The organism is Formivibrio sp. oc-25 (assembly GCF_055810895.1).
Genome location: NZ_JBVVOL010000005.1, coordinates 57,672 through 114,182 on the forward strand (window position 1 = coordinate 57,672; position 56,511 = coordinate 114,182).

Below are 56,511 nucleotides of genomic sequence, written 5' to 3' on the forward strand. Positions count from 1 at the left end.
GATATTCTGGCGCCGGATCAGATACAGCAGCAGATCCAGCGGGCCTTCGAACGATTCCAGCAACACGCGCAGGGCATCGGGCGGGATATAGAGATCCTGCGGCAATTCATGCACCGGCTCGCCGAACACATGGGCCAGCGGCCGAAGGGCTTCCGGCTGTAAAAGCGGGGAATTCATTCGATGCGGTCGTTGCGGATACGCCGGCGTGGTTCGGGGATAGCACCGGAGCGGGATGCCAGAATCAGCAAGCCGGCCAGGATCAGCAGACTCGGCACCAGAATGCGCCAATCCCAGCGTTCATGCAGATGCAGATAGGCGGCAACGCCGGCAGCGATCAGCATCGGCCCCTTGATCACGGTTTCCGTATTGAAACCTTCCAGCACCATGATCAGCACCCCGGCGCTGATCAGACCGAGGATCACGATCCAGTTGGCATCCGGAAACAGGTGCAATTCCTTGAGCAACCAGCCAGCGCCCACCACGATCAGGGCAATAGGGAAAAAGGCATTACGCATGGCCTGACTCCTTTCATGCGATCACAGTTACCCCCTCCCCTTGTGGAAGAGGGGCAGACCGGAACAGGTGTTGATCAGTACCCCAGCCCCATCGCTTCTTTCACATCGCGCATGGTTTCACCGGCCACCGCGCGCGCGCGTTCGCAACCGTCGGCCACGATACGCCTTACCAGCGCCGGATCATCCAGGTAGGGCTGGGCGCGCTCGAACATCGGCTTTTGTTCTGCCAAAACACCATCGATCACCGGCTGCTTGCAATCGAGACAACCGATGCCGGCGCTCTTGCAGCCAGCCACCACCCAATCCTTGACCTCGGCATTGGAATAGACCTGATGCAACTGCCACACCGGGCATTTTTCCGGATCGCCTGCGTCGGTGCGGCGTACCCGGGCCGGGTCGGTCGGCATCTGGCGGATTTTCTTGGTGACCACCTCGGCATCTTCACGCAGGCTGATCGTGTTGTTGTAGGACTTGGACATCTTGTTGCCATCGAGCCCCGGCATGCGCGAAGCCTCGGTCAGCAAGGGCTGCGACTCGGGCAGAATCATCTTGCCGCCACCTTCCAGATAACCGAACAGGCGCTCACGATCGGCCTGGCCGATATTCTGGCTCTCTGCCAGCAGGGCACGCGCAGCTTCCAGCGCTTCGACATCGCCATCCTGCTGGTAACGGGTACGCAGTTCCTGATACAGCTTGCCCTTCTTGGCCAGTTTCTTGATCGCGGCCTCGGCCTTTTCCTGATAGCCGACTTCCTTGCCAAATACATGGTTGAAACGCCGTGCAATTTCACGCGTGATTTCAACGTGCGGCACCTGATCTTCGCCAACCGGCACCAGATTGCCGCGGTAAAGCAGAATGTCGGAGGCCATCAGCAAGGGATAACCCAGGAAACCGTAGGTGCCAAGATCCTTGTGGCTGAGTTTTTCGATCTGGTCCTTGTAGGTCGGGATACGTTCCAGCCAGGAAAGCGGCGTGATCATCGACAGCGCCAGATGCAATTCGGCATGCTCGGGAACGCGGCTCTGGATGAAGATCGTACCCTGTTCCGGATCCACGCCGGAGGCCAGCCAGTCGATCACCATGTCCCATGTGCTTTTCCCGATAACACTGACATCGTCATAACCGGTGGTCAGCGCATGCCAGTCTGCCACCATGAAAAAGCATTCGTATTCGCTTTGCAGCTTGACCCAGTTCCTGAGCACGCCGTGGTAATGCCCCAGATGGAGCTTGCCTGTCGGGCGCATGCCGGAGAGAACACGATCGGGAAACATTTCAGAGATCCTTGTCTTGTTGTTATCAAAGAATAAGCAGACGTATCAGGCCATAGCCCAATTGCACCAACGGCATCATCAAGGTGCTGAGAATGCCGAAAAACATCAATCCAATCAGGATATACATGCCGTAGGGCTCGATGCGCGCAAATTGCCAGGCCAGATTGCGCGGCAACAGCGATACAGCGATGCGCCCGCCATCGAGCGGTGGCAACGGTAACAGATTCAGCGCCATCAGGGATAGATTGATGATGATGCCTGCCTGCCCCATCAACGCCATGGGTTGCGCATAACCGCTTTCCGGCATCCACAGCGCCAACCGCAGCAAGATCGCCCAGATCAGTGCCATCACCAGATTGGCGGCGGGGCCGGCTGCCGCGACCCACAGCATGTCTTTCTTCGGCTGACGCATCGCGCCAAAATTCACTGGCACCGGCTTGGCCCAGCCAAACACGAACCCGCCCAGCCATATGCAAAGCAGGGGCAGCAAAATGGTGCCGAACGGATCGATATGCCGGATCGGATTGAACGAACAACGCCCGAGCATCCAGGCGGTCTTGTCGCCAAAGTGCTTGGCGGCATAGGCATGTGCAGCTTCATGGCCGGTGATGGCAAACAGCACTGGCAGCGCCCAGATGGCAATTTTCTGGATCAGGTCTTCCATGGGTTTCCTTGAATCACGGCTTCACAGGCCAAAAGGCACGGCGCTGCCCTGCCCCTGGCGTACCAGTACCGGTACATCATCTGAGAGATCAACCACAGTGGTTGGTTCAATGCCGCAATAGCCGCCTTCGATGATCAGGTCGACACAGTTTTCCAGTCGATCGCGGATTTCCCAGGCATCGGACATCGGATGCTCGTCATCCGGCAACAAGAGCGATGACGACAGCATCGGTTCGCCCAGCTCCTCCAGCAGGGCCAGTGCCACCGGATGTTCCGGCACGCGCAGGCCGATGGTGGATTTCTTGGGATGCCACAGGCGCTTGGGTACTTCCTTGGTGGCCAGCAGGATAAAGGTGTACGGCCCGGGCGTGGTACTTTTCAGCATGCGGAACACTTTGTTGTCGACCCGGGCATAGGTTCCCAGTTCGGACAAATCGCGGCAGGCCAGCGTGAAGTGATGCTTGTCACTCAGGTGCCGGATCTGGCGGATGCGTTCCATGGCAGCCTTGTCATCGAGCTGGCAACCAAGCGCGTAGCAGGAATCGGTCGGGTAAACCACCAGACCACCGCCACGGATGATTTCCACCGCCTGCTTGATCAGGCGCGGTTGCGGGGTTTCCGGATGAACACTGAAGAACTGGGCCATGGCTGATTATGTCTAGGGTTGATTTCGAAAAGAGGATTCCGGCCTGGATCAGGCAGAAAGCCAGCGCGTCCATACCGGCTCGCAACCGAAGGGCAGATCTGCATTGATCCCCGGATCGCGCGCACCTTCATTGGTGGCATGGTAGTCGGTACCGCATGAAGCCTGATAACCAAACTCGCGAGCCAGCCGACCAAAGCGCGCCATGTCCGCCACGCCATGGCAGCCGGATGAGACCTCCAGCGCGCAGCCACCAAGACGCTTGAATTCAGTCAGCAGCACGCGCATCGTTTCCGGCCCCATCTCGTATCTGCCAGGATGCGCGAGCACCGCTACGCCGCCGGCTTCGACAATCCAGGTCGTGGCCTCATGCAGCCGAGCCCATTCATGTTCGACATAGCCGGGCATGCCCGGCTTGAGGTATTTGTAAAATACAGAGCGAACATCCTTGGCCTTGCCAATCTCGACGATATAGCGGGCAAAGTGCGCACGGCTGATCATTTCCGGATTTTCGGCATATTTGCGCGCGCCTTCCAGCGCATTCGGGATGCCGGCTTCCGCCAGCGAGGCGGCCATGCGCTCGGCCCTCTCCCACCGACCGGATCGCACCGACGCCAGGCCGGATTGCAGCTGGACATTGTCCGGATCAAAGCCGAGCCCCACGACATGCAGATTGTACTTGCCCCAGCTGACCGAAATTTCGACGCCGGTCACAAAGCCCATGCCAAGCTGCTGGGCTTCATCCGCGGCATCAGGCAGGCCGCTCAGATCATCATGATCGGTCAGGGCAAACAATTGGCAGCCGCGCGAGTGCGCCAGACGCACCAGTTCGCGCGGCGGCAACAGGCCATCGGACACGTTCGAGTGGCTGTGCAGATCTACCAGTATCATTTCTTTTCCATATGGCGGATCTTGAACACCAGCACCGCACCTGCCAGGATCAGTGTCACCAGATTGGGCAAAACCAGCGGCCAGGCGTGCGTCCACAAGGCATACACCAGCCACATGAACACGCCAAATACAAACAGTGCATACATGCCCAGGGAAATATCATTGACCGAGCGCGTTTTCCATACGCGGATCACCTGCGGCAAAAAGGAAATCGTGGTGCAGAAACCGGCCAGATGCCCGATGTAATCCGGATCGATCATGCCGGGAACACTCCGGTGGAAAGATAGCGATCGCCACGATCACACACGATGGAGACGATCACGGCATTTTCCACTTCCGCAGACAGGCGCAAGGCCGCGCACAAGGCGCCCCCCGACGAAATGCCGGCAAAGATGCCTTCCTCGCGCGCCAGGCGCCGCGTGGTTTCTTCAGCCTCGGCCTGAGTAACTTCCAGGATGCGGTCGATCTTGGAAAAATCGCAGATCGACGGTACGTACTCGGCCGGCCATTTGCGAATGCCGGGAATTTGCGCACCATCGCACGGCTGTACCCCGACGATCTGGATATTTGAATTCTGCTGCTTGAGGTAACGCCCCGTCCCCATGATGGTACCGGTGGTGCCCATGCTGGAAACAAAATGCGTGATGGTGCCGGCGGTATCGCGCCAGATTTCCTGGCCGGTTGCCTCGTAATGCGCCAGCGGGTTATCAGGATTGGCGAACTGATCGAGGATCATGCCCTGCCCGGCTGCAGCCATGGCATCGGCCTGATCACGCGCGGCTTCCATGCTCTCGGTCAGGATCACTTCGGCGCCATAGGCTTTCATGGTCTGGATGCGTTCAACGCTGGCATTCTTCGGCATCAACAACACCATGCGATAACCCATCATCGCGGCAGCCATCGCCAGCGCAATGCCGGTATTGCCGGAGGTCGCCTCGATCAGTGTATCGCCGGGTTTGATGTCGCCGCGTTGCTGTGCGTGCCGGATCATGGAAAAAGCCGGCCTATCCTTGACCGACCCTGCCGGATTATTGCCTTCCAGCTTGACCAGAACCACGTTGGAGGTCTGGCCGGGCATGTGTTTCAGGCGCACGAGTGGCGTATTGCCGATGAAATCTTCCAGGTATTTGAACATGAATGCCGTTCCTTGCTGACCGCCTATTATACGGCGTCGAGCCCGGCTTGCCCCGTACAACTTTAACCTGGCAAAACCCGCATCTGGATTTTCCGGCAACACATCCACTCCATCAGCACGCTTTTTGCTGCTACCAAGCCATCAATGCACGTCAAACCGAGTCACCTGACGCACCAGTCATGAATCTTGCTCATCAATTATGTTATTAGTATACTAGTTATGGAGTGATTACCTGAGTGTTGTGAGAATGCGCAAAAGAAATGCAATGCAATATCCAAGATGTTTGATATTTGCATAAGAGAAGGCTACTCATCTGTGTCATAAACTAGCCCTCAAATAAATTGAGCTTCTTCCGTGACCAAACCAACCCATCTACCCACCATGCTCAATCCCAAGCAAGGAGCCAGTGAATGAACCGGTATGTAAGTGTTGACGCCAACAAGTGCATAGGTTGTCGTACCTGTGAAATTGCCTGTGCCATGGCGCATAAAGACGGTTCTGAAGCACTGACTTCGGAAAACTTTTTGCCACGTCTTACCGTGGTCCGGCGCGGCGCCATCACGGCACCGCTGCTTTGTCGTCATTGCGACGATGCGCCTTGTGCCAAGGCGTGTCCGGCCCATGTCATCAGCCACGTGGATGGCACGATCCGCATCGATGAATCGCGCTGCCTGGGTTGCAAGACCTGTGTGGCCGCCTGTCCGCATGAAGCCATCCAGATGATTCAGGTTCCTGCCGATTCGATGCCCGGCACGTTTGTGGCCCACCGCATGAAATCGGTAGCCCACAAGTGCGATCTCTGTCCGGAACAGGCCAACGGTCCGGCCTGTATTCCCGTCTGTCCCACCAAGGCATTGAAGCTGGTGGATCGCAATGAACTGGCAGCAGCATCGCGCAAGCGCTGAGGCGGATCAGGCTGGATATCTGGAAAGGTAAAGTGAAATGAAAAAAGTCATCACGGTGTGTCCGTACTGTGGCTCGGGCTGCAAAATCAATTTGCTGGTGAAGAACAATAAGGTTGTCGGTGCCGAAGCCGCCAACGGTGTGACCAACCAGGGTGAGCTGTGCCTGAAGGGCTATTACGGCTGGGATTTTCTGAACGACACCAAGATCCTGACCCCGCGTCTGAAAAAGCCCATGATCCGTCGCCAGCGTGGCGGTGAATTTGAAGCGGTCTCCTGGGATGAGGCCATCGCCTTTGCCAGTTCGCGCCTGCAGGCCATCAAGGATCAATACGGCCCGGATGCAATCATGCTGACGGGTTCCTCGCGCGGCACAGGCAACGAATCCAACTACATTGCGCAGAAATTCGCCCGTGCCGTGATCGGCACCAACAATATCGATTGCTGCGCGCGCGTCTGCCACGGCCCCTCGGTAGCGGGCTTGCAGGTGACACTGGGCAACGGCGCCATGAGCAACTCGATCGGCGAAATCGAAAACACCGACTGCATCCTGATCTTTGGCTACAACGCTGCCGATTCGCATCCGATCGTGGCACGCCGCATTCTGAAGGCCAAGGAAAAGGGCGCCAAGATCATCGTCTGCGACCCACGCATGATCGAGACCGCGCGTATTGCCGATCTCTACCTGCCACTCAAGAACGGCTCCAACATGGCCTTGGTCAACGCGTTTGCCAACGTGCTGATCACGGAAGGCCTCTACAACCAGGAATTTGTTGCCAGCCATTCCGAAGGCTTTGAGGAATACAAGGCGATGGTGGCGAAATACACGCCGGAATACACCGCCGAAATCACCGGACTGCCGCCGGAACAGGTACGCGCCGCGATGCGCATGTATGCCAGCGCGCCCAGCGCCACCATCATGTGGGGCATGGGGGTCACGCAATGGGGACAAGCGGTCGACGTGGTCAAGGGCCTGTCGAGCCTGGCCACCCTGACCGGCAACCTCGGTCGCCCGAACGTGGGCGTGGACCCGGTCCGCGGCCAGAACAATGTACAGGGGGCCTGCGACATGGGTGCCCTGCCCAATACGCTGCCCGGTTACTACAAGGTGACCGATGCCGAGGCCCGCGCCAGATTTGCCAAGGCCTGGGGTATTGCGGATTTGCCAGCGGAAATCGGCATCAGCCTGACCGACGTGCCGCACAAGATTCATGAGGGCAAGCTCAAGGCCTATTACATCTTTGGCGAAGACCCGCTGCAGACCGACCCGGATCTGGAATCGCTGCGCCGTGAGTTTGAAAAGCTCGAACTCATCATCGTGCAGGACATCTTCATGACCAAGACCGCGATGATGGCCGATGTGATCCTGCCGGCCACCTCGTGGGGTGAGCACGACAACGTGTTTACCGCCGCTGATCGTGGCTTTCAGCGTTGCTACAAGGCGGTCGACGCCAAGGGTGATGTCAAGGATGACTGGGAAATCCACAGCCTGATGGCGACTGCCATGGGTTACCCGATGCAGTACAACAACACCCAGGAAATCTGGGATGAACTGCGTGGGCTGTGCCACCTGTATACCGGCGCCACCTACGAGAAGATGGCCGATCTCGGTTATGTGCAGTGGCCATGTCCGACCGAAGATCACCCCGGCACGCCGTGGCTGTACGAAGGCAACAAGTTCGACACCCCGAGCGGCAAGGCGCAACTGTTCGCCGCAGAATGGCGCGCACCGCTGGAAAAGGTCGATGCTGACTATCCGCTCGGGTTGTGTACCGTACGCGAAGTGGGCCACTACTCCTGTCGTTCCATGAGTGGCAACTGCACTGCCCTGCAGACCTTGGCCGACGAACCGGGCTTTGTACAGGTCCACCCGGACGATGCCAAAAAATATGGTGTGAAGGATCAGGAACTGGTGTGGGTCGCTTCACGGCGCGGCAAGGTCATCACCCGCATCAATGTCAACGAGCGGGTCAACCAGGGGGCGGTGTACATGACCTACCAGTGGTGGATCGGCGCGTGCAATGAACTGACGGTGGATCATGTCGATCCGATCTCCAAGACACCGGAGTACAAGTACAGCGCAGTGAAGCTGGAAGCGATTGCCGATCAGTCGCAAGCTGAAACCTACGTCAAGCTGGAATACAGCAAGATGAAGAACAGCATGCGCAAGGCCGCGCTGGCCTGATCCCACGCTGGAAATGGACACCTCGCTCGGGCGGGGTGTCGTTTCCCTGCCAATCAATATCTGACGTAATGTCTGCTCCTGTTTCCTCTCCCCGCCTGATCGACCGCTTTGGCCGTCGCATCGATTATTTGCGCGTGTCGGTCACGGATCGCTGCGATCTGCGCTGCAGCTACTGCCGCCCCAAGGATTTCGATGGTTACGCCGAGCCGGCCGACTGGCTGACCGGCGCGGAACTCAGCCGTGTGGTCGCCGCCTTTGCCCGGCTGGGCGTCAGCCGTATTCGGCTCACCGGGGGCGAACCGCTGCTGCGCCGCAACCTGACCGGCATCGTTCGCGAACTGGCCACCTTGCCCGGCGTGCAGGATTTGTCGCTCTCGACCAATGCCACGCAACTGGCCAGGCATGCCGTAGCGCTGAAGTCTGCCGGACTGGCGCGCATCAATGTCAGCCTGGATTCGCTCGATAAGCACTGTGTGGAAAAAGTCTCCGGGCGCGACAGCCTGGAGGCAGTGATCACCGGCATCATGGCGGCGAAGGCCGCAGGCATTGCCCCGATCAAGCTCAACATGGTGGCAATGCGCGGGGTGAACGAGCAGGAAATCCCGCGCATGGCGGCATTCTGCCTGGAACATGGCCTGATCCTGCGACTGATCGAAGCCATGCCGGTGGGCGAAGCCGGGCGAAAAACCGAATATCTATCGCTAAACGAAGTGCGGCCACGTCTGGTCGAGCAGTTTGGGCTAATTCCCTGTTCCGCAGAACTGGGCGGCGGGCCGGCGCGCTATTGGCAAACCGCAGATGGCCGCGGTCAGATCGGTTTTATCACGCCGATTTCGCAACACTTCTGCGCTACCTGCAACCGCGTGCGCCTGGGCGTGGAAGGCACGCTCTACCTGTGTCTGGGCCAGGACAACAGCGTGGCCTTGCGGCCACTGCTGCGCGACGGTGCCAGCGATGCCGAACTGGAAATGGCGATTCGCGCGGCGATTGAACTCAAACCGCTGCAGCACGATTTCGAGCAGGCGCCTGAGCGCATCGTGCGCTTCATGTCGCAAACCGGAGGTTGATCATGCTGGACACCACACTACCCGTTTGTGCACTGCAAGCAGACATCCCGATGCCCACCGCGCACAAGCAGATCGCCGCGCTGCGCCATCGCCCGGAAGGCGTGCAGCCGTGTCTGGATCTGGTGGCCGAAGAATATCCGGTGGCTCTGGTTTACAACGGCATCTCGCACGCGGTGATGATGGCCACGCCCTGCGATCTGGAAGCGTTTGCCATCGGCTTTACGCTGTCGGAGGGCATCGTCCCGAGCCTGCGCGAGATTTACGATGTGGAAGTGTTGTTCCAGGCCGAGGGGGCGGAAGTGCAGATCACGATTGCGCAATCGGCCTTTGCGAAACTGAAAGCACATCGCCGCACGCTGACTGGCCGCACCGGCTGTGGCGTGTGTGGCACCGAGAGCCTGAAACTGCTCGATATCGACCCGGACAAGATCACCAGCCAGCGGATTGCGCACCCGGATTCGGCCACGATCCAGCGTATTCTTGCCGACTTGCCGCAGCACCAGCCCCTGATGCAGGCCACCGGCTGCGCCCATGCCGCCGCCTGGTGCTCCGCCGAGGGCGAGATCCTGCGCGTGTTTGAAGATGTCGGGCGCCACAACGCCATGGATAAATTGCTCGGCTGGATGGCCCAATCCCGCATCGATCCGGTGCAGGGGCTGGTCTTTTTGACCAGCCGCGCCAGCTACGAGCTGGTGCAGAAGGCCGCCCGCTGTAATCTTCCCGTACTGGCCACTATCTCGGCTCCGACCGCGCTGGCCGTGCAGATGGCGCAAGGTGCCGGGATTCATCTGCTCAGCTTCTGCCGAAACAACGGGTTTGTGGAATACCCTGCCTGATTTTCAGAAAAAATTTCAATCTCTAAAGCCATGCAAACAGCCGTAGCAGCAAACGGCTGATTGTTGCATCTTGACCTTGCACACCTCACCGGCAACCTTGTTTGCTCCGCTTGCGATCACCCGGATAAAATCGAAAATATATTTTATCGGCGGATACCTCATGCAACGCTTTGCCAACACATTGGCCCCGAAATCAAGCATCGGAATGCACCGCGCCACTGCACTGCCAACCGCGCAAGCAGTGGCTTTCATTCATAACCCAAAGAACTCGATCAACGGTGAAATGACAATTTTTTGACATGAATCCGAAAACCACGGCCATTTCCCGCGTCTACGAACAGATCCGGCAGGACATCATCAACGGATTGCTCGCTCCAGGGCATAAACTCAAGATCGACAGCATGGCTTCGCGCTACGAGACGGGCGTGAACCCGGTGCGTGAAGCATTGAGCCGACTCTCTACCGAAGGGCTGGTTGAACACCGGGATCAGCGCGGCTTTTACGTTCACGCCATGCGTGCCGCAGAATTTCGCGAACTGGTCAAAACCCGCTGCTGGCTGGATTGCAAGGCTCTGGAAGAATCCATTTCCCATCGAGACAGCGCGTGGGAAGCGGCACTGCACCAGGCTTATGAAGCGCTTTCGGCCACGCCGCGTGCGCTGGAGCACGAGGAACGTTTTTACAGCAACCCGCAATGGCAAAGCCGGCATCGGGCCTTTCATCTGGCCTTGCTCGCCAATTGCGGATCCAGCTGGTTACTGCGCTATTGCGAAGATCTCACCAATCAGGCCGAACGTTATCGGGCACTGGCCGATGCCAAGGGCTACCAGCAGCGCAACACACCGGACGAGCATCGCGCGATCATGGAGCATGCCCTGGCCGGCCGTTGTCCCGAGGCCGTTACCTTGCTGCAGCAACACTATCTGCGCACACTGGAATTCGTGGAAAAAGCCTTGTGGCAATAAAAAACGTCGCACATGAAATCAGGCGCGACGTTTTTTGTTCGGGAAAAACTGCGATCAGGCGATCGTTATACGCGCAAATTTGCGCTTGCCCACCTGCAGCACCACGGTTTCACCCTTGGCAATCACCAGCGCCTTGTCACTGACTTTCTCGCCATTGATCTTCACCGCACCAGCCTGGATATCGCGCATCGCCTGCGAGGTGGACGGACAAAGCTGGGTTTCTTTCAAGGCGTGGGTAATCGAAACCCCCTCGCCTTCCGCCGGCAGCGAGAATTCCGGCATTTCATCCGGAATTGCGCCCTTCTGGAAACGGGCTTCGAAATCAGCCAGCGCTGCCTGTGCCGCAGCTTCGCCATGGAAGCGCGCCACGAATTCCTGCGCCAGCATCACCTTGATATCGCGCGGGTTGCGTCCGGCATCGACTTCGGCCTTGAACTGGCGGATTTCGGCCATCGGGCGGAAAGAAAGCAACTCGTAATAGCGCCACATCAGCGTATCGGACACGCTCATGGTCTTGCCGAAGATTTCATTGGGCGCTTCGCTGATGCCGATATAGTTGCCCATGGACTTGGACATCTTGTTCACGCCATCAAGCCCTTCCAGCAGCGGCATCATCAAGACCACCTGCGGCTCCATGCCATGCTGCTGCTGCAGGGTGCGGCCCATCAGCAGGTTGAACTTCTGGTCGGTACCGCCGAGTTCCATGTCGGATTTCATCGCTACCGAGTCATAGCCCTGCATCAGCGGGTACATGAATTCATGGATCGCGATCGGCTGGTTGGCCTTCATGCGCTTGCCAAAATCGTCGCGTTCCAGCATGCGCGCCACCGTCATGGAAGCTGCGAGCTTGAGCATGCCGGCCGCGCCCAGCTCGTTGAGCCAGGTCGAGTTGAACATGATTTCGGTCTTGGCCGGATCGAGAATCTTGAAAACCTGATCGGCATAGGTCTGTGCATTGGCCTTGACCTGCTCTTCGGTCAGTGGCGGACGCGTGGTGTTCTTGCCGGTCGGATCGCCGATGCGGCCGGTGAAATCACCGATCAGGAATTGGGCGTGGTGGCCGAGATCCTGCAACTGACGCAGCTTGTTGATCACCACGGTATGTCCTAGATGCAGATCCGGCGCGGTCGGGTCCATGCCGAGCTTGATCTTGAGTGGTACGCCGGTTTCGCGGCTCTTTTCCAGTTTCTTGACGAGTTCGTTTTCCGGGATGATTTCTTCGGCACCGCGCTTGATGACTTCCAGTGCGGCAACGGTATCGGGGTGAAGGGTCTTTTCTGCAGTATCGGTCATGGTCGTCAAGGTGAAATGGCGCAAAGGGCGGATTATAGCGCGAGCAACCCGGCAAGCCCATGCGCGCCACTCAGAGCCTGTTCACGTATATGTGGCGAGAAGCCGTCAGCGGGGTGAAGCGCAGCGCAAAAACCGGAATGTACAGGGAGTACATGAGGACGCCCAGCAGGAAGCACCTTTCGTGTGTTTTGAGCAGCACATGAGCCCCGATCACGGCTTCGCAGCAAGATACGTGAACAGGTTTTCACATCACCAGCACCGCAGCCCCTTGTACCCTGCCTTGTCGCAAAGCCAGCAAGGCTTCGTTGGCCTGCTCCAGCGGGAACGTCTGTATCGCGGTATGAATCGGCACATCGCGCACGAATGCCAAGAAGCGCTCGCCATCCAGCCGGGTGAGATTGGCCACCGAGCGAATCTGGCGCTCGCCCCACAGGATGCGATAGGGGAACGCCGGGATATCGCTCATGTGAATCCCCGCGCACACCACCGTCCCACCCTTGCGCACCTGCTGCAAGGCCATCGGCACCAACTCGCCGGCCGGCGCGAAGATCAATGCGGCGTCCAGCGCCTGCGGCGCTGCGACATTACAATCGCCAACCCAGGCAGCGCCGAGCTGGCGGGCAAAGGACTGGCTCTCAATATCGCCCTGGCGTGTAAACGCATAGAACCGCCGACCTTGCTGCACCAGCACCTGCGCCAGAATATGTGCCGCTGCGCCAAAACCGTAAATCCCGACATGTTGCGCATCGCCCGCCATGCATAGCGCCCGGAAACCGATCAGCCCGGCGCAGAGCAGCGGCGCCAATTCAGCCGCCGATTGCGATTCAGGCAAAGGAAAACAGAATCTCGCATCGGCCACGGTATATTCGGCGTAGCCGCCGTGGATCTGGTAACCGGTAAAGCGTGCCCGATCGCACAGATTTTCCTGCCCGGACAGACAAAAGACACAGGCGCCGCAAGTCCAGCCCAACCACGGCACGCCAATACGCTGGCCGATTGCAAACCCGCGCACCTTGTCGCCGCACGCCTGCACCCGCCCGACGATTTCATGCCCGGGGATGATGGGCAATATGGGGTCTGGCAATTCACCATCCACCAGATGTAGATCGGTACGACATACCCCGCAGGCTTCCACCTTGAGCAGGATCTGATCCGCAGCCGGTTGCGGTATCGGCAAATCAGTCAGGCTGAGTGGGGTATGTGGTGATTTCAGCAACATTGCACGCATCATGAAACCTCTAACATTCAATTGCTTGAATGCATTTTCTCAAGTTCAGCATGAATTGAATCCAGCCTGGCATAGAGTGGCGCGAGCTTCTTGCGCAGATCTGCCACGGTATGACTGGCCATCTTGATGAGCGTACTTCGAATGGCATCCGGCGCCGGAATCGCACGATATTCCTCCGCCGGAATCGGGGTATCCGGGTGCCCCTCACGAAACGCCGCGAATTCTGCGGCAAACACACATTCGCGCGGTTTGGTTACCGCACAATCCAACCGTCCTTCATGGATGCGACAGGGGTGACACAGACGCTTGCATTCGCGTCGCGGAATCGTATCGAGCGGCGCGTGGCGCGCGCACTCCAGTTTGGCCTCGGCTTCGCACAACGCAGCCTCCAGCGGGGGGATGACAAACTGGAGCAGCTCATCGCGCTCTTCGAGCAATTCCATTTCGCGGAACGGATAGCTTGCGGTATTCATGACGGAACCTCCCCTTCATGGGCCCTGATTTGAGTGTAGCCAACCTGATAGGGAAAACGCGGCTGGCATCTACCCGGTTGACGCGCCAGAATTCATTTAGATAAGCGTCGAACAAGGAATACGCCATGCAATCCCAGCCCCATCCTCTTGCCCTGCGCCAGATTTCCTTGATTGGTGCGCCGACCGACGTGGGCGCCAGTGCACGAGGTGCCTCGATGGGGCCGGAGGCCTTGCGTGTGGCCGGTATCGAGCCTGCACTATGCAACCATGGCCTGGATGTGGAGGATCTTGGCAATCTGAGCGGTCCCGCCAATCCGTGGGAAGAATCGGAAGCAGGCTACCGCCATCTGGACGAGGTTATCCCGTGGAATCAGGCAGTGTATGAGGCAGTTCTCGCCACGTTGAAACGCAATCGCCTGCCGATACTGCTTGGGGGCGATCATTCACTCGCTATCGGCTCGATCAGCGCGGTGGCACGCCATTGCCGGGAAACGGGCAGGAAACTGCGCGTACTGTGGCTGGATGCGCATGCGGATTCCAACACAGCCAGCATCACCCCCAGCGGCAACCTGCACGGCATGCCCGTATCGATTCTGTGCGGACATGCCCCGCATGACCTGGCCAATCTGAGCGGTACCCGGCCCGCCGTGGCACCCGAGGTATTTCGCCTGATCGGCATTCGCAGTGTGGATCCGGCCGAAAAGCAGTTTGTCCACCAGCTCAACCTAGATGTGTTTGACATGCGCTTCATCGATGAAGCCGGCATGCACCGCGTCATGGAACGTGCGCTGGCGGGGCTCGACAGCAACACCCACCTGCATGTGAGTTTCGATGCCGATTTCATCGATCCACAGATCGCGCCGGGCGTCGGCACACCGGTACCCGGCGGCCCGACCTACCGCGAAGCGCAACTGTGCATGGAAATGATTGCAGACACCGGCCTCTTGGCTTCACTCGACATCATGGAGCTCAACCCGGCCATGGATGTGCGCAACCAGACTGCGCAACTCGCAGTGGATCTGGTGGAGAGCCTGTTTGGCAAATCAACGCTGATGCGCAAGCAGCTATAATCTCGCCTTTCCTCTACACCCGAATTGCCATGCCCGATTACTACATCGGCCTGATGACCGGCACCAGCCTGGACGGCATCGATGCCGTTCTGATCGATTTTTCCGGCCCACAGCCGCACCTGATCGCCACGCACGGCACGCCGCTGGCGGCTGATTTGCGCGCTGACCTGCTGGCTCTGCAGGCACCGGGCGACAACGAGTTGCACCGCATGGCGCTTGCGGCCAACGCGCACAGTGAAGCCTGTGCCAACGCCGTCGGCGAACTGCTGCTGCAAGCCGGTATCCCTGCAGAACAGGTCACCGCCATCGGCAATCATGGCCAGACGATCCGCCATCGGCCGGAACTGGGTTATACCTCGCAGATCGGCAATCACGCCTTGCTGGCGGAACGCACCGGCATCACCGTCGTCGGTGATTTTCGCAGCCGCGATGTCGCAGCCGGCGGTCAGGGTGCGCCGTTGGTGCCGGCTTTTCACCAGGCCATTTTTGGAGTCTCCGATCAGACTCGCGTAATCGTGAATGTCGGCGGAATTGCCAATCTGACCATACTGCCGGCACAGGGCACGGTTACCGGCTGGGACTGTGGTCCGGGCAATGTGCTGATGGATCTGTGGATTCAGCGTCATCGGCAACAAGCCTACGATGCCGGCGGCGCCTGGGCCGCCAGTGGCCGGGTTCTGCCGGACCTGCTGCAGCACCTGCTCGAAGAGCCATGGTTTGCCCTGCCCGCACCCAAGAGTACCGGGCGCGATCTGTTCCATGCCGACTGGCTGGATCAAAGACTGGCCGGGCGGGCTGATCAGGCAGAAGATATCCAGGCCACCCTGTGTGCGCTGACTGTACGCACCATTGCCAATGCCACCCGGGCTCACCACCCGGCCACGCTCTATCTGTGCGGCGGCGGCGCGCATAACCATGCACTTGCCGGCATGCTGGCAAGCGAATTGCCCGGCACTCGCATCTTCACCACAGCCGAGCTGGGTGTTGACCCGGATTGGGTCGAGGCCTATGCCTTCGCCTGGCTTGCCTACCGCTGCCTGCACCATCAACCCGCCAACCTGCCCGCTGTCACCGGAGCGCGCGGCCTGCGCGTTCTGGGAGCGATCTACCCGAAATGATCGAACCTGCCCGCATTGCCTTTTCGGCCGAAGGCATTCCCTACTCCGCCGCATTCGACGACATCTACCACACCACCGATGGCGGACTGGGGCAAGTCTTGCACGTATTCATGGCCGGCAATGGCCTGCCACAGCGCTGGCAGGGGCGTGAGGCATTCACCATTCTGGAAACCGGCTTCGGGCTCGGTTTCAGCTTTCTGGTGACCTGGCAGGCCTGGCGCAATGATCCGCAGCGCAGCAAGCGTCTGCATTTCATCTCGGTAGAAAAACACCCGTTCAATACGCTCGACCTGGCGCGCCTGCACACGGCCTGGCCCGAGTATGAAGCGCTGTCACAGGAACTTATCGCCGCTTGGCCAAACCTGTGCGAAGGGCGGCATGAACTGCTGCTTGATGATGGCCGGGTAAAGCTTACCCTGCTGTTTGGCGATGCCTTGCAGCAGTTGCCCAGCCTTGATGCAGCTGCCGATGCGATCTATCTGGACGGTTTTGCCCCGTCGAAAAACCCGGATATGTGGTCGATGCCGCTGTTTGCCCAACTGGCCCGCCTGGCGGCCGGCGATTGCACGCTGGCAACCTGGACGGTAGCCGGATCGGTCCGACGCGGATTGAACGAGGCCGGCTTCACCGTCGCCAAATCAGCGGGTTTTGGCGGCAAACGCCAGATGCTGACAGGTCAGCGCACACGGATTTAATGCTGCCATCCATGCTCGATTTGCCCCATTCGCACTATCCGCATAGAATACCGGCTCTCCGCTCTGTCCAGTCCACGCGTTTCTATCTGTTTATTTCTATCTGCCTTTGACTGGCATCTCTTGTGTAGATGACAGGCCGATGACTTCCTGTTGGAGTCCTGATGTCCTTTGCCGCCCTTGGCCTTGCGGACGAACTCGTTCGCGCCGTAACCGAACTCGGTTACACCACCCCGACCCCGATCCAGCAACAAGCGATTCCCGCCGTCTTGAGCGGTGGCGACTTGATGGCTGGCGCCCAGACCGGTACCGGCAAGACTGCCGGCTTTACCTTGCCGATCCTGCAAAAACTGATCACGCAACCGGTTGATCACAAGAAAATCCGCGTACTGGTTCTGGTACCGACACGCGAACTCGCAGCCCAAGTCGAAGAATCCGTGCGTGAATATGGCAAGTTCACCAAAGTGACTTCATTGGTGATGTTCGGTGGCGTCAGCATCAACCCGCAGATGCAGGCACTCAGAAAGCGTATCGACATCCTGGTCGCTACGCCGGGCCGACTGCTCGATCATGTCAGCCAACGCAGTGTCGACCTCTCGCATATCGATACGCTGGTGCTCGATGAGGCAGATCGCATGCTCGACATGGGCTTCATCCGCGATATCAAGAAGATCCTCGCCCTGTTGCCCAAACAGCGCCAGAACCTGCTGTTCTCGGCCACGTTCTCGGATGAAATCAAGGAACTGGCCGATGGCCTGCTCAACAATCCGGCACTGATTGAAGTCGCGCGCCGCAATGCCACAGCCGAAACCATTGCCCAGCGCGTCTACACGGTGGATCGGGAACTCAAGCGCAACCTGCTCGCGCACCTGATCAAGGAGCATGACTGGCATCAGGTGCTGGTGTTCACGCGAACCAAGCATGGCGCCAACCGGCTGGCGGAATTCCTGAACAAGGATGGCATTACCGCACTGGCCATTCACGGCAACAAGAGCCAGGGTGCACGCACGCGCGCTTTGTCCGAATTCAAGAGTGGTGATCTGCAGGTGCTGGTTGCGACCGACATCGCCGCGCGCGGCATCGATATCGAAGAACTGCCGCATGTAGTGAATTATGAATTGCCCAACGTACCGGAAGACTACGTGCACCGCATCGGCCGCACCGGGCGCGCGGGCGCACAAGGCGAAGCCATTTCGCTGGTCTGCGTGGATGAGCTGAAGTTGCTGGCCGATATCGAGCGCAAGATCAAGCGCGAGATCCCGGCTGAAACCGTACCCGGCTTTGCCTGGGATCCGACCGCCACACCGGAACCGATCCTGAATGGCCGCAACCGCCAGCCTCGCCAGGGCAATCCGCGCCCAAGTCAGCCCAAGCAAAAACGTGATGAACAACCCCGCCAGAAAGCGGAAGACAAACGTCCGGCCAGCCCACGCAAACCGGCTCAAGGCAAGCCTGTGCCAACCACCCAATCGGCCAGGCGTCCTGCCAAGCCAGCGGCATCCGGTAACGTACCGCCGAAGCCCGACCGTGAGGTCAACGGTAATGTCATACCCAAGCCCAAAGCCGATGTAAACGGCAATGTCGCACCCAAGTCCGAATCGAAAAATCGTGGTCGCCGCCCTGCAGCAGTACCGGCATTGCTGGGCGGACATCGTTCTGGCGGTCGCCATCACTGATCCTGACTCTCCGTAGCCGCTAACGAAAACGCCCGGTCATTCGACCGGGCGTTTGTTATTTTTAAAATCTGATCTCAGAATCTGTTCAGATACGGAAACCGCTGAACAACTGCTTGAGATACCCGGCCATGTGATTGAGCTGACGCACCGCATCGGTCGCCTTTTGCATGGCCGCATCGGATTCCTGCATCTGGTTGGTGATGTTCTCCGCGCTCTGCGCCATGGCGGTGGTCGCGTTTTGCTGCTCACGCGTTGAATGGGCGATCTCGCTGATTTTCTGCATCACCTGCGCCATGTTTTCGCGGATCGATGCAATCTTGCCCGCTGCGTCGTTACTCATGCCGACGCCGCTCTGCACCGCACCCAAGGTGCTTTGCATGCTGTCGACTGCCTGGCTGGTTTCCGAGCGGATGCCGTCGATCATGCCGGTAATCTGCACCGTTGCGGCGCCGGTACGCTCGGCCAGCTTGCGCACTTCATCGGCTACCACGGCAAAACCCCGTCCCTGCTCACCGGCCCGGGCAGCCTCAATGGCAGCGTTGAGCGCCAGCAGATTGGTCTGGTCGGCAATTTCCTTGATGACTTGCGTAATACCGCTGATCTCCTGCGCATGCTGATTCAGGCGGTCGAGCAGGCCAGACAACGATTCCACCTCATGGGCGGATCTGCCAACTTCCTGCGCCACATTCTGTACCGACTGGGCAGAATCGAATGACAAGGTACCGGTTGCATTGACCAGTGAGTTGGCCTCCTGCGAATTCTCAGCAATATGAGAAATGCTTACCGTAATTTCTTCAATGGTGGCGGCATTGGCCGATGCCAGATCGGAAAGCCGGTCCGAATCGTGTGCGAGGTGCTCCAGCACTTCGTTGATATCGTTCACCCCAATCGTAAGATGCTCGGCTTCGTGCTGGATATCCTTGAACATCTGCTGCAACTGTCCCAGGAAGCGGTTGAATGCCTGTGCGGTACGGGCTATTTCATCGTTGCCGTGGATTTCGATGCGGCTGGTCAGATCGCCACCACCCTTGGCAATTTCCTCCATCGCCAGCTGGATGCGACCCAAGTCCCGCAGCATGCGACCCAGGATGGCGCCGGTCAGCGGAATGACGATGGCGATGATCACCAAGAGTGTTAGCAGCGATTGCCACAACAAGGTCTGCAACGGGGCAAGCGCGGTGGCCTTGTCGATCACCAGGCCCAGATACAGACCGGTATCCGGTATTTCCTTCAGCATGATTAGCTTGTCGCGGCTATCGATCTCGGCTTCTGTCAGCTCCGTAGTAGTCGCCAGTTGAGTCAGCTGGTCAGTTGCCAGCTTGGGCGATAATTCGCTCATCGGCTTGAGCATGCGCTGGGCATCGCGATGCGCGAGCACGGTGCCATCCTTGCCGGCCAGGAACAGATACCCGTCACCCGCCAGATTGATCGACAGTACGTCCTTGACCACGTCATCCAGGAAGATATCGGCGGCAGCTACGCCCTTGAGCTCGCCATCGCGCTTGACCGGCGAGGCAAATGACAGCACCAGTTTCTTGGTGCCGGCATCAACATAGGGCGCCGTCAGAATGGTTTTGCCGGCTTCCACCGCCTGCTTGTACCAGGGGCGGCTGGTCGGGTCATAGTCGGCGGGCAGACCCAGCTCCTTGCTGGCCAGCATCTGCTTGTCGGCTGTGCCGAAATAAGCAGAATCAAACGTGGCACTGTCAGCGGCCTGGGCAATGACCGGAGCGGGATCATCGACCTTGCCCAGCCCTTGGGCGAACGCCGTAATGATGCGCTCCTTGCCCGTCACCCATTCCTTGATCGTGCGGCTGGTACCGTTCGCCGTGCTCACGATTTCATTGCGCAAGCCACTCTGGATCATTTCATTGCGCATGCGCAGGTAACTGCCCACTGTCAACGCCAGTGTTATCGCTAATGCCAGCAAGGCGATAAAAACAATCAGCTTGCCGCGAAGAGTCTTGATCATGTTTTTCCTGTGTAGCGTCGGTTATTTTTCGTCATCGATATTTGTTAACCCTGTTTGTCCTAGTCGCAAAAAGTTCTCAGCGAAATCACAAGCAGATGGTTGATGCTTTATTTTTGGCACAAATTCACCACCTATGCCATAAGTGCAACAACATTAGACAATGATTATATGACCTACACCCCGCCAGGGGAAATCCGGTTTATCCCTTGTTTTTATTGAATTTATAGCCTCATACAACAAATATCATTCAGCTTTTCCACAAACTTTCCCCGCATCGATGGATTGCTTTCTGTCAGCCTTACTTGCAGAAAATATTGACAATCAAGCGAATAATGGGAACAAGCACATAAACCGAATTGCTTGAAATCTTCCAACCCCACGCCCATCTTGGAACCAGACATAACCAGTTTCTTTGGAGGGTTAATTCCATGCGTTTCGATAAACTCACCACCAAATTCCAGCAAGCATTCGCTGATGCCCAGAGCCTGGCGCTCGGCCACGACAATCCGGCGATCGAACCCCAGCACCTGCTGCTGGCCCTGCTCAACGACAGCGAATCCGGCACGGGTGCCTTGCTGGCACGCGCCGGCGTGAATGTCGTGCCGTTGAAGGCTGCACTCGAACAAGCGATCAAGCGGCTGCCCAAGGTCGAAGGCATTGATGGCGAAATTTCAGTCTCGCGCGATCTGAACAACCTGCTCAATCTGGTCGACAAGGCTGCGATCAAACGTAGTGATCAGTTCATTTCCAGCGATCTCTATCTATTGGCACTCAGCGAAGACAAAGGCGAAACCGGCAAGTTGCTCAAGCAGCACGGCGGCAAGGCGGAAGCCATCGCGGCGGCCATCGATGCCGTTCGCGGTGGCGAAGCCGTGGATAGCGCGGATGCCGAACAAAAACGCGAGGCGCTGACCAAGTACTGCATTGACCTGACCGAACGCGCGCGCGCCGGCAAGCTCGATCCGGTGATCGGCCGCGATGACGAAATCCGACGCGCCATCCAGGTATTACAGCGCCGCACCAAGAACAATCCAGTGCTGATCGGCGAGCCGGGCGTGGGCAAGACCGCCATTGTCGAAGGTTTGGCGCAACGCATCATCAACGGCGAAGTGCCTGAATCGCTCAAGCACAAGAAAGTGCTGGTACTCGATCTGGCCTCCCTGATTGCCGGCGCCAAGTATCGCGGCGAGTTCGAGGAGCGCCTGAAGGCGGTGCTCAACGAACTGGCCAAGGACGAAGGCAACAACATCGTGTTCATCGATGAATTGCACACGCTGGTCGGCGCGGGCAAAGCCGAAGGCGCCATGGATGCCGGCAATATGCTCAAACCCGCGCTGGCACGGGGCGAGCTGCACTGCATCGGTGCAACCACGCTCGATGAGTACCGCAAATATGTGGAAAAAGATGCTGCGCTGGAGCGCCGCTTCCAGAAGGTGCTGGTCGAGGAACCGAGTGTGGAGGACACCATTGCCATCCTGCGCGGTCTGCAGGAAAAGTATGAGATCCACCACGGCGTGGACATCACCGACCCGGCCATTGTTGCCGCGGCGGAGTTGAGTCACCGCTACATTACCGATCGATTCCTGCCAGACAAGGCCATCGACCTGATCGATGAGGCCGCCTCGCGTGTGAAGATGGAGCGCGATTCCAAGCCCGAGGTCATGGACAAGCTCGACCGGCGCCTGATCCAGCTCAAGATCGAACGCGAAGCGATGAAACGCGAGAAGGATGAAGCCTCGCAGAAACGCCTGGCGCTGATCGAGGAAGAAATCGGCCGGCTGGAAAAAGAGTATTCCGATCTGGAAGAAATCTGGAAGGCCGAGAAAGCCAGCGCACTGGGCAGCCAATCGATCAAGGAAGAGCTTGAACAGCTCAAGCAGGCGCTCGATGCCGCGCGTCGCCGCGGCGACTGGCAGCGCGCATCGGAATTGCAATACGGTGAACTGCCGGCGCTGGAAGCCAAGCTGCATGCGGCAGAAGCACGCGAAGCCAGCGGCAGCCAGACCAGATTGCTACGCACCGAAGTCGGCGCAGAGGAAATCGCCGAGGTGGTCAGCCGCGCCACGGGTATTCCGGTCAGCAAGATGATGCAAGGCGAGCGCGACAAGCTGTTGCGCATGGAAGATCAGATCCACAAGCGCGTAGTCGGCCAGGATGAGGCTGTTCGATTGGTTTCTGATGCGATCCGCCGTTCGCGCTCAGGGTTATCGGACCCGAACCGGCCATATGGATCGTTCCTGTTCCTTGGCCCGACCGGCGTCGGCAAGACTGAGCTGTGCAAGGCGCTGGCCGAATTCCTGTTCGATTCGGAAGAGCACCTGATCCGTATCGACATGAGCGAATTCATGGAAAAGCACTCGGTGGCCCGCCTGATCGGTGCACCGCCCGGCTATGTCGGTTATGAGGAAGGTGGTTATCTGACCGAACATGTGCGCCGCCGCCCCTACTCGGTGATCCTGCTCGACGAAGTGGAAAAAGCGCATCCGGACGTGTTCAACGTGCTGCTGCAGGTGCTTGATGACGGACGACTGACCGATGGCCAAGGCCGTACCGTGGATTTCAAGAACACGGTGGTGGTGATGACCAGCAATCTCGGGTCCGAACTGATCCAGAGCATGGCTGAAAGTGAATACCAGCTGATCAAGATGGCGGTACTGGGCGAAGTGAAAACCCACTTCCGGCCGGAATTCATCAACCGCATCGACGAAGTGGTGGTATTCCACGGCTTGGGCAGAGAGCATATCCGCGACATCGCCCGTATCCAGCTCAAGCGCCTGGAATCGCGCCTGCAGCATATGGAGATGGATCTTGTCGCCACCGATGCTGCGCTGAATCTGGTATCCGAGGCCGGTTTCGATCCGGTCTATGGCGCCCGGCCGTTGAAGCGCGCTATCCAGAGCGAGATCGAAAACCCACTGGCGAAGAAGATCCTCAACGGCGAATACCTGCCCAAGGACGTGATCCGCGTCGATGCCGGCAAGGGCATGATCATCTTCGGCAAGGGCTGATACTTGCCACTGCAAAACAAGCAAGGCTGCCATCTGGCAGCCTTGTTTTTCGGCATTTCGTCCGCGATCAGGCCTTCAGCAAGGTCTCGATATAACGCTTCACGCCCTCTTCCACCGTCAGCATCGGCGCGGTGTAGCCGGCTGCGCGCAAACGCCCCAGATCGGCCTGGGTAAAGCTCTGGTACTTGCCCTTGAGCGCGTCCGGGAACGGGATGTACTCCAGAATGCCTTGCGCGACCAGTTCATCAAGCGTGAGCGCCGGCTTGCCCTCTGCGACACGGCAGGCGTTCACGGAGGCCACCGCCACATCGTTGAACGGCTGGGCGCGCCCAGACCCGATATTGAAGATACCGCAGACATCCGGATGATCAAGGAACCACAGGTTGACCTTGACGATATCCTCGATCGAGACGAAATCGCGCATCTGCCCGCCATTCGGATAACCGTCATCGCCCTCGAACAGTTTGACCTTGCCGGTTTCGCGATACTGGTTGCAGTGGTGGAAAGCCACCGAGGCCATGCGGCCCTTGTGCCATTCGCGCGGACCGTAAACATTGAAATAACGGAAACCCGCGACCTGCGCGGTCAGCGACTCCCAGCGCTGGCGCAAGACCTGATCGAACAGCAGCTTGGAATAACCGTAGACGTTCAGTGGCCCTTCACAGGCAGGCTCCTCGCGAAAGCCGTTCTTGCCCGGACCGTAGGTCGCGGCGCTGGAGGCATACAGGAACGGAATTTCCTCGGCCTGGCAGAATTCAAACAGCAAGAGCGTGTACTGATAGTTGTTGTCCATCATGTACTTGCCGTTGTGCTCCATCGTATCCGAGCACGCGCCCTGATGCAGGATGGCGGAGATTTCGCCATCCCAGTGCCCGCCCACCACCTCGGCCAGGAATTCTTCCTTGTCGACATAATGCGCAATCTGGCAATCGGCCAGGTTGCGGAACTTGTCGCCGCGGGTGAGATTGTCCACCGCGATGATGTTGGTTTCGCCACGCGCATTGAGCGCCTTGACGATGTTGGAACCGATAAAGCCGGCCGCGCCGGTGACTACGATAGCCATGATGAGTCCTCAGTTGATGCGCCAGTCGATCGGCGCATAGCCATGTTGTTCAAGATACTGGTTGGCTGCGGAAAAGTGTCCGCAACCCAGGAAACCGCGATAGGCCGACAAGGGCGAGGGATGCACCGATTGCAGCACGCAATGCCGTTCAGACGCAATCAGACTGTTTTTTTTCTGCGCATGCGCACCCCACAGCAGGAACACCAGGTGTTCACGCTGGGCGGATAGTCCTGAAATCAGCGCATCGGTAAACGGTTCCCAGCCTTTCTTGGCATGCGATCCGGCCTGGTCGGCGCGCACCGTCAGCGACGTATTCAATAGCAGCACCCCTTGTTTCGCCCAATCCTGCAGGCAGCCATGCTGGGGCGGCGTGTGGCCGAAGTCGCGCGCGATTTCCTTGAAGATATTGGCAAGCGACGGCGGGATGCGGATGCCTGTCGGCACGGAAAAGCTCAACCCATGCGCTTCGCCCGCTCCGTGATAGGGGTCCTGCCCCACAATCACCACGCGCACATCCTGCGGTGCCACGCCATGCAGCGCAGCAAACCAGTGTTCACGCGCGGGGTAGACGATCTGTTCGTCGGCAACTTCCTGTTCCAGAAAGCTGGTCAGTTTCTGCCAGGAAGGCTGATTCAGCGCGCTCTGCGCCAGCGCCTGCCATGGTGACGGCACCATTTGCGAGAGCCAGTTCATGCTTGTCCTCCACGTTCCTGCTGGATCATGCGCCGATGCCGCCGGAACACGGTGCGCTCCCAGCCATCGCGCAATGCTTCATCGGTAATTTGCAGATCGACATCGATCTGCCAGCGCCCATCCACGGCCTGACAACTGCGTACGCACGCCGGCAATTGCAGCAGAAACGGTAAATCCGTTGAGAGATTCAATACGACTGCACCTTGCTTCCCCGGTTCCAGCGCTTGTCCATCGCTCCAGCGCATTGCCTCCAATCCGATCGATGCAGGGCAAGCTGCCGGATTCGGCCCGGCGAGCGATCTGGCCAGCCAGAGCAGGGCCAGGTCGAGCTTGGCATGCAACTCTTCCTGCACATCCTCGCGCTCCCTGACCGTATGTTCAAAACCGGCCAGCACGCTCAGATAGCGTGCGGCTTCAAACGCAGACTGGTTGTAATCATCACGCCAGCCCAGCGGCAAGCTGGCATAAAAGTGCAGACCTTCGATCATGGGTGGAGGAATGAAAGGCTGGAGGGAAAAGATACCGGCAATTATAGCGCGCCGATCATTTGCAAGCTGCCAGCAAGCCACATTGCCTGACTCGCTCATACAGACAGATTGCCGCAGCAGCGCCGACATTGAGCGATTCAATGCCTGCAGCCATCGGGATTTTCAGGCGTATCGCGGCAAGACTGGCCAATTCCGTCGAAACACCGGCACCCTCCGCCCCGAATGCCAAGGCCAGGCTGCCACGTAAGTCGGTCTGGTACAGATCTGTTGCGCCATCGAGCATCGTCACCGCCAACTGGCCTTCAAATTGCCGGGCAAACTGGATCAGATCCGCACGCTCGATAATATCCAGCACTGCCTGTGCACCCATGCCGGCGCGCAGAGTCTTCGGCGACCAGACATCGGCACAGGCGCTGGACAATAATACCTGTTCAACACCCGCCGCCACGGCCGTGCGCAGAATGCTGCCGACATTACCCGGATCCTGCACACCATCGAGCAAGAGACAGAAACCACGCAGGCGGGGCTCGGGGCTATCCGGCATGCGCACCAGGGCAAGCACTCCGCTAGGGCTGGGCAATTCCGACAATTCGGCAAACAGGCGATCATCCAGCAGACTGACGGGCACATGGGCACGCAGCAGCAATTGGGCAATTTCCGGGTTTTCCCTGCCAGCTTGCGTCAGCAGAATGCGCTCGACGGGTCTGCCGGCATCCAGCCACGCTGCCAGCAGATGCGCACCATCCAGCACGGCCAGACCGGTTTTGAGCCGCTCGCGTCGTTGCAGCACCAGTTTGCGCACATCCTTGAAAAGCCCATTTTGGGCGGACTGTATCAAATCCATTTACAGCTCGGCATTGAAGGTCAGGGCCTGGGTCGTCAACAGGCAGATTTTTTTGAAATGCTGGTAATCAGTATCGGTCAATCGCGGTGTACCGTTGCGATCAGCCATGATCAATCCGATAGGTTTGCTGCCGGCAAAAATCGACATCAGGCAAAAATCATCCCAACCGAAACCATTGCGGACAACGGCCGGGAGATGCGGCAGATACTTGGCGGCATTGCCCGGGTTGAGCCACAAACCTTGTGGCTTTTCCAGAAGCCTCGCAAGCAAGCCCGCCACGTCAGTGCGTTCTTGCCAATCGCGCATCGCATGATTGGCAGGCCAGCCCGTTACATAACGAGCACGCAACACAGCCTGGCCGGGCACCATCAAGGCAAATACGATTCTTTGCATGCCCAGTCCTTGACCAAGCGCACGTATGGCAAGAGCCATGACTTCCTTGGCGGGAGTACGTTGTCTGGCTGCCGCCTGCAGCGCCTGCAGATGCAGGTGCAAGGGATCGACCTTGGCTTCGGGTGGATTGGCCTGCGCTGGTGCTTCAGCCTGCGGCCGCGGCCAGTCACCTGGCAACATGGCCAGCCAACGGGCTGGCTGCATAAGGCCTGGCAGGGCTGATGGATCGCGCGCAAAAGAAAGGGCTGTCCGGCACAACACCTGCCAGATGTCCTCCTCCTCGACCTCCAGCAAATCAGCGATCAGCGCGAGTTCACGCTGGACACCAGCTTGCCACCAGCCTGTCTGCATGGCTTCGGCCAAACGCAAGGTTGCGCCGTGCAGCACGACTCTGGCAGGTGCTTCTGCACGCACATCCAGCAGCGCCACGATTGCAGAGGCAAGCTGCATCTGTTGCAACATTGCTACCGGTGTCGCATCCGGCGCGGGCATGGCGACATCAGCCTGTCTGCCAACCACCTGCAAAAGCTGGTTGCTGCGAGACAACAGGGCTGCAATGGTAATTTCATCGATGCGCGCGTCGTAACGCATGTCGGCATAAATCTGGGCCAGCCGTGCAGAAAAACGCGCCAGAAACACCTGCTGCAGAAAATCGGCATACGCCTGCGGTTTATTCTGCAACATACTTTCTGCCGTGGGCAGGCTGCCAAAGCGCTCCAGAAATGGCGCCACCCCCATCAGCATGACGATACTCTCGACCGAAACCACTTCCGCCGCCATGGCCGTGCGCTCGCGACGACCGATGAAACGCAAGGCCTGCAGCGTCAGCAAGGGATCGTTCTGCACGACCTGCGCCACGTCCTGCGCACGAACACGCTCTGCCCGGCGCAGCATGTGCTGCAACATGCTCTTGCTGGCTTCCAGAATGGGCATTGGCTTATTTTGCCAATAGCTGGCCCAGGCATTATCCGCGGTCTTGGCTGTCACATGCGCCATAACAGAAGCTTCCCACCCTTCCAGTCGCCCAATTCCATGATCTCGTCCGGCTCCTGGCCGGGTACTTCGAAAGTATTGCTTAAAAATAGACTGCCGGTGCGCATTTCGGCCTTGGCCTTGTTCCATAGTTGCGGCATCGGCACAGGCGAAAGAAAAGCATACGTCGCATCGAATCCCGAAAAATCCAGCGTACGATAATCACCGTGCAGCCATCGTACCGATTTCGGCAAGCGCAGCCTGCCCAGCAGCCATGGCAGCCAGGCCTGCTCAACACCGGTCAGAACAAGATCTGGCCGCTTTCTGACCAGCCAGACAAGTACCGTACCGGAACCCGCGCCGATATCCAGCAGGCGGGCGCCATGCGGCAGTCTCTCCGCCAGCAGGGTCAATACCTTGCGGTTTGAAAGATAAAGTGGCACGCCCTCGATGGCACCGCGCCCGAACAACAGGCCGCTCACCAGAAACGCCAACAGATACCAACCCGGATGGATATCCAACGACAATCCGGCATAAACCAGCGGCAGAAACGCCGCATGGATCAGCAACCACCAGCGACCATCATGCCCGCCCATTGCAAGCAATGACGCGAAAACACTGGCCCCAGTCAGCGCGAACCCCAACGACCAGCGCAATGTGACAAGAAGGAGCAGAAACAGCAGTGTGGCCAATCCCTGAATCAGCAGAAAGCGCCATAGCTGGGCATGACGGCCAGCAGAAAGAAGCGGTTGGATCACTGTGCGGCAGAAGCGTCGGACGCTGTACCGGGTGAAGTTTCAGTGGTACTGCCTGCCTGGGCGCGGATATCTTCCTCCGCCTCCTTGTTCAGCACGACAATGCTGATACGGCGGTTGATCGGATTGTAGATATTGTCCTTATCCAGCGGCACCACATCGGAAAATCCGTTGACGCGCAGCACTTTGTCCGCCTCCAGTCCGCCGGTAAGCAACTCCCGGCGCGAGGCATTGGCGCGATCTGCCGAAAGCTCCCAGTTGCTGTAACCACGCAATCCGCCGGCAAAGCGTGCGGCGTCAGTATGGCCGGACAAGGAAATGGTATTGGGAACTTCATTGAGCAGTTGGGCTATCTCGTGCAAGACATCACGCGTGTACTGCTCAAGCTCGGAGCTGCCAGACTTGAACATCGGTCGATTCTGTTCGTCTACAATCTGGATCCGCAAGCCTTCGGCAACCATGTCCAGGCGCAACTGGTTACGAAACTGGGCCAGCTTGCTGTTGCGCTGCATTTTGTCTTCCATCAGCGCTTCGAATTTTTTCTTGAGTTCCGACAGGCGTTGACGATCTTTTGCCCGTTCGTTGTCGGGCGTAACACCAGCCTTGACCTGACCGACCTCGCGAGTCAGATCCTCACCGCCGCCCTTGATCAGGGAAGTTGCATCCCCAGCCCCTTCCCCACCGGACGAAGCCACCTTGACCGGATTGGCAAAATAATCGGCGATACCCTTCAAATTGCCTTTGGAAACCGACCCCAGCAACCACATCAGCAGAAAGAAAGCCATCATCGCAGTCATGAAATCGGCAAAGGCAATCTTCCATGCACCACCGTGGTGGCCATGACCGCCTTTCTTGATTTTCTTGACGACTATGGGGCGTTGCGAATCGTCGCTCACCGTCGCGCTTCCTTACTTGTTCTTGGCATTTTTGACGAAATCTTCCAGCTCCTTGAAGCTGGGGCGTTCCGTCGAATTAAGCGCCTTACGGCCAAACTCCACTGCCACCTGCGGTGCATAGCCATTGAGGCTGGCCAGCAAAGTCACCTTGATCGTATTGAATACCTGGGTGCCTTCTTCTGTCTTGCGCTCGAGAATAGTGGCAATGGGGCCGACAAAACCATAGGCCATCAAAATCCCGAGGAAGGTACCGACCAGCGCCGCACCCACCATCGGGCCCAGTTCGGCCGGTGGCAAATGCAACGAACCCATGGTATTCACTACCCCCATCACCGCAGCAACAATACCGAAGGCAGGCAAGCCATCGGCCACCTTGGATATGGCTTGCGAAGGCAAGGCCGCCTCATGGTGATGGGTTTCGATTTCCACATCCATCAGATTTTCGATTTCAAACGCATTCAGATTGCCTCCGACCATCAGGCGCAAATAATCCGTCATGAATTCGACCACATGGTGGTCATGCGCAATCTTCGGATATTTCGAGAAAAGCGGGCTGGAATGCGGGTCCTCGACATCACCTTCGATCGACATCAGGCCTTCCTTGCGCACTTTCTGCAGCAATTCGTACATGAGCGCAAACAGGTCCATGTAGAACGCCTTGCTGTAGGTAGCTCCCTTGAAGATGGTTGGCAACGCCTTGAAGGTTGCCTTGAGCGGGCTACCGCCATACCCGACGATCATCGCACCAATTGCACCGCCAAGGATGATCACAATTTCGAGTGGCTGCCACAGTGCACGCAGATCACCGTGGACCGCAAACGATCCAAAGATACATGCGCACATGAATATGTAGCCGATGACGAGGAACATTCACTCATTTCCTATTTATTGGTGCGGCGTTGAAAGCAAGAAAGGAAACCAGTCCTATTGCAGATATCAAGCTCATATTAGTGGCAAGTAACAATGTCGACAACTGTCAGGACTCCCACAACCTGCCTTGCGTCAACAACATGGAAACAGGTGAAAAGCTTCGCCTATGTTCCGGTGTAGCACCAAGCTTGGTCAATGCAGCAAGATGCTGCGGCGTACCATATCCCTTGTGCTGGGCAAAGCCATAGCCGGGGTAGCGTTTATCCAACTCGTCTGCTTCCTGATCCCGGCGCACCTTGGCCAGGATGGAGGCCGCAGAAATGGCCTGGACCTTGGCATCTCCCTGCACGATCGCACGTGCCGGAATCGCAATATCGGGCAACCGATTGCCATCCACTAGTACCTCATCCGGAACAAGCGACAACCCTTCGATCGCCCGCTTCATGGCCAGCATGGTTGCCTGCAAAATATTGTACCGGTCAATTTCTTCGACACTGGCACTGGCGATTGACCACGCCAGCGCCTGTTGCCGGATCTCCACCGACAAGCGTTCACGCTGGCGGGCAGTCAATTTTTTGGAATCATTGAGGCCGACCAGCGCATGCTGCTCCGGTAGAATGACGGCGGCGGCATATACCGATCCTGCCAGTGGCCCCCTGCCCGCTTCATCTACACCACAAATCCGCATCACCGGCCTTTCAGCAATGGAATCAGCGCATCGGCAGCGCGTTCTGCCGCATTGCAACGCATCTCACCATGCATGCTGGCAAAGCATTCCGAAATCAATCCGCACAGGCGGGTATCAGACAGGTAGGCACTGAGTGCTTGCACCAGATTGTCCGCCACGGCATCTTCCTGCAGGAATTCCGGTACCAGATGCCGTTTGCCAATGATATTGGGCAAGCTGACATAGGGAAGCAGATATTTGCGCTTGACCATGCGATAGGTCAGCGGCGCAACGCGATAGGAAACAACCATCGGTCGATGCGCCAGCATGCATTCAAGCGCTGCCGTACCCGATGCCAACAACACCACATCGGCAGCCATCATCGCTTCATGCGAATGTCCGTACATCAGGCGCCAGGGCAAATGCTGCATTTCCTGATTCCAGATTTCCTGTTCGAAACGCTGCCGGGTTGGGCGCGAAACAAATGGCACCAGAAAACAGATATCAGGGAAGCGTTCATACAGTTGTTTGGCCGTCTGCACAAACAGACCTGCCAGCGCCTCGACTTCGCGCTGGCGGCTACCGGGCAGAATCGCCACCACGCGCTTGCCTAGTGGAATGTCCAGCTTATCGCGCACTTCTACCGGATCAACGTGCAGCGGCATTTGATCAGCCAGGGGATGACCCACATAGCTCGCCGCAATGCCGGCATCGCGATAGATGGCTTCTTCAAACGGCAGGATCAGCAGCATGTGATCCACGGCCGCGCGGATCGTCTTGATGCGTTCCGGCCGCCAGGCCCAGATCGACGGACTCACATAGTGAACCGTTTTGATCCCGGCACGTTTGAGTCGTTTTTCAACACCCAGATTGAAGTCCGGAGCATCAATGCCGATAAAAATATCCGGACGATCCTCAAGACAGGCATTGATCAGGCGACGACGCAGCCGGAGGATTTCCGGCAGATGCCTGAGCACCTCAACGATGCCGCCAACAGAGAGGGTCTCCATGGGATCAAGCGTGGTAGCACCAGCCGACAACATGCGCGGCCCGGCAATACCGGCAAAACGCGCATCGGGGAAACGCTCACGCAAAGCAGTAATCAGCGCGGCACCAAGCAAATCACCCGATGCCTCACCTGCCACAATCGCTATCTTCGGGCCATGCCCGTCAGGAAACAATTTCGCAGCCATGCGCCTCTCAACGCACGATACCGCGCTTGGAGCGGGCAAAGAACTCGACGAACATCTGCAGCACCGGCTCGGTCTTGGCCTGCTCGGCAATATTGCTGCAGGCTTCGTCATACGACAGACCAGCCTTGTACAGGGTTTTGTAAACCTGCTTGACGGCTGAAATCTGCTCTGCTGAAAAACCCCGCCGCTTCATGCCCTCGGTATTCAAGCCACGTGCAACGGCACGATTGCCTTCGCACATGACAAAAGGCGGCACATCCTGATTGATCATTGCGCCACCGCCAGCCATGGCATGCGCACCGATCACGCAGAATTGATGCACGGCAGACAAACCGCCCAGGATAACGTGGTCGCCGACCTCGACATGGCCCGCCAGGGTGGCACCATTGGCCAGGATGATATGACTGCCAACCACGCAATCATGCGCAATATGGGCATAAGCCATTACCCAGTTGTTGTCACCCACACGGGTAATGCCCTGATCCTGGGTAGTACCGGTGGCAATCGTCACATGCTGGAAGAAAGTATTGCCATTGCCGATGACAAGGCGAGTCGGTTCAGCGCGGTATTTTTTATCCTGCGGATCACAGCCGATGGCACACCCGGAATGAAAGCGGTTTCGCTCACCGATAGTGGTGACACCTTCAATCACCACATGCGGCCCGACAATCGTGCCGGCGCCAATGGTGACATTTTCGCCCACGATGGCATAAGGTCCGATTTCTACGTCATCGGCCAGTTGTGCGCCCGGGGCAACCAGTGCGGTAGGATGAATCCGTGCCATAGTCTCTGGGCCTCAAATTTCGCGCGTTGCGCACATCAGATCCGCTTCTGCGGCGATTTCGTCACCTACCATAGCCTTGGCGGCATACTTCCAGATACCGCGCTTGTTGGCGGTAATTTCCGCATGCAGCGTCAGCACATCACCTGGCACGACCTGGCGACGGAAACGTGCATTATCGATGCCGGCATAGAACAGCATGGTATTTTCCGAAGGCGGAGCGCCCACACTCTTGAAGGTCAAAAGGCCGGCGGCCTGGGCCAGTGCTTCCAGAATCAGCACGCCTGGCATCACCGGATATTTGGGGAAGTGGCCTTGGAAGAAGGGCTCATTGATCGTGACATTCTTGAAACCAACAATACACTTGCCCGGCTCCATGTCCGTAACGCCATCAATCAGAAGAAACGGATAACGGTGCGGCAGGTACTCCATGATGGCTTGGATATCCATCGTGTTCATTTATTGCTCCCTGTTTCATTCTCGGCCTGGCCGATTTTCTTTTCGAGTTCCTTGACCCGTTTGACGAGTTGGTCAAGGTGGCTATAGTGAACTGCTGTGCGGCGCCACTGCGCTTGCGGCATGATCGGGGTCACGCTGCCGCCATACACGCCGGGTGCATCAATACTGGATGGCACATTGCTTCCCCCCAGGATGACCACACGATCAGCGATCTTCAGATGCCCGCTCATGCCGACACCGCCGCCGATCATGCAACCAGCTCCGATTTTGGTCGATCCACCGATACCTGTGCAGGCAGCAATTGCCGTACAACGGCCGATTTCCACATTGTGACCAATCTGGATCAGGTTATCGATACGCACGCCCGACGCAATGATGGTATCGCCCAAGGCACCGCGGTCAATAGTGGTATTGGCACCGATTTCAACGTCATCACCAATCAACGCACGACCCAACTGGGGAATTTTTTCCCAGTGATCACGTGCCCAGGCATTACCGAAGCCATCGGACCCGATCACCGCACCGGCATGCACAATGACGCGCTGGCCGATCTTGCAACCGTGGTATACCGTGACGCGAGGATAAAACAGGCAATCCTCACCGATCTCGACATCAGCCCCGATCACACAAGCCGCCTTGAGGATGGTCCGCGCACCGATTTTTGCTCCCGACTCCACCACGACCTGCGGACCAATTTCTGCACTGGGATCAATCGAGGCATCTGCCGCGATCACAGCCGTCGGGTGAATGCCTGGCACTGCGGTCGGCAAGGGTTGAAACAGCTGCCCGATACGCGCGAAATACAGATAGGGATCTGGCGCAACAATGCACGGCATTGTCAATTCTGCGGCATCGTTGGCCGTGACAATGACAGCGGCCGCCTGGGTAGCAGCCAGCTGCGACTTGAATTTCGGATTGGACAGAAAACTGATCGCATCCGCATCCGCAGCGTCCAATGGCGCGAGATGACTAACCTGCACATCGTCGCCACGCAATTCACCACCCAGTCGTTGCACCAGTTCGGACAGGCGATAGCCGGTTTTATTGTGCTGCATACGCCTTCCTTATTTATCGCCAAGCAACTTGAGCACCTTATCGGTGATATCAATCCGCTGACTTCGATACAGAATTTCATTTTCCTGCAGGATCAGGTCGAACTTCTCGTTCTCGGCAATCTGTCTGATCGCCATACGTGTACGCTCCTGAATTGCAGCGATTTCTTCATTCAGACGCATATTGCGGTCTTCATTAAATTCGCGCTGCAAGCGTTGGAAATCCTGATTCAGTTTGACGAGTTCGCGCTCTTTGGCCTTGCGCTCGACCTCGGGCAAACCGTTTTTATCCAGCGCGGCTTCCAGCGCCTTGCCTTGCGTGCTGATGCGCTGCATTTCGTTGCGACGACCCTCAAACTCTTTTTCCAGTTTCTTGGTCGCCCTGGTCGCAGGCCCGGATTCGCGCATGATCCGGTCGACATCCACTACCGCAATGCGAAAATCCGTGGCGAGGGCTGCGCCAGATACCATCAGCAGTGACAAAAACCAGCACATCATCCGTTTCACGCTTACTCTCCTGCCTTGCATCAAAATACTGAACCCAACTGGAACTGGAACGATTCGGACTTATCGTGCGATTGCTTCTTGATCGGCTTGGCCACACTCATTTTGATCGGACCAATCGGCGACACCCAGGTAAAGGCAACGCCGGCAGAATGGCGCAAGTCGCCCAAATTCAACGGTTCGCCTTCGGCCCATGCTGCACCACTATCGATAAAGGCACTCAAGCGCATCGATTTGTCATCCTTCATGCCGGGCATGGCAGACAGCAATTCGAAGTTATTGACAAAACGGCGGGTACCGCCCATGGCATTGCCATATTCATCCTTGACACTGAGGCTACCGGATTTGAAGCCACGTACCGAGCCAATACCGCCTACATAGTAATTCTTGTAGAACGGGAATTCGCTGCCGCCATAGGCCTTGCCATAACCCGCTTCGACATTCCACATACCAGTCAGGTTTCGGGTCAACGGGTAGAACATCTGGCTTTCAGCACCGACCTTGACATACTTGGTGGTGGAGCCCGGCGTTTCGATTTCAGTATGCACTTTGTACAAGGCACCACTGGTGGGGTAGAAAGCTGAATCGCGTGTATCCTTGACCCAGCTGGCGCCTACCGTGAATATCTTGTTGCTGTCACCGTATTTATTAATAAAATCAGTAATATAAGCCGGCGACTCGGATGTTGTATTGAGCGACAGCTGTTCAGCATTGGCTGTCAGATTGATCCGGTTTTCTTCGGAAATCGGCAGACCAAACGATACGCCGGCTCCCACCGCATCTGTGCTGTACTCGCCTTCATCCAGATCGCTGGCATCGTACTTGCGCGTATAGACATTCCAGCCGAACGAAACCCCATCGGGTGTGGCATACGGATTATTCACGCCGAGCGAGTAGATCGTGGTGCTGCTGCTGGTATTGGCCTCCAGTGTCACCGTCTTGCCACTACCCAGGAAGTTGGCCTGCGACAGCGATGCCACCAGAATCACACCCTCACTCTGGCCATAGCCGATACCGATATTGAAGCTGCCGGTTTTCTTTTCTTCGACCGCTACGTTGACATCGACCTGATCGACCGCATCCGGTACGACCGGTGTTTCAATATTGACTTCCTTGAAGTAATCCAGCTGATCCAACCGCTGTTTCGAGCGCTTGATCTTGGCGCCATCATAGGGTGCTGCTTCCATCTGACGCATTTCGCGGCGGATCACTTCATCGCGCGTAATCGAGTTGCCGCTGACATTGACGCGGCGCACATAGGTTTTGCGACCCGGATCAACATAAAAGGTAAAGGCCGCCACATGCTTGTCGCGATCAACTTCCGGCACCGGATTGACGTTAGCGAAGGCATAGCCATTCTCACCCAGGCGCTCTGCAACCGCTGCACTGGAACGGGTTACCTTCTCGCGCGAGAAAATGTCACCCTGCTTGATCTGCAGCAGTTTGCGCAACTCGTCTTCCGGCACGGCCATCTCACCGGCAAAACTGACATTGCCAATGGTGTATTTATCGCCTTCAGTGATATTGATCGTCAGGTATATTTCTTCTTTATCTTCCGAGATTTCAACCTGCGTCGAATCCACGTTGAAATCGAGATAACCCCGATCCTGATAGTAGGAACGCAATTTTTCCAGATCAGCAGTCAGCTTCGGCTTTGAATATTGGTCACTGCGCGTGTACCAGGTCATCCAGCCCGAAGTGGTCAGCGAGAACTGCTCGATCAGATCATCCTCCTTGAAGGCTTTGACCCCTACCAGATTGATGCGCTTTATGCGGGAGACTTCTCCTTCCGCGATATCCAGCTGAACACCGATCCGGTTACGTTCCAGCTTGGTCAGCGTCGGTTTGATGTCGACAGAATAGCGGCCACGCAGGAAATACTGCTGCTTGAGTTCATTGATGGCGGCATCCAGCACATCCTGCTGGAAAATACGGCCTTCCGCAAAATTCTGGCTCTTCATGGCATTGCGAATCTGGTCTTTTTCCAGCATCTTCGCGCCATTGATATTGATCTGGGCAATCGTGGGCCGCTCTTCTACCGTAATGAGCAGCACATCCCCATCGACTTCAACCCGCACATCATTGAAGAAACCCGTGGCAAACAGGGCCTTGATCGCCTCACGCGCCCCGGCCTCGTCAAACGTATTGCCAACCTTGACCGGCAAATAGCTGAACACCGTACCGGGATCGGTACGTTGCAAGCCCTCGACGCGAATATCGCGCACGGTAATCGGATCAAACGCTGCCGCGGGAAAGGACAATGTAGCCAGGGCAGACAGGAGCAAAACAGAGATTGGCTTGAGCTTGAGTTTCATCGTTCCGGATCAGGTTGAGGCCAAGGATTTGATCATCAGCCGGGAATGAATCGGTGAATATCGTTGTACAACGCCAGCACCATCAGGGCGAGCAGCAACGCAATTCCTATCCGCTGCCCCATTACAAACCAGGCAGCTGGAAGCGGTTTGCCGCGCAATAGTTCGACGCTATGATACAGCAAATGCCCGCCATCCAGCACGGGCACCGGCAACAGGTTCAGCACTCCCAGACTCAGGCTGACCAGTGCCAGATATTGCAAATAGGCGGCCAGACCCATGCCGGCACTTTCACCCGCCATCGAAGCAATCCCTACTGGTCCGCTGACATGGCTGGCAGAAACGCTGCCGCCGAGCATGTTACCAATCATTCGCAATGTCATTTGCGTCAGATTCCAGGCTTTCTCGCTCCCCAGATACAGGGATTCGAGCAGGCCCTGGCGCAGAACAAATTTCTGTGACGCGTAGCTCGCCTCATCGATTTGTGGCGCCACACCGAGCCTCCCCACATCGCCGCCATCCGTAGCAATCGTTTCGGGCGTCACCTCAAACTGCATAGGCATTTCCCCACGCAGTACCGTCAACTGCAAAAGCTGGCCCGGGTGCCGGGACACAACATATTGCAAATGCTCCCACCCGCGCAAAGGCATGCCATCAATAGCCTGAATCACATCCCCTGCCTGCAATCCGGCACGATGCGCCACACTGCCAGTTTCAACCTCGGCAACGCGATTCAGAAGCGGGACAGGAGAAAGACCTAGTCGCGCCAGAACATTGGCATCGTAAAGTGCTTCGGCACCGTCTTGCAGATCAAGCAGCAAGCGTCTTTCCGCGCCGGCCTGGCTGCGAACATCCAGCTCAACCTGCTGGCCAACCGACAATAATGCCTTCAGGCGCAAATCATCCCAATCCTGTACCGGCCTGCCACTCACGCGAAGAATTTCATCGCCAGATCGCAAGCCCGCCACGGCAGCCTTGCTATCCAATCGCACACTGCCAGCAATCGGCTTTATGGCATCCATGCCAACCAGCATGGCTGCAGCAAACAGCAAACAGGCCAATAGCAAATTGGCGGCAGGGCCCGCGGCAACGATGGCGATTTTTTTCAGCGGATGCTGCCGATTGAACTGGCGGTGAGCTTCGGACGCATCACCCAGCTCGTCATCATCTTCCCCCAGCATGCGCACGTAGCCACCCAGCGGCAGCATGGCAATTTGCCAGCGAGTTTCACCTCGCTGCCACTGCAGCAATGGCCGACCAAAGCCGATCGAAAAAGTCAGGATTTTTACATCGAACAATTTGGCCACCCGGTAGTGGCCATACTCGTGGACGGTTACCAGAAAACCAATTGCAAACAGGAAGGCAAACAGGGTCAGCAACATAATGCGTGCGTGTTTGCCAAATCACGTGCCCATTGGTCCGCATGCAGCAGATCTTCCAGCGTGGTAGCCGGATGACTGCCGGCCTGCTCCAGCACGGACTCAATCAGACGTGGAATATCGACAAAGGCCAGACGACGCTCCAGGAAAGCAGATACGGCAACTTCATTGGCTGCATTGAGCACGGCGGGAGCCGCCCCCTCAGCACGCAAAGCTTCGTAGGCAAGCCTCAGGCAAGGGAAGCGCCCGAAGTCCGGACGTTCGAAATCAAGCCTGCCAATGCTGAACAGATCAAGCGGCTCAACCCCCGAGACAATCCGTTCCGGATAAGCCATGGCGTAGGCGATGGGCGTTCGCATGTCAGGCGCACCCAATTGCGCGACAACCGACCCATCCACATATTCAACAGCTGAATGCACCACACTTTGCGGATGCACGACCACCTGGATGGCATCGGCAGGCGCATTGAATAGCCAATGCGCCTCAATGACTTCCAGCCCCTTGTTCATCAGGCTGGCGGAATCCACCGAAATCTTGCGACCCATCGACCAATTGGGATGACTGATTGCCTGCTCAGGCGTCACACGTGCCAACTCGGCCGGACTTTTATTGCGAAATGGCCCACCGGATGCCGTCAACAGCAGGCGTCGAACACCCGCCGCCGCCAGATCACCCTGATAAGGATGGGGCAAGCTCTGGAAAATGGCATTGTGCTCGCTGTCGATCGGCAACAATGTAGCGCCATTTTCCGAGACGGCCTGCATGAAAATATGCCCCGCCAGAACCAATGTTTCCTTGTTGGCAAGCAATATCTTTTTGCCTGCACGGGCCGCAGCCAAGGTCGCCGGCATGCCGGCAGCACCAACAATCGCCGCCATCACCGCATCCACCTCTGGCAAGGTAGCCACGTGAACAAGCGCATTCTTTCCACACAAGACCTCGGTTTCACAACCAAGCTCAACCAGCATTGCCTGCAATCTCTCGGCTGCCACGGCATCCATCACCACGGCATAACGAGCATGGAAACTCGCACACGCATTTGCCAATTTATGCAACTGATTTGCGCCGGTCAGCGCCACGACCTCATATCGTTCCGGATGGCGTGCAATCACATCCAGCGTGCTTGCACCGATGCTCCCTGTGGCACCCAGGATGGTCAAACGGGTTTTGATAGGCTGCATGATAAGAGTGTGAATGAGTTAGACGGCCAAAGCTTAAAAAAACAAGGGATAACCAAGATAGATACTGGCGGCGACAGGAAGCAGGGACAACAGGCTATCAACCCGGTCCAGCACGCCGCCATGGCCTGGCAGCAGGTGACTGCTATCCTTCATCCCTGCCTGGCGCTTGAACAGGGACTCCAGCAGATCGCCGACGATACTGACAGCTGTCAGCAACACACCGATCATCAATGTGGCAATACCGGAAAATTCAAATGGCTTGGGTACCAGCCAGATATACAACATGACAAAAAGCACCGCACCTGCAGCCCCCTCCCAGGTCTTGCCCGGGCTAATGGTAGGCGCGAGCTTATGACGACCAAACATCTTGCCGCTGAAATACGCTGCGGTATCGGCAATCCAGGCCACCAGCATGACGCCCAGCAGCAACCAGCCATTACCACGCAATACCAGCAGTGCAATACCGGCAGGAAGCAGCAGTGCCCAACCCAGTAACAGATTAAGATAACCTGCACTGCGCAAGCGCCACTTGTTACGCAACCACAAAGGCGCCAGCATCAACCAGAAGAGGCTGGCACCAAACAGTACCCCCGCCAAGATTTCTCTCGGCACAGAAGAAATGGCCAATACACAGAAAGCAGCAGTCGTCAGCAAGGGATAAATCACCGACACGGGTGCAGACAAGCCAGCTAACGAGCACCATTCCCAGGCGGCAAGGCCCAGTAACACGCCACAAAACAGTATCCATCCCAGAGCAGGCAATTTAAACAGCGCCAACAGCAAGACTGCCGCCAGAACCAGTGCCGTCAGAATTCTTGTTTTCAGCATGCTACCCCACCCGCATCGACCGGCATCAATTGTTCGCTCGTCTGACCAAAACGCCGCTCCCTGCCAACATACCAAGCTATCGCAGCTTCAAGCGCCTTGTGGTCAAAATCAGGCCAGGGCAGATCGGTAAAATACAGCTCGGTATAGGCCAGCTGCCACAGCAAAAAGTTACTGGTTCGCTGCTCGCCACCTGTGCGAATGAACAAATCCGGTTCTGGGGCATACGCCATGGACAGATAAGGCTCGAGATCCGCTTCCGTAAATGCGGTCGCCTTTTCAGGGTATTCGGCAAGCAAACGGTGCGTGGCATTCAGTATATCCCAGCGACCGCCATAGTCGGCGGCGATGGTCAGGGTCAGGCCGGTATTCTCAGCAGTGAGCAACTCCACTTTTTGAATTTTTTCCACCAGATCCGGCGTAAAGCGTTCCCTGTTGCCAACCACACGCAGGCGTACATTATTCTTATTCAATCGCTTGACTTCACTATCAAGCATCTTCAGAAACAAGCTCATCAAAAAGCGTACTTCATCGGGCGGGCGACGCCAATTTTCACTGGAAAAAGCGAAAACTGTCAGAAAAGACACGCCCAAGTCACTGCAATGCTTCACGGTATCCCTCAGGATACGTGCGCCTTTCTTGTGGCCGAAAATACGCGGCATCATGCGGCTTTTGGCCCAGCGGCCATTGCCATCCATGATGACCGCGATATGGCAGGGAACGCCTCCCTGCCCCGCAAGCTTTCCGAGATTACTAGATGAGCGCAATGTGCTGGCCTCAAACCGTCATCAAATCTTTTTCTTTTTCTGCCATCAGCTTGTCAATTTCGGCAATGTATTTGTCGGTCAGCTTTTGCACATCCTCCTGACCACGACGCTCGTCATCTTCTGAGACCTGTTTGTCTTTCACCAGATTTTTGAGCTCATTATTGGCATCACGCCGGACATTGCGCACCGATACGCGGGCACCTTCGGCCTCACTGCGCACTACCTTGATCAAATCCTTGCGACGCTCTTCCGTCAAGGCAGGCATCGGCACCCGGATCACATCACCATTGGTTGCAGGATTCAAGCCCAGATCAGAATCGCGAATGGCCTTTTCCACCTTGGCCGTCATGTTCTTTTCCCAAGTTTGCACTGCAATGGTACGCGCATCCATCAGGCTGACATTGGCCACCTGATTCAGCGGCGTCAGATTGCCGTAGTAATCAACCATGATGTGATCCAGCAAGCCGGTATGCGCCCGGCCAGTACGAACCTTGGCCAGATCATGCTTGAGGGTTTCCACCGTCTTTTGCATTTTTCCTTCAGTGGTCTTCTTGATATCAGCGATCATCTTCAATCCCCTTCAAACCAACAAAAACAGGCGGAAAGGATCGTTTCCGCCCGTTCAAAATTTTCAAGAATCAGCAGTGTACCAGCGTACCTTCATCTTCCCCAAGCACGACACGCTTGAGTCCGCCCTGCTTGAAGATACTGAATACACAGATATTCATTTTCTGGTCGCGGCACAAGGCAAACGCCGTTGCATCCATCACCTTGAGATTGCGACCGATGGCCTCATCGAAAGTAACGGTGTGGTAGCGCACGGCATCGGGGTTTTTCTTTGGATCATCCGTGTAGACGCCATCCACCTTGGTTGCCTTGAGCACGATGTCGGCCCCGACCTCCATCCCGCGCAGTGCCGCAGCGGTATCGGTAGTAAAGAATGGGTTGCCAGTCCCGGCACCAAAAATCACCACCTTGTTTTCTTCCAGATAACGGATAGCCTTGCCGCGAACATAGGGCTCAGCACACTGCTGAATCGTCAGCGCAGACTGAACGCGGCTAACTACGCCTGCGTGACGCATGGCATCTTGCAAAGCCATGGCATTCATGACCGTTGCCAGCATGCCCATATAATCGGCCGTGGCCCGGTCCATGCCGGCAGCCGCAGGCGCCACGCCACGGAAAATATTGCCGCCACCAATCACAATGGCCACCTGCACACCCAGGTCCACCACTGCTTTGATTTCCTGAACAATCCGGTCAATCGTCGCGCGATTGATGCCGTAGCTATCTTCTCCCATCAATGCTTCACCGGAGAGCTTGAGCAGGATTCGTTGGTATTTTGGCGCTGGACTCATAGGATATATCCTCTCTGATTGACGGGTTCGGGGTACGGAAACGCCGCGCGTCACCGCGCGGCGTCCCGTGGATTTTCAGGTCATTCGACGAATCAAATGACCTTCGGTTCAATCAAAACTATAGATTAAACCTTGGCTGCAGCAGCTACTTCTGCTGCATAGTCGACCACTGCCTTCTCAATACCTTCACCCACGACAAACATGGCAAAGGCGTTGACTTTGGCTTTTTTCTCGGCCAGCAGCTTTTCAACGGTTTGATCCGGATTCTTGACGAACGGCTGACCCAGCAAGGTCACTTCGGCCAGGTACTTGTTGATGCGACCTTCCACCATCTTGGCCACGATTTCTGCCGGCTTGCCGGATTCGGCTGCCTGTGCAGTGTAGATCTTGCGTTCCTGATCCAGCAGATCGGCAGAAACTTGTTCCTTGGATACGCAAACCGGCTTGGAAGCAGCTACATGCATGGCAATATCCTTGCCCAGCTGTTCATCACCACCGGTGAAATCGACGAACACACCAATCTTGGCGCCATGCAGATAGGCTGCCAACTGCCCTTCTGTCTGATAACGGACAAAACGGCGCAGAGTCATGTTTTCGCCAAGCTTGGCGATCGTTGCCTTGCGCAGCTCTTCCACGGTCTCACCGGAAGCTGTCTTGACGTCAGCCAGTGCAGCCACATCGGCAACACCGGATTCAGCAGCAGCTTGCGCAGCGGCATTGGCAAAGGCGATAAAACCGGCATCCTTGGCCACGAAATCGGTTTCGCAGTTGATTTCGATCAGCGCGCCAATCTTCTTGTCGGCAGTGATGAAAGTAGCCACAACGCCTTCAGCAGCAGTACGGCCAGCCAGCTTGCTTGCCTTGTTGCCGGACTTGATGCGCAGAACTTCTTCGGCTTTCTTGATGTCACCCTCTGCCTCAACCAGCGCCTTCTTGCATTCCATCATGCCAAGGCCAGTCAGCTCACGCAGTTCTGCAACCATCTTTGCGGTGATTTCCGCCATGATTCAATTCTCCTGAAACGGGATTCAAGCAACTGATATTGCCCGAAAATTGTTGCAAAAAAGGGGCGAGAGAACGCCCCTTTTCCAGACCACCAGGGCCAGGCAGATTACTCAGCAGCAGTTTCGTCAGCTGCAGCTGCCTCGACGATTTCCTGCACAGCCTGATTGCGGCCTTCCAAGATCGCATCGGCTACACCACGTGCATACAGACGAATCGCACGGCTGGAGTCATCGTTACCCGGAATCAGGTAATCAATACCTTCCGGAGAGTTATTGGTATCGACCACGCCAATCACCGGAATGCCCAGCTTCTTGGCCTCAACCACGGCACCTTTCTGGTAGCCGGTATCGATCACGAAAATTGCATCCGGCAGACCGCCCATATCCTTGATACCACCGAGCGAACGCTCCAGCTTCTCAACTTCACGGCTCATGTCGAGCAATTCTTTTTTACCAAAACCGTTGTTCTCATCAGACAGAACAGCCTGCAGCTCTTCCAGACGCTTGATGGATTGCTTCACGGTCTTGTAGTTGGTGAGCATACCGCCCAACCAGCGATGGCCAACAAACGGTGCACCTGCGCGTGCTGCTTCTTCAGCAACAATCTCGCGAGCCTGGCGCTTGGTACCAACAAACAGGATCGTGCCCTTGTTGGCCGAAAGACGACGCACAAACTTCAGCGCATCCTCAAACATCGGTAGGGATTTTTCCAGGTTGATAATATGAATCTTGTTGCGGGCACCGAAGATGTACTGCGACATTTTCGGATTCCAGTAACGGGTCTGGTGACCAAAGTGAACACCAGCCTCAAGCATTTGACGCATGCTAACGGACATTGAAAACTCCAATTATCGTAAGGGTTAGGACTTCCGTTCGCAGGAACGCCGCCAGAAGCGGTGCGCACCCTTATCGACGCGAACGGGAGGATAGACAGCTTTTGCAGCCCCATGCCGCAAAGCCGGAAGATTCTAGCGCGTTTACCCCATCGAAATCAAGATTTGCTCGCAGCGACTCCCTCGCACCCAGCCCAAAGTCCGCCAGCACACAGGCTTTTTTGTCTGGAGATTGCGTCCTCAAGCAAACGATCATCCCCCAATACCTTGGCCAGTTTTTCCTGCAGCAGGTAATCATCAAGCAGCCACTGCGGCTCTGCCAGAAGCCGATCATCCTTCAGGGCTGACTCAAGGTAGGTCCGCGCCGGATTGATCGCTCCGTCACGCAAGGCCAATTCAGCCAGCAGGCGGTTTGCATGGGCCCGCTCTGCCGGAAGATCCTCTGCCTGCTGCAATGCCAGAACCGCAAGACGCTGCGCTTCGCGAAAATCCCCCCGAAGCATCGACAACCTTGCGCCCAGATTATCGAACTGTACCGACAAGGCACATTCATCTACGCACAGGGAACGAGCGAGCGACAATCTTTGCCATGCGGCCTGCATATCCGCAGACAAAAGCAGCAGTGCCTGTTGATACGCGGCACGCGTCCGGATCACACCCGGAAACAGCGCTTGTTCGGGCACGCCTGCAATGACGTTTTGCGCCGGGCCAGAATGTCCGAGCCGCGACAGCGCCTGTGACAGACCCAGACGCGCACGCCCCTGTCCACCCCAGTCATCTATCGACTGATAAGCGCTCAGCGCTTCACGCCAGGCTTGAGCCGCACTTTCCCAGCGCCCCGCAGTAGCTGCAGCCACGGCTTGCCGACTGGAATTATCGGCAGCCAGCCGCAGCGCCGGCACAGCAGGTTCCGGACTTACGGCACATCCAGCAAGCAGGCAACATCCAATCAACAGCAGATTTTGCAGTCGCATTCCATTCTCCTCAGCGTCTGCTATCGGGAGCAGGAAGATCAAGCGGCACCGGCGTCAGCATCCGGTTGAGCGGCCAGCTTTGCTGCAAGCCCTGCAGGGCATCTCGGCTATCTCGCACCAAATCATCGCCGTTGCGAATCAGACTCGGCAGGCGCGGCGCGCTTTCATCGACCGCACCGCGCAAAACTGCAGCCATTGCACTTGCCTCGCGCACCGTCACCTCAAGGCTCGCCATGCCGCTGGCAGCGTTATCGAGCATTCCCGGCAAACGCGATTGCACTTCAGATGCCATCGCATCGGCACGCGTCAATAATTGATTGGCCTGACTCACTGCGTCTCGAACCTCCTTGTCAGCCAGCCCATCCACACGCCGCAACAACTGATCAACGCTGACACGCGTTTCCCGCAATTCAGCAGTCAACTGGCGCACATTGGCCAATGTCTGCTGAATATCCCCCTTGGGATCATTCACATAATCCAATGTAGTCTGCACGGAATCGATAATGGGAATAGTCCGGTTTTTGAGGTCGTGAGCAATATCTGCCAAACTTTGCGCCGGTGCAAAATTGACCTTATCTCCCTCGCTTACCGGGGGGATATTGGGAGACCCCCCCATCATCTCGAGGTAATAATCCCCCATCAGGCCGTCCTGCAACATCTGCGCCGTACTGTCGGGCTTGATCCATTTGGTATATTGCGATTCAACAAGAAACTCCACATTGACCTTGGCATCCTCGGTCAGGGAAACCTGATCGACCACACCGATCCGGAAACCGGAAAAACGCACCTGCATCCCAGGCGCAAAACCGGCACCATGCTCGGCAATAAAGTGCAGACGGGTCTTGCTGACAAACATGCCCTGCTTGACTGCCACCCCCACCGCCAGCGCAATCAACACAAACAGGACCGTTGCCGCAAAAAGAATCACGCGCAGGTTCAAGAAGCGAAAACGTGGATCGGTGTCCCTCAGCAATTTCATGCGTCCTCCTCTTGATCGGACAAGGTGATCGGAGAAAATCCCGCCATGGCCGCTGAGTGCCCACACACGGCAACGCAACTGGACTGCAGCAAACGCTGCAGAAGACGGGCATGCGGGGACTCATCGGCCTTTGCGACGAGATCTCGCCACAGATCTTCTTCCATCAGGACACAAACCGGCGCCATCAGGATAGCGCGAAGCAAAATCACAAGACGTCGCTCCGATCTATCCAGCATTGCCGGCAAGCGGCCGACCAGTTTTTCGCTCTGCTCACTACTCAAGCCAGCCAGATCGCAAGCATCGGAAAGCACATCTTCATAAGCCTTTAACGGCAGATTTTCATGATGCCAGCGCGGCAACACGATATTTTCCCATACACGCAAATTGCTGATCAGCACGGCAGCAGCATCAAGCACCGCCACCTTTCCAGGCCATTTCCTCTGAGATTTCAGTGCGAGCTCGTCCAGCCATTCCGGCAAGGGTTCGGAATGCGGCAGTGACAGCCACCAACGCCCTGGCAGTAACGGATCATGGCTCAGACGTGCCAGGTTTATCGCACTCATGGCAGCAATGACCAGAAAAAATCAATGACAAACAACATCAGTATTCCAATGAAAACTGCACGCGATGCTGCCTTGGGAATTTCTGTAGGCAGCGGGCGCGTGGTCAACCCCACACCGCAAGCGAAACATGCCGCACCAGCACCAAACAGGGCTGACTTGGCAAGACATGCAACAATCCAGCCTGGCTGGATCATGCGCTCAATCTGCGCAACCTGATAACCGGCATCCCAGCCAGCAGAAAAGATGATGCCGCCTGCCAGGGCAAACAATCCCACGCACCCCGACAGCACCATGGCAGACAATGTCATGCCGAGCACACGCGGCAGCAGCAGGTAGCCGGGGACATCTATACCATGACGCAACAGGCATCGGAACTCGCCATTGGCACGCATATTGACCAATTCGCTGGCCACGGCAGATGAAGAACGGGCCACCATGATCAACGAGCCAAGCAGCGGAGCAAGTTCGTTCAAGCCAAGCCGGCCCAGTACGCGCAATGCAGTTTCCCAGCTTTGGCCGTATTGATCATGCAATTGCAACACCACAATGGCACCTAGCGAGAAGCCGATCAGGGAAACCAGATAGCCTGCCTGATTGCTGGTGAAATAGATCTGCTTGAGCAAGACCCTGCGCACCGCATGATTGCGTAATGCTGGCAAGGCTCGCCACAAGCCAAACAGAGGGTGGAGCATTCTCAACATGACGTTATGCGCGCTCGGTTGCAATTCGCGAGATCAGACTTATATTCCTGTGCATTGTATGCACTTCAGCCGCCTCCTCCCAAATTTGGCACCTATGAATACCATAGCGATATTCGATTAGAACATCACTTTCAAAATTCATATAATCAACCATCTCCAGACGAAGGATACTTTTGACATGGCCACAAAACATTCACGCTTGATCATTCTTGGCTCCGGACCAGCCGGCTACACCGCTGCGGTCTATGCTGCGCGCGCCAATTTGTCCCCCGTCCTGATTACCGGGATTGCCCAAGGTGGCCAATTGATGACCACCACCGAAGTCGACAACTGGCCTGCCGATGCTGACGGTGTACAAGGACCGGAATTGATGGCGCGCTTTGAAAAACACGCACAGCGTTTCGGCACGGAAATGATCTTCGATCATATCCATACGACCAAACTCGACGAAAAGCCGATTCGTTTGATTGGCGACAGCGGTGAATACACCTGTGATGCATTGATCATCGCCACCGGTGCATCCGCACAGTATCTCGGATTGCCGTCCGAATCCGAATTCATGGGACGGGGCGTTTCCGGCTGCGCGACTTGCGACGGCTTTTTCTATCGCGGCCAGAAAGTTGCCGTGGTCGGCGGCGGCAACACTGCGATCGAGGAGGCGCTCTACCTGGCCAATATCGCTGAACACGTCACCCTGATTCATCGTCGCGACAGCTTCCGCGCCGAGAAAATCATGGTCGATCATCTCATGGAGAAAGTGGCTGCCGGCAAGATCACACTGAAAACCCATCAGGTACTGGATGAGGTACTGGGTGATGCCAGCGGCGTTACCGGTGCACGCCTCAAGTCCACACAGGATGGCAGCACGCATGACATCCAGGTGGCCGGTGTTTTCATCGCCATCGGCCACAAGCCCAACACCGATATCTTTGCCGGCCAGCTGGAAATGGAAAACGGCTATATCGTGACTCAAGGCGGCCGCAACGGCAACGCCACCGCCACCAGCGCACCGGGCGTATTCGCCGCAGGTGACGTACAGGATCACATCTACCGGCAAGCCATCACTTCCGCCGCCACCGGCTGCCAGGCAGCGCTCGATGCCGATCGCTATCTTGAGTCGCTGCGTTGATCTGAACGACCAGATCGGGTAAAAGGGCACGCATCCGTGCCCTTATTCGTATGTTGATGGATAACCAATCGATCAAGCAGCTCAAGCGCCTGAAAAAGACGCTGCGCGAGCAACCCAAAACCACACCGGCCATAACCCAGTCCGTGCCTGAACTCACGGATCACGAACTGTTCCTGGGGGCAGTTCACGGCACACTGCCGCTCAGACACACATACTATCCCCACCCGCGCCAACCTCCCTCACCCTGGCCACGTCAACGCCATCATGAGGATGTCCGCATCATGGCCGAAGCCATGACTGATCACTGGCCCTGGGATGAGCTGGAAACAGGTGAGGAATTGCTTTTCATGCGCCCAGGCGTGCAGCACGAGGCCTTGCGCAAACTGCGCCGCGGCGAGTGGCTGATACAGGCGGAGCTGGACTTACATGGACTGGCATCCGATGCCGCGCGGCTGGCCGTGGCAGAATTTCTGCAAACGTGCCGCCATCGCAACAAGCGCTGTGTGCGCATCATCCACGGCAAGGGATTGGGATCGCGCAACCGCGAGCCAGTATTGAAACTGAAGCTGAAGAACTGGCTGGCACAGCGTGATGAGGTGCTGGCCTTTTGCCAGGCCCGCCCCGCCGATGGCGGAGGTGGCGCCGCACTCGTGCTTATCAAGGGCAGGCACCAGCGCTGATGCTTTCCCACCCGCTTGCGCTATAATTCTCGCTTTCCCCATTCTCAGCCGAGCCGCCCGCCATGTCGCCGCGACTTTCCCTGCTGCAACCCTATCCATTCGAAAAGCTACGTCAGCTCTTTGCCGGCACGACGCCCAACCCGGCGTTAAAGCCAATCAACCTTTCCATCGGTGAACCGAAGCACCCTACCCCGCAACTGGTGAAGGATGCATTGATTGCCAACCTTGCCGGACTTGAAAATTATCCGGTTACGGCAGGCTCCGAAAATTTGCGCCAGAGCATCAGCCAGTGGATTGGCCGCCGCTATGGCATTGCCGCGCCCGACCCCGCAACCGAGATTGTGCCGGTCAACGGCAGCCGCGAAGCGCTGTTCTCATTCGCACAGGCCTTGATCGATGCCTCGGAAGCAGAACGCCCGGTCGTTATTTCGCCCAACCCGTTCTATCAGATTTACGAAGGTGCCGCGCTGCTTGCCGGTGCCGAGCCGTATTACCTGAATTGCACAGCCGGGAACCGTTTTCAGCCTGATTGGGATAGCGTGCCGGAATCCATCTGGAGTCGCACCCAGCTGGTTTATGCCTGCTCTCCGGGCAACCCGACCGGTGCCGTTGCCAGTCTGGATGACTGGAAGAAGATCTTCGCACTGTCCGATCGCTATGGCTTTGTCATTGCCAGCGACGAGTGTTATTCCGAAATCTATTTCGGCGATGAAAAGCCGCTGGGTGGACTGGAAGCTGCCGTCAAACTGGGACGCGATTTCACGCGCCTAGTCATGTTCTCATCACTTTCCAAGCGATCGAACGTTCCCGGAATGCGCTCGGGTTTTGTCGCCGGCGACGCGAAAATCCTCAAGCAATTCCTGCTCTACCGTACCTACCACGGCTGTGCCATGAGCCCACCGGTACAAGCAGCCAGTATTGCAGCATGGGGTGACGAGACGCACGTCGAAGAAAACCGCCGGCAGTACATCGCCAAGTTTGCTGCCGTGACACCACGCCTGCAGACTGCACTGAATGTATCCATGCCGGATGCAGCCTTTTATCTGTGGGCGGAAACCCCGATCAGCGATACGGAGTTCGCGCGTCGCCTGTACATGGATGAGCATGTCACGGTGCTGCCAGGTTCATTCCTGGCACGCGAAGCACACGGCAGCAATCCTGGCGCACATCGCATCCGGATTGCGCTGGTCGCCCCCCTGGCCGAATGCGAAGAGGCTGCTGAACGCATCGTACGATTTACCAACCGCCTGCTGATGAAGAGCTGCTAAATTTCAGCCCAATCCATCATTTATCAAAACCATCCTTTACACGGAACTCATTATGAGCAACCTGCAAACCGTCATCGAAACCGCTTTTGAAAACCGCGCCGACATCAATCCCGGCAATGTTTCCGCCGAAGTACGCGATGCCGTCAATGACGTGATCAACTGCCTGGACCAGGGCAAATTGCGTGTAGCCGAGAAGATCAACGGCGCGTGGACCACGCACCAGTGGCTGAAAAAAGCTGTGCTGCTGTCTTTCCGCATCAACGACAACGAAGTAATGGCCGGTGGCTGCACCCAGTATTTCGACAAGGTTCCCAGTAAATTCAGCGACTATACCGAAGCCGATTTCCGTGCCAGCGGTTTCCGTGTGGTGCCGAATGCCATGGCTCGTAAAGGATCGTTCATCGCCAAGAATGCGGTATTGATGCCGTCCTATGTCAACATCGGCGCCTACGTCGATGAGGGCACCATGGTGGACACCTGGGCTACGGTTGGTTCTTGTGCGCAGATCGGCAAGAATGTGCACCTATCCGGCGGTGTCGGTATCGGTGGCGTACTGGAGCCACTGCAAGCCAACCCGACCATCATCGAAGACAACTGCTTTATCGGCGCACGCTCGGAAGTGGTTGAGGGCGTGATCGTCGAAGAAGGTTCGGTCATCTCGATGGGCGTGTATATCGGTCAATCCACCCGCATTTATGACCGCGAAACCGGCGAAGTCACCTATGGCCGGATCCCGGCCGGATCCGTGGTGGTATCGGGTAATCTGCCCTCCGCAGATGGCAAATACAGCCTGTATTGCGCCGTGATCGTGAAGAAGGTCGATGCCAAGACCCGCGGCAAGGTTGGAATCAACGAGCTGCTGCGCGGCATCTGATTGACTCTCGGCAGCTTGCAGGGCAAGCTGCCGCCAGGAACTGCCAATAAAAAAGCCGACATGCTGTCGGCTTTTTTATTGCTCGAGCTCAAGGCTTAAAACACCACATCCCTTGATACACCATAACGTCTGAGAATACGGCGCAGCTGTTCCAAAGCCTCGATCTGGATCTGGCGTACCCGCTCGCGCGTCAGGCTCAAGCTGTCAGCCAAATCTTCCAGTGTGCAGATTTCATAGCCATTGAGCCCATAACGGCGTTCAATCACCATGCGCTGCTTGTCGGAAAGCTGCTTGAGCCACTCACGCATATAGCGTTCGATTTCCACATTCTGCAGCAGCGTTTCCGGTCCATCGTGCTGCTCATCGGGGATCGACTCGCCAATGGTGAGCATGGGATCAATATCCAGCGGTGCATCCAGGGAAGCCACGCGCTCGTTCAGACTCATGACCCGGCGCACATCTTCCACATCCTTGCCGACCAAGGCCGCAATTTCTTCGATGGTGGGCTCTTGTCCATTGTGTGCTTCCAGATGGCGCTGTGCACGCAGATAGACATTCAGCTCCTTAATCACATGCACCGGCAAGCGGATGGTGCGCGACTGGTTCATGATGGAGCGTTCAATGCTTTGCCGAATCCACCATGTGGCGTAGGTCGAAAAACGAAAGCCACGCTCCGGGTCAAACTTCTCCAGCGCATGCATCAACCCGATATTTCCCTCTTCGATCAGATCAAGCAGGGTCATACCCCGGTTGATGTAATGCTTGGCAATGTTCACAACCAGCCGCAGATTATGCTCGATCATTTTCTGCCTGGCCTCGAAATCCCCCTGGACCACCCGTCGCGACAGCGCACGCTCTTCTTCCGGCGTCAGCAACGCGCTCAGGCCAATCTCGTTCAGATAAATCTGGGTCACATCCCCGGTCGAATCGCCAGTGTAGGCAGCCGCCTCATCCTGTTGACCCTGCTCCGCTTCCTGCTCGACATCACCTCTGCTATCTGGATCCGCTTCATCCAGATTGATCTCTTCTTCACCGCCGAGGAGATCATCATCCATCGTATCAACCTGATCGTTCATTTTATTTATCTGCCGTGATGAATTTTGTTGGATCCACCGGCTTGCCAAACTTGCGAATTTCAAAATGCAGCTTGACCTGGTCGGCGTCGGAATTACCCATTTCGGCGATCTTCTCCCCTCGCTTGATGTCATCTCCTTCTTTAACCAGCAACTTGCTGTTGTGTGCATAGGCAGAAAGATAGGCATTGTTGTGTTTGATGATCACCATCTTTCCGTAACCACGTAGTCCACTTCCTGCGTACACCACTTTACCTGAGGCTGCAGCCAATACAGGCTGCCCCATTTTTCCAGCAAAATCAATACCCTTTACATCCTCCGTAAACGATTTCAGCGGCTTTCCAGCCGTTGGCATGATCCATTCGACTACATTCTCATCCGTTGAGGATGCTGGCATTTGCTCCTTATTGCCTGATTTTTCTTGTGTTTTTGTTTCAGGGGTAGCCGATGCCGACATAGGGGCGCTGGCCGTAGTCTGTTTGCTCTGTGTTGCGGTATTTACCACAGTTTGGGCGCCGTCCGCCTGCTTGGCGATACTTTCCGCCGCTTGCGAGCCATACGGCAGTTTCAATGCTTTGGGGTAACTGAGCGCCTCTACCGGACGTGCCTGTGTCGGTTTGCTGGCAAGGACGGGCGCAGGGGTATCATTGAGCGGACGCACTTCCACGCCTGATGGTGTTTCCGGCGGCGTCAGGCGCAAGACTTGATCAACCTTGATGTCATTGACATCCGCCAAGCCATTCCAGGCAGCCAGGTCACCATAGGCCAGGCCATGATCCAGCGCGATGCGATAAAGCGTATCGCCTTTCTTCACAATGTAGGCACCATCCGGTGCCACGACAACGGGCGTCACAACCGGTGCTGCGGTCAACGCACTGGCAGAAGCAGAACGGTCAACGATAGGGGCCGGACTTTGGGCTGCACAGCCCGCAAGCAACACCACAACCAAACAACCTGACTTAATCCGACTCACACACGGTCTCCTTGTCTTGCCTGCATGGCATCTTCACGAGATGCCAGGTAATAATGGAACAAACTTCACCTTCTCCAGACGGCTTTCCTCGAAACCATCCTCGGTCGCTTCGATCATGCGCAGCTCCTGGTCATCCTGCCCGACGGGAAAGATCAATCTGCCACCGGGCGCCAATTGCGGCAGCATATCGCGCGGAGTTATGGGAGAAGCCGCAGTAATGACAATGGCATCATACGGCGCACCCTCCGGCAATCCATGACTGCCATCCATATGCCGCAGGCGGGCATTATGCACACCCAGCGCAGAGAGCCGATCCCTTGCTACCCGGTACAAACCACCGATTCGCTCGACTGAGTAAACCGTCTTGAACAATTGCGCAAGAATCGTGGTTTGATAACCGCAACCCGTGCCGATTTCGAGAACCCGTTCATGCCGGGCGACAGCATTGGCCAACTCGCTCATGCGGGCCACGATATAAGGCTGGGAGATGGTCTGACCGAGCCCGATCGGCAGCGAAGTATCATCATAGGCTTTATGCGCCAGTGCCTGATCCACAAAGACATGGCGCGGAACTTGCCCCATCACGGCAAGCACCACCTCATCCTTGACCCCCTGACTTCGCAATCGTTCAACCAGACGCGTACGCGTCCGGGCCGAGGTCATGCCAATACCGCCCAGATGATCCGGATTCAGTCGGATAGCCATGAAGAGACCAGCTCCTGTTGAGGATAAGCCGTTAGGTCAATCGATAGCGGGGTGATGGATACATAACCATGTGCCACCGCGTGAAAATCCGTTTCTTCACCCATATCGGCAGCTGCGCCGGCAGCCCCGACCCACCAGATCGTATCACCGCGCGGATTTTCGCTGCGTACCACCGGCGATGACTTGTGACGACGACCAAGGCGCGTGACCCGCATTCCCTTGATTTGCTCATAGGGCAAATCCGGCACATTGACATTGAGCAGGATTGGATTCTGAAACGGGTTATTCTTGAAATTACGTATGAGATCGCGAGCCACCCTGGCCGCCGTCTCAAAATGTTGCGGGGTACGCGATGCGAGTGAAATCGCCAGGGCCGGCACGCCAAGCAGAAAACCTTCGGTCGCGGCGGCCACAGTGCCGGAATAAATGGTGTCATCGCCCATATTGGCACCATGATTGATGCCACTGACGACCATATCCGGCGGATTGGTCATCAGCCCGGTTGCCGCAAGATGCACGCAATCTGTCGGCGTCCCGTTGACAAACAGATAACCATTGGGTGCGGTACGCACACTCAGCGGACGGTCAAGCGTGAGCGAGTTGCTGGCACCACTACGGTCGCGCTCCGGCGCACAAACCAGTACTTCGCCTTCGTCACCCAGCGCCAGGGCAAGTGCCGCGATACCGGGTGCAAAATAGCCATCGTCATTGCTGATCAGGAAGCGCATGCTGAATGCCCTAGTTAGCACAAGACAAAGATTTTATCCCAGCCGCGCATCCTTCATCTATTTTGATGAGCCCATCCTGGCTGCATTGTGTCAATTTCGTCCTGGTTTGAAGGCCGAGAGAATGCCGGCGCTTGCAATCAGTGCCATGGCGGCATAGCTGAGCAACGGCAATGCGTGGTCCCAGATCAGCACGCCGTACACCGACGTGAATGCCACAGTCAGATATTGCAGGCTGGCAACCACCAGGGATTTGCCCTTGCTATAGGCACGCGTCATCGTCATTTGGCCGGCGCTTGCCCCCACCCCCATCGCCAGGATGATGCCGATGTTGATCCAGTTCAGCGATGCCAGTGCATGCGGCTGCGCCAGCATCCAGACGCCAGACAGGATCGTACTCAACAGCAAGAAGAAAAATACGGTTCGCCATTCCGGCTCACCCACCTTGCCCAGCTCCCGCATATTGAACATCGAACCGGCAGTAAACAGGCCAGACATCAGCCCCATCGCCCCGGCGAACCAGGAATCGGAACTCAAGGTCGGGCGCAGCAACAAGACCACGCCAGTGAACCCAAGTGCAATCGAGATACCCTGGATACGTTGCGGCAAAGCCCGGTGCAGCACGGCAAACAGCAGCATCAGGAACAAAGGTGCGGTATTTTGGAGGGTCACGGCGGTTGGCAGCGGCAAATGCGCCATGGCATAGGTGCCAGCCATCATGGAAATGGCACCACACATGCTGCGCGAAAAATGCAGCTTCAGGATCGGCCCGGTAACCAGCAACGCTTGCGGCCTGGGGCGCACGATCACCAGCAATACCAGCATGGCAATCAAGGCCCGGTAAAACATCAACTCTGCCGTGGTGAAGCTATCACTGCCCAGCTTGACGAACACGCCCATCGTGGAAAAGCTGAAACAGGAAACCACCATCCAGAACGGGCCGGAATCGCGCAGACGGGCAAACATTAATCACAT

Annotated in this window: 59 protein-coding genes (1 of these 59 cut by a window edge); 15 read left to right on the forward strand and 44 right to left on the reverse strand. The window is 56.9% G+C overall.

What is annotated here, in order from left to right:
• The 8 genes from AC0KVQ_RS04805 to cysM form a co-directional block, all read right to left on the reverse strand.
• Positions 1-177, reverse strand: partial view of a segregation and condensation protein A gene (locus AC0KVQ_RS04805; RefSeq protein WP_473419993.1) — the start only. The gene continues 639 nt to the left of window position 1, outside the view; only the first 177 of its 816 coding nucleotides appear in the window; it begins with the start codon at positions 175-177; its stop codon lies off the left edge, out of view.
• Positions 174-515: a hypothetical protein gene (locus tag AC0KVQ_RS04810; RefSeq protein WP_473419994.1), complete on the reverse strand. Its 342-nt coding sequence runs from the start codon at positions 513-515 to the stop codon at positions 174-176. The genes AC0KVQ_RS04805 and AC0KVQ_RS04810 overlap by 4 nt, the downstream gene beginning before the upstream one ends.
• Positions 516-589: 74 nt before the next feature.
• Positions 590-1,786 carry a tryptophan--tRNA ligase gene (locus AC0KVQ_RS04815; RefSeq protein ID WP_473419995.1) on the reverse strand — a complete coding sequence of 399 codons (1,197 nt, stop codon included), beginning with the start codon at positions 1,784-1,786 and terminating at the stop codon, positions 590-592.
• 25 nt (positions 1,787-1,811) lie between these two features.
• Positions 1,812-2,450: a site-2 protease family protein gene (locus AC0KVQ_RS04820; protein WP_473419996.1), complete on the reverse strand. Its 639-nt coding sequence runs from the start codon at positions 2,448-2,450 to the stop codon at positions 1,812-1,814.
• Positions 2,451-2,471: 21 nt separating this feature from the next.
• Complete coding sequence (locus AC0KVQ_RS04825) at positions 2,472-3,095, reverse strand: L-threonylcarbamoyladenylate synthase (RefSeq protein ID WP_473419997.1); 624 nt, start codon at positions 3,093-3,095, stop codon at positions 2,472-2,474.
• Between the two features lie 48 nt (positions 3,096-3,143).
• Positions 3,144-3,983 (reverse strand): 3',5'-nucleoside bisphosphate phosphatase, encoded by an 840-nt coding sequence (locus AC0KVQ_RS04830; RefSeq protein ID WP_473419998.1) that lies wholly within the window; start codon positions 3,981-3,983, stop codon positions 3,144-3,146.
• Positions 3,980-4,243, reverse strand: a complete 264-nt coding sequence (locus tag AC0KVQ_RS04835; RefSeq protein ID WP_473419999.1) for a SemiSWEET transporter — start codon at positions 4,241-4,243, stop codon at positions 3,980-3,982. Before AC0KVQ_RS04835 ends, AC0KVQ_RS04830 begins: the two co-directional genes overlap by 4 nt.
• Positions 4,240-5,118, reverse strand: coding sequence for a cysteine synthase CysM (gene cysM, locus AC0KVQ_RS04840; RefSeq protein WP_473420000.1), 879 nt, complete (start codon positions 5,116-5,118; stop codon positions 4,240-4,242). Before cysM ends, AC0KVQ_RS04835 begins: the two co-directional genes overlap by 4 nt.
• A gap of 410 nt (positions 5,119-5,528) precedes the next feature.
• Between cysM and AC0KVQ_RS04845 the strand changes: the two genes are divergently transcribed.
• From AC0KVQ_RS04845 to AC0KVQ_RS04870, 6 genes are all read left to right on the forward strand, one after another.
• Positions 5,529-6,023 carry a 4Fe-4S dicluster domain-containing protein gene (locus tag AC0KVQ_RS04845; protein WP_473420001.1) on the forward strand — a complete coding sequence of 165 codons (495 nt, stop codon included), beginning with the start codon at positions 5,529-5,531 and terminating at the stop codon, positions 6,021-6,023.
• A 37-nt stretch (positions 6,024-6,060) separates the two neighbouring features.
• Positions 6,061-8,205: a formate dehydrogenase subunit alpha gene (gene fdhF, locus AC0KVQ_RS04850; protein ID WP_473420002.1), complete on the forward strand. Its 2,145-nt coding sequence runs from the start codon at positions 6,061-6,063 to the stop codon at positions 8,203-8,205.
• Positions 8,206-8,273: 68 nt separating this feature from the next.
• Positions 8,274-9,272 (forward strand): GTP 3',8-cyclase MoaA, encoded by a 999-nt coding sequence (gene moaA / locus AC0KVQ_RS04855; RefSeq protein WP_473420003.1) that lies wholly within the window; start codon positions 8,274-8,276, stop codon positions 9,270-9,272.
• 2 nt (positions 9,273-9,274) lie between these two features.
• A complete protein-coding gene (fdhD, locus tag AC0KVQ_RS04860; RefSeq protein ID WP_473420004.1) occupies positions 9,275-10,108 on the forward strand; it encodes a formate dehydrogenase accessory sulfurtransferase FdhD in 834 nt (277 codons plus the stop codon).
• A gap of 160 nt (positions 10,109-10,268) precedes the next feature.
• Positions 10,269-10,406 carry a hypothetical protein gene (locus tag AC0KVQ_RS04865; RefSeq protein ID WP_473420005.1) on the forward strand — a complete coding sequence of 46 codons (138 nt, stop codon included), beginning with the start codon at positions 10,269-10,271 and terminating at the stop codon, positions 10,404-10,406.
• Between the two features lies 1 nt (position 10,407).
• Positions 10,408-11,073, forward strand: a complete 666-nt coding sequence (locus tag AC0KVQ_RS04870) for a GntR family transcriptional regulator (protein WP_473420006.1) — start codon at positions 10,408-10,410, stop codon at positions 11,071-11,073.
• A 54-nt stretch (positions 11,074-11,127) separates the two neighbouring features.
• Here AC0KVQ_RS04870 and tyrS read toward each other — a convergent pair whose 3' ends face one another.
• The 3 genes from tyrS to AC0KVQ_RS04885 form a co-directional block, all read right to left on the reverse strand.
• Positions 11,128-12,366 carry a tyrosine--tRNA ligase gene (gene tyrS / locus AC0KVQ_RS04875; protein ID WP_473420007.1) on the reverse strand — a complete coding sequence of 413 codons (1,239 nt, stop codon included), beginning with the start codon at positions 12,364-12,366 and terminating at the stop codon, positions 11,128-11,130.
• A gap of 244 nt (positions 12,367-12,610) precedes the next feature.
• Positions 12,611-13,597: a zinc-dependent alcohol dehydrogenase family protein gene (locus AC0KVQ_RS04880; protein ID WP_473420008.1), complete on the reverse strand. Its 987-nt coding sequence runs from the start codon at positions 13,595-13,597 to the stop codon at positions 12,611-12,613.
• A gap of 14 nt (positions 13,598-13,611) precedes the next feature.
• Complete coding sequence (locus AC0KVQ_RS04885) at positions 13,612-14,067, reverse strand: hypothetical protein (protein WP_473420009.1); 456 nt, start codon at positions 14,065-14,067, stop codon at positions 13,612-13,614.
• A gap of 125 nt (positions 14,068-14,192) precedes the next feature.
• Between AC0KVQ_RS04885 and rocF the strand changes: the two genes are divergently transcribed.
• From rocF to AC0KVQ_RS04905, 4 genes are all read left to right on the forward strand, one after another.
• On the forward strand, positions 14,193-15,137 hold the full coding sequence (rocF, locus tag AC0KVQ_RS04890) for an arginase (RefSeq protein ID WP_473420010.1): 945 nt from the start codon (positions 14,193-14,195) through the stop codon (positions 15,135-15,137).
• Positions 15,138-15,166: 29 nt separating this feature from the next.
• Positions 15,167-16,255, forward strand: coding sequence for an anhydro-N-acetylmuramic acid kinase (locus AC0KVQ_RS04895; protein WP_473420011.1), 1,089 nt, complete (start codon positions 15,167-15,169; stop codon positions 16,253-16,255).
• The gene (gene mnmC2 / locus AC0KVQ_RS04900; RefSeq protein WP_473420012.1) at positions 16,252-16,950 is read left to right on the forward strand and encodes a tRNA (5-methylaminomethyl-2-thiouridine)(34)-methyltransferase MnmC2; all 699 of its coding nucleotides are present in this window, start codon (positions 16,252-16,254) and stop codon (positions 16,948-16,950) included. Before AC0KVQ_RS04895 ends, mnmC2 begins: the two co-directional genes overlap by 4 nt.
• A gap of 161 nt (positions 16,951-17,111) precedes the next feature.
• Positions 17,112-18,623, forward strand: a complete 1,512-nt coding sequence (locus AC0KVQ_RS04905; protein WP_473420013.1) for a DEAD/DEAH box helicase — start codon at positions 17,112-17,114, stop codon at positions 18,621-18,623.
• 85 nt (positions 18,624-18,708) lie between these two features.
• Here AC0KVQ_RS04905 and AC0KVQ_RS04910 read toward each other — a convergent pair whose 3' ends face one another.
• Positions 18,709-20,595, reverse strand: coding sequence for a methyl-accepting chemotaxis protein (locus AC0KVQ_RS04910; protein WP_473420014.1), 1,887 nt, complete (start codon positions 20,593-20,595; stop codon positions 18,709-18,711).
• Between the two features lie 428 nt (positions 20,596-21,023).
• On the opposite strand from AC0KVQ_RS04910, the gene clpB reads away from it, so the two are divergent.
• Positions 21,024-23,603, forward strand: coding sequence for an ATP-dependent chaperone ClpB (gene clpB / locus AC0KVQ_RS04915; protein WP_473420015.1), 2,580 nt, complete (start codon positions 21,024-21,026; stop codon positions 23,601-23,603).
• Between the two features lie 67 nt (positions 23,604-23,670).
• Here the strand turns inward: clpB and rfaD are convergent, their stop codons facing one another.
• The 27 genes from rfaD to AC0KVQ_RS05050 form a co-directional block, all read right to left on the reverse strand.
• Positions 23,671-24,666: an ADP-glyceromanno-heptose 6-epimerase gene (rfaD, locus tag AC0KVQ_RS04920; RefSeq protein WP_473420016.1), complete on the reverse strand. Its 996-nt coding sequence runs from the start codon at positions 24,664-24,666 to the stop codon at positions 23,671-23,673.
• A gap of 9 nt (positions 24,667-24,675) precedes the next feature.
• Entirely contained in the window at positions 24,676-25,359 is a 684-nt protein-coding gene (gene ung / locus AC0KVQ_RS04925) for a uracil-DNA glycosylase (RefSeq protein WP_473420017.1), read from the reverse strand.
• Positions 25,356-25,847: a PilZ domain-containing protein gene (locus tag AC0KVQ_RS04930; RefSeq protein WP_473420018.1), complete on the reverse strand. Its 492-nt coding sequence runs from the start codon at positions 25,845-25,847 to the stop codon at positions 25,356-25,358. The genes ung and AC0KVQ_RS04930 overlap by 4 nt, the downstream gene beginning before the upstream one ends.
• Before the next feature lie 55 nt (positions 25,848-25,902).
• Entirely contained in the window at positions 25,903-26,691 is a 789-nt protein-coding gene (locus AC0KVQ_RS04935; RefSeq protein WP_473420019.1) for a TrmH family RNA methyltransferase, read from the reverse strand.
• Positions 26,692-28,017, reverse strand: coding sequence for a hypothetical protein (locus tag AC0KVQ_RS04940; protein ID WP_473420020.1), 1,326 nt, complete (start codon positions 28,015-28,017; stop codon positions 26,692-26,694). It lies immediately after the preceding gene.
• A gap of 50 nt (positions 28,018-28,067) precedes the next feature.
• Complete coding sequence (locus tag AC0KVQ_RS04945; protein WP_473420021.1) at positions 28,068-28,814, reverse strand: methyltransferase domain-containing protein; 747 nt, start codon at positions 28,812-28,814, stop codon at positions 28,068-28,070.
• On the reverse strand, positions 28,811-29,707 hold the full coding sequence (gene motB / locus AC0KVQ_RS04950; protein ID WP_473420022.1) for a flagellar motor protein MotB: 897 nt from the start codon (positions 29,705-29,707) through the stop codon (positions 28,811-28,813). The genes AC0KVQ_RS04945 and motB overlap by 4 nt, the downstream gene beginning before the upstream one ends.
• Positions 29,708-29,719: 12 nt before the next feature.
• The gene (gene motA / locus AC0KVQ_RS04955; protein ID WP_473420023.1) at positions 29,720-30,577 is read right to left on the reverse strand and encodes a flagellar motor stator protein MotA; all 858 of its coding nucleotides are present in this window, start codon (positions 30,575-30,577) and stop codon (positions 29,720-29,722) included.
• 106 nt (positions 30,578-30,683) lie between these two features.
• Entirely contained in the window at positions 30,684-31,265 is a 582-nt protein-coding gene (gene rnhB, locus AC0KVQ_RS04960; protein WP_473420118.1) for a ribonuclease HII, read from the reverse strand.
• Positions 31,265-32,437, reverse strand: coding sequence for a lipid-A-disaccharide synthase (gene lpxB / locus AC0KVQ_RS04965; RefSeq protein WP_473420024.1), 1,173 nt, complete (start codon positions 32,435-32,437; stop codon positions 31,265-31,267). Before lpxB ends, rnhB begins: the two co-directional genes overlap by 1 nt.
• 7 nt (positions 32,438-32,444) lie before the next feature.
• Positions 32,445-33,221, reverse strand: a complete 777-nt coding sequence (gene lpxA / locus AC0KVQ_RS04970; protein WP_473420025.1) for an acyl-ACP--UDP-N-acetylglucosamine O-acyltransferase — start codon at positions 33,219-33,221, stop codon at positions 32,445-32,447.
• Between the two features lie 12 nt (positions 33,222-33,233).
• A complete protein-coding gene (gene fabZ, locus AC0KVQ_RS04975; protein WP_473420026.1) occupies positions 33,234-33,677 on the reverse strand; it encodes a 3-hydroxyacyl-ACP dehydratase FabZ in 444 nt (147 codons plus the stop codon).
• Positions 33,674-34,732, reverse strand: a complete 1,059-nt coding sequence (gene lpxD, locus AC0KVQ_RS04980; protein WP_473420027.1) for a UDP-3-O-(3-hydroxymyristoyl)glucosamine N-acyltransferase — start codon at positions 34,730-34,732, stop codon at positions 33,674-33,676. The genes fabZ and lpxD overlap by 4 nt, the downstream gene beginning before the upstream one ends.
• A gap of 9 nt (positions 34,733-34,741) precedes the next feature.
• Positions 34,742-35,227 (reverse strand): OmpH/Skp family outer membrane protein, encoded by a 486-nt coding sequence (locus AC0KVQ_RS04985; protein ID WP_473420119.1) that lies wholly within the window; start codon positions 35,225-35,227, stop codon positions 34,742-34,744.
• Between the two features lie 29 nt (positions 35,228-35,256).
• Positions 35,257-37,548, reverse strand: a complete 2,292-nt coding sequence (bamA, locus tag AC0KVQ_RS04990) for an outer membrane protein assembly factor BamA (protein ID WP_473420028.1) — start codon at positions 37,546-37,548, stop codon at positions 35,257-35,259.
• 35 nt (positions 37,549-37,583) lie between these two features.
• The gene (rseP, locus tag AC0KVQ_RS04995) at positions 37,584-38,927 is read right to left on the reverse strand and encodes an RIP metalloprotease RseP (RefSeq protein ID WP_473420029.1); all 1,344 of its coding nucleotides are present in this window, start codon (positions 38,925-38,927) and stop codon (positions 37,584-37,586) included.
• Positions 38,918-40,105 (reverse strand): 1-deoxy-D-xylulose-5-phosphate reductoisomerase, encoded by a 1,188-nt coding sequence (ispC, locus tag AC0KVQ_RS05000; RefSeq protein ID WP_473420030.1) that lies wholly within the window; start codon positions 40,103-40,105, stop codon positions 38,918-38,920. The genes rseP and ispC overlap by 10 nt, the downstream gene beginning before the upstream one ends.
• 33 nt (positions 40,106-40,138) lie before the next feature.
• Positions 40,139-40,933 (reverse strand): phosphatidate cytidylyltransferase, encoded by a 795-nt coding sequence (locus tag AC0KVQ_RS05005; RefSeq protein WP_473420031.1) that lies wholly within the window; start codon positions 40,931-40,933, stop codon positions 40,139-40,141.
• Complete coding sequence (gene uppS, locus AC0KVQ_RS05010) at positions 40,927-41,697, reverse strand: polyprenyl diphosphate synthase (protein WP_473420032.1); 771 nt, start codon at positions 41,695-41,697, stop codon at positions 40,927-40,929. The genes AC0KVQ_RS05005 and uppS overlap by 7 nt, the downstream gene beginning before the upstream one ends.
• Before the next feature lie 10 nt (positions 41,698-41,707).
• A complete protein-coding gene (gene frr / locus AC0KVQ_RS05015) occupies positions 41,708-42,265 on the reverse strand; it encodes a ribosome recycling factor (RefSeq protein WP_473420033.1) in 558 nt (185 codons plus the stop codon).
• Positions 42,266-42,335: 70 nt separating this feature from the next.
• Positions 42,336-43,055 (reverse strand): UMP kinase, encoded by a 720-nt coding sequence (gene pyrH, locus AC0KVQ_RS05020; RefSeq protein WP_473420034.1) that lies wholly within the window; start codon positions 43,053-43,055, stop codon positions 42,336-42,338.
• A 125-nt stretch (positions 43,056-43,180) separates the two neighbouring features.
• The gene (tsf, locus tag AC0KVQ_RS05025; RefSeq protein WP_473420035.1) at positions 43,181-44,059 is read right to left on the reverse strand and encodes a translation elongation factor Ts; all 879 of its coding nucleotides are present in this window, start codon (positions 44,057-44,059) and stop codon (positions 43,181-43,183) included.
• 107 nt (positions 44,060-44,166) lie between these two features.
• Positions 44,167-44,895 (reverse strand): 30S ribosomal protein S2, encoded by a 729-nt coding sequence (rpsB, locus tag AC0KVQ_RS05030; RefSeq protein WP_473420036.1) that lies wholly within the window; start codon positions 44,893-44,895, stop codon positions 44,167-44,169.
• A 155-nt stretch (positions 44,896-45,050) separates the two neighbouring features.
• Positions 45,051-45,866 (reverse strand): hypothetical protein, encoded by an 816-nt coding sequence (locus tag AC0KVQ_RS05035; protein ID WP_473420037.1) that lies wholly within the window; start codon positions 45,864-45,866, stop codon positions 45,051-45,053.
• A gap of 10 nt (positions 45,867-45,876) precedes the next feature.
• Positions 45,877-46,845, reverse strand: a complete 969-nt coding sequence (locus tag AC0KVQ_RS05040; protein ID WP_473420038.1) for an MlaD family protein — start codon at positions 46,843-46,845, stop codon at positions 45,877-45,879.
• The gene (locus tag AC0KVQ_RS05045; RefSeq protein ID WP_473420039.1) at positions 46,842-47,324 is read right to left on the reverse strand and encodes a hypothetical protein; all 483 of its coding nucleotides are present in this window, start codon (positions 47,322-47,324) and stop codon (positions 46,842-46,844) included. The genes AC0KVQ_RS05040 and AC0KVQ_RS05045 overlap by 4 nt, the downstream gene beginning before the upstream one ends.
• A gap of 80 nt (positions 47,325-47,404) precedes the next feature.
• The gene (locus AC0KVQ_RS05050; RefSeq protein WP_473420040.1) at positions 47,405-48,109 is read right to left on the reverse strand and encodes an ABC transporter permease; all 705 of its coding nucleotides are present in this window, start codon (positions 48,107-48,109) and stop codon (positions 47,405-47,407) included.
• A gap of 178 nt (positions 48,110-48,287) precedes the next feature.
• On the opposite strand from AC0KVQ_RS05050, the gene trxB reads away from it, so the two are divergent.
• The 4 genes from trxB (at position 48,288) to dapD (ending at position 52,060) form a co-directional block, all read left to right on the forward strand.
• Positions 48,288-49,238, forward strand: a complete 951-nt coding sequence (gene trxB / locus AC0KVQ_RS05055; RefSeq protein WP_473420041.1) for a thioredoxin-disulfide reductase — start codon at positions 48,288-48,290, stop codon at positions 49,236-49,238.
• Positions 49,239-49,294: 56 nt separating this feature from the next.
• A complete protein-coding gene (locus tag AC0KVQ_RS05060; RefSeq protein WP_473420042.1) occupies positions 49,295-49,918 on the forward strand; it encodes a Smr/MutS family protein in 624 nt (207 codons plus the stop codon).
• Positions 49,919-49,980: 62 nt separating this feature from the next.
• Positions 49,981-51,186, forward strand: a complete 1,206-nt coding sequence (dapC, locus tag AC0KVQ_RS05065; protein ID WP_473420043.1) for a succinyldiaminopimelate transaminase — start codon at positions 49,981-49,983, stop codon at positions 51,184-51,186.
• Between the two features lie 52 nt (positions 51,187-51,238).
• Positions 51,239-52,060, forward strand: a complete 822-nt coding sequence (gene dapD, locus AC0KVQ_RS05070; protein ID WP_473420044.1) for a 2,3,4,5-tetrahydropyridine-2,6-dicarboxylate N-succinyltransferase — start codon at positions 51,239-51,241, stop codon at positions 52,058-52,060.
• A 95-nt stretch (positions 52,061-52,155) separates the two neighbouring features.
• Here dapD and rpoS read toward each other — a convergent pair whose 3' ends face one another.
• The 5 genes from rpoS to AC0KVQ_RS05095 all read right to left on the reverse strand — a co-directional run bounded on the left by rpoS (position 52,156) and on the right by AC0KVQ_RS05095 (position 56,502).
• Entirely contained in the window at positions 52,156-53,136 is a 981-nt protein-coding gene (rpoS, locus tag AC0KVQ_RS05075) for an RNA polymerase sigma factor RpoS (RefSeq protein ID WP_473420045.1), read from the reverse strand.
• 1 nt (position 53,137) lies between these two features.
• The gene (locus tag AC0KVQ_RS05080) at positions 53,138-54,106 is read right to left on the reverse strand and encodes a peptidoglycan DD-metalloendopeptidase family protein (protein WP_473420046.1); all 969 of its coding nucleotides are present in this window, start codon (positions 54,104-54,106) and stop codon (positions 53,138-53,140) included.
• A gap of 33 nt (positions 54,107-54,139) precedes the next feature.
• Positions 54,140-54,811: a protein-L-isoaspartate(D-aspartate) O-methyltransferase gene (locus tag AC0KVQ_RS05085; protein ID WP_473420047.1), complete on the reverse strand. Its 672-nt coding sequence runs from the start codon at positions 54,809-54,811 to the stop codon at positions 54,140-54,142.
• Complete coding sequence (gene surE / locus AC0KVQ_RS05090; protein ID WP_473420048.1) at positions 54,796-55,539, reverse strand: 5'/3'-nucleotidase SurE; 744 nt, start codon at positions 55,537-55,539, stop codon at positions 54,796-54,798. Before surE ends, AC0KVQ_RS05085 begins: the two co-directional genes overlap by 16 nt.
• A 90-nt stretch (positions 55,540-55,629) precedes the next feature.
• The gene (locus AC0KVQ_RS05095) at positions 55,630-56,502 is read right to left on the reverse strand and encodes a DMT family transporter (protein WP_473420049.1); all 873 of its coding nucleotides are present in this window, start codon (positions 56,500-56,502) and stop codon (positions 55,630-55,632) included.
• Positions 56,503-56,511 lie beyond the last annotated feature (9 nt).

Bases quoted from the DNA above. Each gene is read 5' to 3' on its own strand.
- AC0KVQ_RS05095 (WP_473420049.1), bottom strand. From the start codon at position 56,502: ATGTTTGCCCGTCTGCGCGATTCCGGCCCGTTCTGGATGGTGGTTTCC.
- AC0KVQ_RS04905 (WP_473420013.1), top strand. From the start codon at position 17,112: ATGTCCTTTGCCGCCCTTGGCCTTGCGGACGAACTCGTTCGCGCCGTA.
- fdhD (WP_473420004.1), top strand. From the start codon at position 9,275: ATGCTGGACACCACACTACCCGTTTGTGCACTGCAAGCAGACATCCCG.
- rfaD (WP_473420016.1), bottom strand. From the start codon at position 24,666: ATGGCTATCGTAGTCACCGGCGCGGCCGGCTTTATCGGTTCCAACATC.
- tsf (WP_473420035.1), bottom strand. From the start codon at position 44,059: ATGGCGGAAATCACCGCAAAGATGGTTGCAGAACTGCGTGAGCTGACT.
- ispC (WP_473420030.1), bottom strand. From the start codon at position 40,105: ATGCAGCCTATCAAAACCCGTTTGACCATCCTGGGTGCCACAGGGAGC.
- AC0KVQ_RS05005 (WP_473420031.1), bottom strand. From the start codon at position 40,933: ATGCTGAAAACAAGAATTCTGACGGCACTGGTTCTGGCGGCAGTCTTG.
- AC0KVQ_RS04940 (WP_473420020.1), bottom strand. From the start codon at position 28,017: ATGCCCATTCTGGAAGCCAGCAAGAGCATGTTGCAGCACATGCTGCGC.
- fdhF (WP_473420002.1), top strand. From the start codon at position 6,061: ATGAAAAAAGTCATCACGGTGTGTCCGTACTGTGGCTCGGGCTGCAAA.
- clpB (WP_473420015.1), top strand. From the start codon at position 21,024: ATGCGTTTCGATAAACTCACCACCAAATTCCAGCAAGCATTCGCTGAT.
- AC0KVQ_RS05050 (WP_473420040.1), bottom strand. From the start codon at position 48,109: ATGTTGAGAATGCTCCACCCTCTGTTTGGCTTGTGGCGAGCCTTGCCA.
- cysM (WP_473420000.1), bottom strand. From the start codon at position 5,118: ATGTTCAAATACCTGGAAGATTTCATCGGCAATACGCCACTCGTGCGC.
- AC0KVQ_RS04910 (WP_473420014.1), bottom strand. From the start codon at position 20,595: ATGATCAAGACTCTTCGCGGCAAGCTGATTGTTTTTATCGCCTTGCTG.
- AC0KVQ_RS04880 (WP_473420008.1), bottom strand. From the start codon at position 13,597: ATGATGCGTGCAATGTTGCTGAAATCACCACATACCCCACTCAGCCTG.
- motA (WP_473420023.1), bottom strand. From the start codon at position 30,577: ATGTTCCTCGTCATCGGCTACATATTCATGTGCGCATGTATCTTTGGA.
- tyrS (WP_473420007.1), bottom strand. From the start codon at position 12,366: ATGACCGATACTGCAGAAAAGACCCTTCACCCCGATACCGTTGCCGCA.
- rpoS (WP_473420045.1), bottom strand. From the start codon at position 53,136: ATGAACGATCAGGTTGATACGATGGATGATGATCTCCTCGGCGGTGAA.
- AC0KVQ_RS04935 (WP_473420019.1), bottom strand. From the start codon at position 26,691: ATGGATTTGATACAGTCCGCCCAAAATGGGCTTTTCAAGGATGTGCGC.
- AC0KVQ_RS04835 (WP_473419999.1), bottom strand. From the start codon at position 4,243: ATGATCGATCCGGATTACATCGGGCATCTGGCCGGTTTCTGCACCACG.
- lpxB (WP_473420024.1), bottom strand. From the start codon at position 32,437: ATGGCTGCGAAATTGTTTCCTGACGGGCATGGCCCGAAGATAGCGATT.
- AC0KVQ_RS05085 (WP_473420047.1), bottom strand. From the start codon at position 54,811: ATGGCTATCCGACTGAATCCGGATCATCTGGGCGGTATTGGCATGACC.
- bamA (WP_473420028.1), bottom strand. From the start codon at position 37,548: ATGAAACTCAAGCTCAAGCCAATCTCTGTTTTGCTCCTGTCTGCCCTG.
- AC0KVQ_RS05060 (WP_473420042.1), top strand. From the start codon at position 49,295: ATGGATAACCAATCGATCAAGCAGCTCAAGCGCCTGAAAAAGACGCTG.
- AC0KVQ_RS04815 (WP_473419995.1), bottom strand. From the start codon at position 1,786: ATGTTTCCCGATCGTGTTCTCTCCGGCATGCGCCCGACAGGCAAGCTC.
- mnmC2 (WP_473420012.1), top strand. From the start codon at position 16,252: ATGATCGAACCTGCCCGCATTGCCTTTTCGGCCGAAGGCATTCCCTAC.
- AC0KVQ_RS04810 (WP_473419994.1), bottom strand. From the start codon at position 515: ATGCGTAATGCCTTTTTCCCTATTGCCCTGATCGTGGTGGGCGCTGGC.
- AC0KVQ_RS04870 (WP_473420006.1), top strand. From the start codon at position 10,408: ATGAATCCGAAAACCACGGCCATTTCCCGCGTCTACGAACAGATCCGG.
- trxB (WP_473420041.1), top strand. From the start codon at position 48,288: ATGGCCACAAAACATTCACGCTTGATCATTCTTGGCTCCGGACCAGCC.
- AC0KVQ_RS05035 (WP_473420037.1), bottom strand. From the start codon at position 45,866: ATGCGACTGCAAAATCTGCTGTTGATTGGATGTTGCCTGCTTGCTGGA.
- AC0KVQ_RS04985 (WP_473420119.1), bottom strand. From the start codon at position 35,227: ATGATGTGCTGGTTTTTGTCACTGCTGATGGTATCTGGCGCAGCCCTC.
- surE (WP_473420048.1), bottom strand. From the start codon at position 55,539: ATGCGCTTCCTGATCAGCAATGACGATGGCTATTTTGCACCCGGTATC.
- AC0KVQ_RS05040 (WP_473420038.1), bottom strand. From the start codon at position 46,845: ATGAAATTGCTGAGGGACACCGATCCACGTTTTCGCTTCTTGAACCTG.
- AC0KVQ_RS04845 (WP_473420001.1), top strand. From the start codon at position 5,529: ATGAACCGGTATGTAAGTGTTGACGCCAACAAGTGCATAGGTTGTCGT.
- rseP (WP_473420029.1), bottom strand. From the start codon at position 38,927: ATGTTGCTGACCCTGTTTGCCTTCCTGTTTGCAATTGGTTTTCTGGTA.
- lpxA (WP_473420025.1), bottom strand. From the start codon at position 33,221: ATGGCACGGATTCATCCTACCGCACTGGTTGCCCCGGGCGCACAACTG.
- dapC (WP_473420043.1), top strand. From the start codon at position 49,981: ATGTCGCCGCGACTTTCCCTGCTGCAACCCTATCCATTCGAAAAGCTA.
- AC0KVQ_RS04930 (WP_473420018.1), bottom strand. From the start codon at position 25,847: ATGATCGAAGGTCTGCACTTTTATGCCAGCTTGCCGCTGGGCTGGCGT.
- fabZ (WP_473420026.1), bottom strand. From the start codon at position 33,677: ATGAACACGATGGATATCCAAGCCATCATGGAGTACCTGCCGCACCGT.
- AC0KVQ_RS04885 (WP_473420009.1), bottom strand. From the start codon at position 14,067: ATGAATACCGCAAGCTATCCGTTCCGCGAAATGGAATTGCTCGAAGAG.
- AC0KVQ_RS04895 (WP_473420011.1), top strand. From the start codon at position 15,167: ATGCCCGATTACTACATCGGCCTGATGACCGGCACCAGCCTGGACGGC.
- AC0KVQ_RS04830 (WP_473419998.1), bottom strand. From the start codon at position 3,983: ATGATACTGGTAGATCTGCACAGCCACTCGAACGTGTCCGATGGCCTG.
- rnhB (WP_473420118.1), bottom strand. From the start codon at position 31,265: ATGCGGATTTGTGGTGTAGATGAAGCGGGCAGGGGGCCACTGGCAGGA.
- pyrH (WP_473420034.1), bottom strand. From the start codon at position 43,055: ATGAGTCCAGCGCCAAAATACCAACGAATCCTGCTCAAGCTCTCCGGT.
- AC0KVQ_RS04820 (WP_473419996.1), bottom strand. From the start codon at position 2,450: ATGGAAGACCTGATCCAGAAAATTGCCATCTGGGCGCTGCCAGTGCTG.
- AC0KVQ_RS04865 (WP_473420005.1), top strand. From the start codon at position 10,269: ATGCAACGCTTTGCCAACACATTGGCCCCGAAATCAAGCATCGGAATG.
- moaA (WP_473420003.1), top strand. From the start codon at position 8,274: ATGTCTGCTCCTGTTTCCTCTCCCCGCCTGATCGACCGCTTTGGCCGT.
- rpsB (WP_473420036.1), bottom strand. From the start codon at position 44,895: ATGTCCGTTAGCATGCGTCAAATGCTTGAGGCTGGTGTTCACTTTGGT.
- rocF (WP_473420010.1), top strand. From the start codon at position 14,193: ATGCAATCCCAGCCCCATCCTCTTGCCCTGCGCCAGATTTCCTTGATT.
- AC0KVQ_RS04825 (WP_473419997.1), bottom strand. From the start codon at position 3,095: ATGGCCCAGTTCTTCAGTGTTCATCCGGAAACCCCGCAACCGCGCCTG.
- ung (WP_473420017.1), bottom strand. From the start codon at position 25,359: ATGAACTGGCTCTCGCAAATGGTGCCGTCACCATGGCAGGCGCTGGCG.
- lpxD (WP_473420027.1), bottom strand. From the start codon at position 34,732: ATGCAGCACAATAAAACCGGCTATCGCCTGTCCGAACTGGTGCAACGA.
- dapD (WP_473420044.1), top strand. From the start codon at position 51,239: ATGAGCAACCTGCAAACCGTCATCGAAACCGCTTTTGAAAACCGCGCC.
- frr (WP_473420033.1), bottom strand. From the start codon at position 42,265: ATGATCGCTGATATCAAGAAGACCACTGAAGGAAAAATGCAAAAGACG.